Source organism: Exilispira thermophila (genome assembly GCF_055389015.1).
This window is the reverse complement of sequence record NZ_AP042476.1, coordinates 2,710,554-2,768,224: the sequence shown is the minus strand read 5'-3', so window position 1 is coordinate 2,768,224 and position 57,671 is coordinate 2,710,554. Positions and strand designations below refer to the sequence as shown.

The 57,671-nt window shown below is 24.9% G+C and carries 54 protein-coding genes and 2 tRNA genes (2 of these 56 cut by a window edge); 16 read left to right on the top strand and 40 right to left on the bottom strand.

The genetic code is table 11. From position 1 onward, the window contains the following. The 23 genes from fusA to ACZ5EC_RS11665 all read right to left on the bottom strand — a co-directional run. On the bottom strand, positions 1 to 1,797 hold the 5' portion of the coding sequence (gene fusA, locus ACZ5EC_RS11775) for an elongation factor G (protein ID WP_464302674.1). The gene continues 267 nt to the left of window position 1, outside the view; only the first 1,797 of its 2,064 coding nucleotides appear in the window; the start codon lies at positions 1,795 to 1,797; the stop codon falls past the left edge of the window. Between the two features lie 15 nt (positions 1,798 to 1,812). After that, positions 1,813 to 2,283 carry a 30S ribosomal protein S7 gene (gene rpsG / locus ACZ5EC_RS11770; protein ID WP_464302673.1) on the bottom strand — a complete coding sequence of 157 codons (471 nt, stop codon included), beginning with the start codon at positions 2,281 to 2,283 and terminating at the stop codon, positions 1,813 to 1,815. Positions 2,284 to 2,316: 33 nt separating this feature from the next. After that, positions 2,317 to 2,691 (bottom strand): 30S ribosomal protein S12, encoded by a 375-nt coding sequence (gene rpsL / locus ACZ5EC_RS11765; RefSeq protein ID WP_464302672.1) that lies wholly within the window; start codon positions 2,689 to 2,691, stop codon positions 2,317 to 2,319. A gap of 175 nt (positions 2,692 to 2,866) precedes the next feature. Then, a complete protein-coding gene (rpoC, locus tag ACZ5EC_RS11760; protein WP_464302671.1) occupies positions 2,867 to 7,063 on the bottom strand; it encodes a DNA-directed RNA polymerase subunit beta' in 4,197 nt (1,398 codons plus the stop codon). Between the two features lie 10 nt (positions 7,064 to 7,073). Next, positions 7,074 to 10,571, bottom strand: a complete 3,498-nt coding sequence (gene rpoB, locus ACZ5EC_RS11755; RefSeq protein WP_464302670.1) for a DNA-directed RNA polymerase subunit beta — start codon at positions 10,569 to 10,571, stop codon at positions 7,074 to 7,076. A gap of 93 nt (positions 10,572 to 10,664) precedes the next feature. Beyond that, the gene (gene rplL, locus ACZ5EC_RS11750) at positions 10,665 to 11,054 is read right to left on the bottom strand and encodes a 50S ribosomal protein L7/L12 (protein WP_464302669.1); all 390 of its coding nucleotides are present in this window, start codon (positions 11,052 to 11,054) and stop codon (positions 10,665 to 10,667) included. A gap of 20 nt (positions 11,055 to 11,074) precedes the next feature. Next, complete coding sequence (rplJ, locus tag ACZ5EC_RS11745; protein ID WP_464302668.1) at positions 11,075 to 11,629, bottom strand: 50S ribosomal protein L10; 555 nt, start codon at positions 11,627 to 11,629, stop codon at positions 11,075 to 11,077. A 27-nt stretch (positions 11,630 to 11,656) separates the two neighbouring features. Further along, the gene (rplA, locus tag ACZ5EC_RS11740) at positions 11,657 to 12,340 is read right to left on the bottom strand and encodes a 50S ribosomal protein L1 (RefSeq protein ID WP_464304165.1); all 684 of its coding nucleotides are present in this window, start codon (positions 12,338 to 12,340) and stop codon (positions 11,657 to 11,659) included. Positions 12,341 to 12,352: 12 nt separating this feature from the next. After that, positions 12,353 to 12,772 (bottom strand): 50S ribosomal protein L11, encoded by a 420-nt coding sequence (rplK, locus tag ACZ5EC_RS11735; protein WP_464302667.1) that lies wholly within the window; start codon positions 12,770 to 12,772, stop codon positions 12,353 to 12,355. Between the two features lie 41 nt (positions 12,773 to 12,813). Continuing rightward, complete coding sequence (gene nusG / locus ACZ5EC_RS11730) at positions 12,814 to 13,380, bottom strand: transcription termination/antitermination protein NusG (RefSeq protein ID WP_464302666.1); 567 nt, start codon at positions 13,378 to 13,380, stop codon at positions 12,814 to 12,816. Next, complete coding sequence (gene secE, locus ACZ5EC_RS11725; RefSeq protein WP_464302665.1) at positions 13,377 to 13,598, bottom strand: preprotein translocase subunit SecE; 222 nt, start codon at positions 13,596 to 13,598, stop codon at positions 13,377 to 13,379. The genes nusG and secE overlap by 4 nt, the downstream gene beginning before the upstream one ends. Before the next feature lie 92 nt (positions 13,599 to 13,690). Then, positions 13,691 to 13,764 (bottom strand) — tRNA-Trp (locus ACZ5EC_RS11720). A 7-nt stretch (positions 13,765 to 13,771) separates the two neighbouring features. Beyond that, the gene (rpmG, locus tag ACZ5EC_RS11715; protein WP_464302664.1) at positions 13,772 to 13,927 is read right to left on the bottom strand and encodes a 50S ribosomal protein L33; all 156 of its coding nucleotides are present in this window, start codon (positions 13,925 to 13,927) and stop codon (positions 13,772 to 13,774) included. A 58-nt stretch (positions 13,928 to 13,985) separates the two neighbouring features. Further along, positions 13,986 to 14,058, bottom strand: a tRNA-Thr gene (locus tag ACZ5EC_RS11710). A 73-nt stretch (positions 14,059 to 14,131) separates the two neighbouring features. Then, the gene (locus tag ACZ5EC_RS11705) at positions 14,132 to 14,485 is read right to left on the bottom strand and encodes a bactofilin family protein (protein ID WP_464302663.1); all 354 of its coding nucleotides are present in this window, start codon (positions 14,483 to 14,485) and stop codon (positions 14,132 to 14,134) included. A gap of 123 nt (positions 14,486 to 14,608) precedes the next feature. Further along, entirely contained in the window at positions 14,609 to 14,830 is a 222-nt protein-coding gene (locus tag ACZ5EC_RS11700) for a tetratricopeptide repeat protein (RefSeq protein ID WP_464302662.1), read from the bottom strand. After that, entirely contained in the window at positions 14,827 to 15,555 is a 729-nt protein-coding gene (locus ACZ5EC_RS11695; protein ID WP_464302661.1) for a response regulator, read from the bottom strand. The genes ACZ5EC_RS11700 and ACZ5EC_RS11695 overlap by 4 nt, the downstream gene beginning before the upstream one ends. A 28-nt stretch (positions 15,556 to 15,583) precedes the next feature. Further along, on the bottom strand, positions 15,584 to 15,880 hold the full coding sequence (locus ACZ5EC_RS11690) for an HU family DNA-binding protein (RefSeq protein ID WP_464302660.1): 297 nt from the start codon (positions 15,878 to 15,880) through the stop codon (positions 15,584 to 15,586). After that, positions 15,880 to 16,152 (bottom strand): 30S ribosomal protein S20, encoded by a 273-nt coding sequence (rpsT, locus tag ACZ5EC_RS11685; RefSeq protein WP_464302659.1) that lies wholly within the window; start codon positions 16,150 to 16,152, stop codon positions 15,880 to 15,882. The genes ACZ5EC_RS11690 and rpsT overlap by 1 nt, the downstream gene beginning before the upstream one ends. Positions 16,153 to 16,216: 64 nt before the next feature. Further along, positions 16,217 to 17,221, bottom strand: a complete 1,005-nt coding sequence (locus ACZ5EC_RS11680) for a DUF4340 domain-containing protein (protein ID WP_464302658.1) — start codon at positions 17,219 to 17,221, stop codon at positions 16,217 to 16,219. A gap of 24 nt (positions 17,222 to 17,245) precedes the next feature. Further along, complete coding sequence (locus ACZ5EC_RS11675; RefSeq protein ID WP_464302657.1) at positions 17,246 to 18,910, bottom strand: DUF7088 domain-containing protein; 1,665 nt, start codon at positions 18,908 to 18,910, stop codon at positions 17,246 to 17,248. A 75-nt stretch (positions 18,911 to 18,985) separates the two neighbouring features. Continuing rightward, complete coding sequence (locus ACZ5EC_RS11670) at positions 18,986 to 19,696, bottom strand: ABC transporter permease (RefSeq protein ID WP_464302656.1); 711 nt, start codon at positions 19,694 to 19,696, stop codon at positions 18,986 to 18,988. A gap of 2 nt (positions 19,697 to 19,698) precedes the next feature. Beyond that, positions 19,699 to 20,619: an ABC transporter ATP-binding protein gene (locus ACZ5EC_RS11665; RefSeq protein ID WP_464302655.1), complete on the bottom strand. Its 921-nt coding sequence runs from the start codon at positions 20,617 to 20,619 to the stop codon at positions 19,699 to 19,701. Between the two features lie 329 nt (positions 20,620 to 20,948). On the opposite strand from ACZ5EC_RS11665, the gene ACZ5EC_RS11660 reads away from it, so the two are divergent. Then, positions 20,949 to 22,616 carry a formate--tetrahydrofolate ligase gene (locus ACZ5EC_RS11660; RefSeq protein ID WP_464302654.1) on the top strand — a complete coding sequence of 556 codons (1,668 nt, stop codon included), beginning with the start codon at positions 20,949 to 20,951 and terminating at the stop codon, positions 22,614 to 22,616. Between the two features lie 439 nt (positions 22,617 to 23,055). Continuing rightward, positions 23,056 to 24,909, top strand: coding sequence for a histidine kinase dimerization/phospho-acceptor domain-containing protein (locus tag ACZ5EC_RS11655; RefSeq protein ID WP_464302653.1), 1,854 nt, complete (start codon positions 23,056 to 23,058; stop codon positions 24,907 to 24,909). Positions 24,910 to 25,160: 251 nt separating this feature from the next. Here the strand turns inward: ACZ5EC_RS11655 and ACZ5EC_RS11650 are convergent, their stop codons facing one another. Further along, on the bottom strand, positions 25,161 to 26,399 hold the full coding sequence (locus tag ACZ5EC_RS11650; RefSeq protein WP_464301685.1) for an IS110 family RNA-guided transposase: 1,239 nt from the start codon (positions 26,397 to 26,399) through the stop codon (positions 25,161 to 25,163). 283 nt (positions 26,400 to 26,682) lie between these two features. Between ACZ5EC_RS11650 and ACZ5EC_RS11645 the strand changes: the two genes are divergently transcribed. The 3 genes from ACZ5EC_RS11645 to ACZ5EC_RS11635 all read left to right on the top strand — a co-directional run bounded on the left by ACZ5EC_RS11645 (position 26,683) and on the right by ACZ5EC_RS11635 (position 29,866). After that, positions 26,683 to 27,711 carry a M42 family metallopeptidase gene (locus ACZ5EC_RS11645; protein WP_464302652.1) on the top strand — a complete coding sequence of 343 codons (1,029 nt, stop codon included), beginning with the start codon at positions 26,683 to 26,685 and terminating at the stop codon, positions 27,709 to 27,711. Positions 27,712 to 27,768: 57 nt separating this feature from the next. Then, entirely contained in the window at positions 27,769 to 28,794 is a 1,026-nt protein-coding gene (locus ACZ5EC_RS11640) for a M42 family metallopeptidase (protein WP_464302651.1), read from the top strand. A 67-nt stretch (positions 28,795 to 28,861) separates the two neighbouring features. Further along, entirely contained in the window at positions 28,862 to 29,866 is a 1,005-nt protein-coding gene (locus ACZ5EC_RS11635; RefSeq protein ID WP_464302650.1) for a M42 family metallopeptidase, read from the top strand. Here ACZ5EC_RS11635 and ACZ5EC_RS11630 read toward each other — a convergent pair. Continuing rightward, positions 29,828 to 30,712 (bottom strand): SDR family NAD(P)-dependent oxidoreductase, encoded by an 885-nt coding sequence (locus ACZ5EC_RS11630; RefSeq protein WP_464302649.1) that lies wholly within the window; start codon positions 30,710 to 30,712, stop codon positions 29,828 to 29,830. The genes ACZ5EC_RS11635 and ACZ5EC_RS11630 overlap by 39 nt on opposite strands. 275 nt (positions 30,713 to 30,987) lie before the next feature. Then, a complete protein-coding gene (locus ACZ5EC_RS11625; RefSeq protein WP_464302648.1) occupies positions 30,988 to 32,538 on the bottom strand; it encodes a clostripain-related cysteine peptidase in 1,551 nt (516 codons plus the stop codon). Positions 32,539 to 32,765: 227 nt separating this feature from the next. Here ACZ5EC_RS11625 and acpS point away from each other — a divergent pair, with 227 nt between their 5' ends. The 4 genes from acpS (at position 32,766) to ACZ5EC_RS11605 (ending at position 35,286) form a co-directional block, all read left to right on the top strand. After that, positions 32,766 to 33,164 carry a holo-ACP synthase gene (acpS, locus tag ACZ5EC_RS11620; protein ID WP_464302647.1) on the top strand — a complete coding sequence of 133 codons (399 nt, stop codon included), beginning with the start codon at positions 32,766 to 32,768 and terminating at the stop codon, positions 33,162 to 33,164. 2 nt (positions 33,165 to 33,166) lie between these two features. Then, entirely contained in the window at positions 33,167 to 34,045 is an 879-nt protein-coding gene (locus ACZ5EC_RS11615) for a DUF2225 domain-containing protein (protein WP_464302646.1), read from the top strand. Next, positions 34,045 to 34,791 carry a tRNA pseudouridine(38-40) synthase TruA gene (gene truA, locus ACZ5EC_RS11610; RefSeq protein WP_464302645.1) on the top strand — a complete coding sequence of 249 codons (747 nt, stop codon included), beginning with the start codon at positions 34,045 to 34,047 and terminating at the stop codon, positions 34,789 to 34,791. The genes ACZ5EC_RS11615 and truA overlap by 1 nt, the downstream gene beginning before the upstream one ends. 78 nt (positions 34,792 to 34,869) lie before the next feature. Beyond that, on the top strand, positions 34,870 to 35,286 hold the full coding sequence (locus ACZ5EC_RS11605) for a bactofilin family protein (RefSeq protein WP_464302644.1): 417 nt from the start codon (positions 34,870 to 34,872) through the stop codon (positions 35,284 to 35,286). Between the two features lie 204 nt (positions 35,287 to 35,490). On the opposite strand, the gene ACZ5EC_RS11600 is transcribed toward ACZ5EC_RS11605, so the two are convergent. From ACZ5EC_RS11600 to ACZ5EC_RS11590, 3 genes are all read right to left on the bottom strand, one after another. Then, positions 35,491 to 36,720 carry a ribosomal RNA small subunit methyltransferase A gene (locus ACZ5EC_RS11600; RefSeq protein WP_464302643.1) on the bottom strand — a complete coding sequence of 410 codons (1,230 nt, stop codon included), beginning with the start codon at positions 36,718 to 36,720 and terminating at the stop codon, positions 35,491 to 35,493. Then, positions 36,717 to 37,373: a redox-sensing transcriptional repressor Rex gene (locus ACZ5EC_RS11595; RefSeq protein WP_464302642.1), complete on the bottom strand. Its 657-nt coding sequence runs from the start codon at positions 37,371 to 37,373 to the stop codon at positions 36,717 to 36,719. Before ACZ5EC_RS11595 ends, ACZ5EC_RS11600 begins: the two co-directional genes overlap by 4 nt. Positions 37,374 to 37,783: 410 nt before the next feature. After that, positions 37,784 to 38,704: a hypothetical protein gene (locus ACZ5EC_RS11590; RefSeq protein ID WP_464302641.1), complete on the bottom strand. Its 921-nt coding sequence runs from the start codon at positions 38,702 to 38,704 to the stop codon at positions 37,784 to 37,786. A gap of 415 nt (positions 38,705 to 39,119) precedes the next feature. Between ACZ5EC_RS11590 and ACZ5EC_RS11585 the strand changes: the two genes are divergently transcribed. From ACZ5EC_RS11585 to ACZ5EC_RS11575, 3 genes are all read left to right on the top strand, one after another. Then, on the top strand, positions 39,120 to 39,923 hold the full coding sequence (locus ACZ5EC_RS11585) for a flagellar hook-basal body protein (RefSeq protein WP_464302640.1): 804 nt from the start codon (positions 39,120 to 39,122) through the stop codon (positions 39,921 to 39,923). A gap of 96 nt (positions 39,924 to 40,019) precedes the next feature. Beyond that, positions 40,020 to 40,814, top strand: coding sequence for a flagellar basal-body rod protein FlgG (gene flgG, locus ACZ5EC_RS11580; RefSeq protein ID WP_464302639.1), 795 nt, complete (start codon positions 40,020 to 40,022; stop codon positions 40,812 to 40,814). A 9-nt stretch (positions 40,815 to 40,823) separates the two neighbouring features. Further along, on the top strand, positions 40,824 to 41,993 hold the full coding sequence (locus ACZ5EC_RS11575; RefSeq protein WP_464302638.1) for a SpoIID/LytB domain-containing protein: 1,170 nt from the start codon (positions 40,824 to 40,826) through the stop codon (positions 41,991 to 41,993). 380 nt (positions 41,994 to 42,373) lie between these two features. Here the strand turns inward: ACZ5EC_RS11575 and ACZ5EC_RS11570 are convergent, their stop codons facing one another. Further along, positions 42,374 to 43,375: an Rpn family recombination-promoting nuclease/putative transposase gene (locus tag ACZ5EC_RS11570; protein ID WP_464302637.1), complete on the bottom strand. Its 1,002-nt coding sequence runs from the start codon at positions 43,373 to 43,375 to the stop codon at positions 42,374 to 42,376. A gap of 507 nt (positions 43,376 to 43,882) precedes the next feature. Next, positions 43,883 to 44,647, bottom strand: coding sequence for a hypothetical protein (locus tag ACZ5EC_RS11565; protein WP_464302636.1), 765 nt, complete (start codon positions 44,645 to 44,647; stop codon positions 43,883 to 43,885). 208 nt (positions 44,648 to 44,855) lie between these two features. Between ACZ5EC_RS11565 and ACZ5EC_RS11560 the strand changes: the two genes are divergently transcribed. After that, entirely contained in the window at positions 44,856 to 46,700 is a 1,845-nt protein-coding gene (locus ACZ5EC_RS11560; RefSeq protein ID WP_464302635.1) for a tetratricopeptide repeat protein, read from the top strand. Here ACZ5EC_RS11560 and ACZ5EC_RS11555 read toward each other — a convergent pair. The 5 genes from ACZ5EC_RS11555 to ACZ5EC_RS11535 all read right to left on the bottom strand — a co-directional run bounded on the left by ACZ5EC_RS11555 (position 46,697) and on the right by ACZ5EC_RS11535 (position 51,346). Further along, complete coding sequence (locus ACZ5EC_RS11555) at positions 46,697 to 48,568, bottom strand: hypothetical protein (protein WP_464302634.1); 1,872 nt, start codon at positions 48,566 to 48,568, stop codon at positions 46,697 to 46,699. The genes ACZ5EC_RS11560 and ACZ5EC_RS11555 overlap by 4 nt on opposite strands. A gap of 14 nt (positions 48,569 to 48,582) precedes the next feature. Beyond that, complete coding sequence (gene cmk / locus ACZ5EC_RS11550) at positions 48,583 to 49,224, bottom strand: (d)CMP kinase (protein WP_464302633.1); 642 nt, start codon at positions 49,222 to 49,224, stop codon at positions 48,583 to 48,585. Between the two features lie 6 nt (positions 49,225 to 49,230). Then, positions 49,231 to 49,956 (bottom strand): pseudouridine synthase, encoded by a 726-nt coding sequence (locus tag ACZ5EC_RS11545; RefSeq protein ID WP_464302632.1) that lies wholly within the window; start codon positions 49,954 to 49,956, stop codon positions 49,231 to 49,233. A 12-nt stretch (positions 49,957 to 49,968) separates the two neighbouring features. Further along, entirely contained in the window at positions 49,969 to 50,541 is a 573-nt protein-coding gene (gene scpB, locus ACZ5EC_RS11540; RefSeq protein ID WP_464302631.1) for an SMC-Scp complex subunit ScpB, read from the bottom strand. Positions 50,542 to 50,611: 70 nt separating this feature from the next. Continuing rightward, positions 50,612 to 51,346, bottom strand: a complete 735-nt coding sequence (locus ACZ5EC_RS11535) for a segregation and condensation protein A (protein WP_464302630.1) — start codon at positions 51,344 to 51,346, stop codon at positions 50,612 to 50,614. A 495-nt stretch (positions 51,347 to 51,841) separates the two neighbouring features. Here ACZ5EC_RS11535 and speD point away from each other — a divergent pair, with 495 nt between their 5' ends. Next, entirely contained in the window at positions 51,842 to 52,225 is a 384-nt protein-coding gene (gene speD, locus ACZ5EC_RS11530) for an adenosylmethionine decarboxylase (protein ID WP_464302629.1), read from the top strand. 63 nt (positions 52,226 to 52,288) lie between these two features. Beyond that, positions 52,289 to 53,146: a polyamine aminopropyltransferase gene (gene speE, locus ACZ5EC_RS11525; RefSeq protein ID WP_464302628.1), complete on the top strand. Its 858-nt coding sequence runs from the start codon at positions 52,289 to 52,291 to the stop codon at positions 53,144 to 53,146. A gap of 26 nt (positions 53,147 to 53,172) precedes the next feature. On the opposite strand, the gene ACZ5EC_RS11520 is transcribed toward speE, so the two are convergent. The 4 genes from ACZ5EC_RS11520 to ACZ5EC_RS11505 are packed head-to-tail and all read right to left on the bottom strand — an operon-like array spanning position 53,173 to position 56,671. Beyond that, positions 53,173 to 53,787 carry a hypothetical protein gene (locus tag ACZ5EC_RS11520; protein ID WP_464302627.1) on the bottom strand — a complete coding sequence of 205 codons (615 nt, stop codon included), beginning with the start codon at positions 53,785 to 53,787 and terminating at the stop codon, positions 53,173 to 53,175. Between the two features lie 20 nt (positions 53,788 to 53,807). Further along, positions 53,808 to 54,779: a tetratricopeptide repeat protein gene (locus ACZ5EC_RS11515; RefSeq protein WP_464302626.1), complete on the bottom strand. Its 972-nt coding sequence runs from the start codon at positions 54,777 to 54,779 to the stop codon at positions 53,808 to 53,810. 33 nt (positions 54,780 to 54,812) lie between these two features. Beyond that, the gene (locus ACZ5EC_RS11510) at positions 54,813 to 55,853 is read right to left on the bottom strand and encodes a ribonuclease H-like domain-containing protein (protein WP_464302625.1); all 1,041 of its coding nucleotides are present in this window, start codon (positions 55,851 to 55,853) and stop codon (positions 54,813 to 54,815) included. An 11-nt stretch (positions 55,854 to 55,864) separates the two neighbouring features. Further along, positions 55,865 to 56,671, bottom strand: a complete 807-nt coding sequence (locus ACZ5EC_RS11505) for a hypothetical protein (RefSeq protein ID WP_464302624.1) — start codon at positions 56,669 to 56,671, stop codon at positions 55,865 to 55,867. A gap of 211 nt (positions 56,672 to 56,882) precedes the next feature. Between ACZ5EC_RS11505 and ACZ5EC_RS11500 the strand changes: the two genes are divergently transcribed. After that, a protein-coding gene (locus ACZ5EC_RS11500) for an insulinase family protein (protein ID WP_464302623.1) crosses the window boundary here: on the top strand, positions 56,883 to 57,671 show its 5' portion. Its footprint extends 2,124 nt past the window's final position; only the first 789 of its 2,913 coding nucleotides appear in the window; its start codon is at positions 56,883 to 56,885; the stop codon falls past the right edge of the window.

Sequence of the window (57,671 nt, the reverse complement as noted above, 5' to 3'; positions counted from 1 at the left end):
TAGTACTGGATTGGCTTTTTTGCAGGCTTCTTTGAATGCCATGGATCCTGCAATGGAAAAAGCCATCTCAGATGAATCAACTTCATGATATGAACCATCAAGTAAAGTTACTTTTACATCAGTAACTGGATAACCAGCTAGTATTCCATTTTCCATAGCTTCTTCAATACCTTTTCTAACAGCTGGTATATATTCTCTTGGTATTTTTCCACCAACAATTTTATCTACAAATTCAAAACCTTTTCCTGGTTCTAAAGGTTCTACAGTAATAACAACATGACCATATTGACCTCTACCACCAGATTGTCTTGCATATTTTTTATCAACCTTAGAAGTCCCCCTAATTGTTTCTCTATAAGAAACCTGAGGTTGACCAATATTAGCTTCAACTTTAAATTCTCTTTTCAATCTATCAACAATTATTTCAAGATGTAATTCTCCCATACCTGAAATAATAGTTTGACCTGTTTCTTCATCAACCCTTACTGTAAATGTAGGGTCTTCTTCTGCTAATTTTGCTAAACCATTTGTTAATTTATCATAATCAGCTTTAGACTTAGGTTCAATAGCAATAGAAATTACAGGTTTAGGAAATATCATTGATTCTAATAATATAGGATTATTCTTTTCACATAAAGTATCACCAGTTTGTGTATTCTTCAATCCTATAATCCCAACAATATCTCCTGCTTTAGCTGTTTTTATCTCTTCCCTTTTATTTGCATGCATTAAAACAATTCTTCCAATTCTCTCATTTTTTTCTTTAGAAGAATTATAAACTGTATCACCTTGATTCAATCTTCCAGAATAAATCCTCATAAAAGTTAATTTACCAATATAAGGATCACTCATTATTTTAAATGCTAAAGCAGAAAAAGGTTCTTTTTCATCAATCTTTCTTTCAATTTCTTCCCTACTTTTTGGATGGATACCACTTATCTTTCCAATATCTTCTGGAGAAGGTAAATAGTCAACAACTGCATCTAATAAAGGTTGAACCCCTTTATTCTTAAAAGCAGTACCACATAGCATAGGAAAAAACTTCATCTTTATAGTACCTTTTCTAATAGCTGCTTTGATTTCATCCTCAGAAATATCTTGACCTTCTAAAAATTTTTCCATCAATGAATCATCAACATCTGAAATAGATTCAAGCATTAACTCCCTGTATTCTTCAGCTTGATCAATCAAATCATCCGGAATATCATGATAGTTAAATTTTGCTCCTAATTCATCACCTTCCCAAACAATTGCTTTCATTTTTACAAGATCAATAACACCTTTAAACTCTTCTTCAGCACCCATAGGTATTTGAATAACCAATGGTTTTGCACCTAATCTATCTATAATTTGGTCTCTAACATTAAAATAGTTAGCTCCCATTCTATCCATTTTATTAACAAAAATTAATCTGGGAACATTATATTTATTTGCCTGTCGCCAAACAGTTTCAGATTGAGGTTCAACGCCTGCTACTGCACAAAATACACCTATAGCACCATCCAAAACCCTTAACGATCTTTCAACTTCAACTGTAAAATCAACATGTCCTGGAGTATCAATTATATTTATTCTATGTTCTCTCCAAAATGTTGTGGTAGCTGCTGATGTAATTGTTATGCCTCTTTCTTTCTCCTGAGCCATCCAATCCATTTCAGCAGTACCTTCATGAACTTCACCGATTTTATAAGTTCGTCCAGTATAGAATAATATTCTCTCAGTAGTAGTAGTTTTCCCAGCATCAATGTGAGCCATTATACCAATATTTCTATATTTCTCTAAGCTTACTTCTTTCATTCTACTACAATCCTTTTACCATCTTAAATGAGCAAAAGCTCTGTTTGCTTCAGCCATCTTATGTGTATCTTCTCTTTTTTTAATCGCTGAACCAACACCCTTATAAGCATCTATCAATTCATTAGCTAACTTTAAAGGCATCCCTTTTTCTTTTCTTTTATTTGCAAAATCAATAATCCAGTTACAAGCAAGATAAAATTGTCTATAATCTGGTACCTCAACAGGAATCTGATAAGTTGCACCACCAATTCGTCTTGATTTAACTTCAACAATTGGTTTAACATTCTCTAAAGCTTTTTCAAATACCTCTAATGGATTTTCTTTAGTTTTTTCTTGAACAATATCTAAAGCTTTATAAACAACTTTTTCAGCAACAGTTTTTTTGCCTTCTTTCATTATATAATTAATAAATTTTGTAATATCAATAGAATTATATTTATAGTCAGGTTTTAAACCCCTATCTATCCTTTTTTTCTTTCTACCCACTTTTATTTCTCCTTCTATTTTTAGAATTATACATTATTTTTTAGGTCTTTTAACACCATATTTTGATCTTGAAGATTTTCTATTTTCCACACCTAAAGTATCTAAAGCACCTCTAACAATGTGATATCTAACACCAGGTAAATCCTTTACTCTTCCACCCCTAATAAGTACAACTGAGTGTTCCTGCAGATTATGTCCTTCGCCAGGTATATATGCAGTAACCTCTATTCCATTTGTTAATCTAACCCTTGCAACTTTTCTCAAAGCTGAATTAGGTTTCTTTGGAGTTACAGTCATAACTCTAACACATACACCTCTTTTCTGTGGGCAATTCTCTAAAGCTGCAGATTTTGATTTATTAGTTAATTTTTTTCTACCATGTCTTACCAACTGATTTATAGTAGGCATATATACTCCTCTCTAAATTTGGGATTTATGTATAACAAATTTTTTTTAATAGTCAACAAAAATAATTAATTTAATTAGATAAAAATAAATAAATTACTTAAAATGCTAAATTTCAAATCTTAAGAAAAATTAATATTTTAAAATTAATTTTTCTTAAATTAATTCAATAACTCTTTTATCCAAATTTTGGATTTGTTGTATTAAAATAATCATTTTTTTCAAAAAGTAAACTTTGATCTTGGACAATATCTCCTTTTTGCTCTTTATAAATACTAATTCTATCATAAAGTTTAAAACCAGTTCCTGCTGGAATTTTCTGACCTACAATAACATTTTCTTTTAAACCTTTCAATGGATCTGCTTCACCCTTTATTGCAGCATTAGTTAAAACTCTTGTAGTTTCCTGAAATGAAGCTGCAGAAATAAATGATCTAATATTTAAAGAAGCTTTAGTAATACCAAGCAATGCAGGTCTAGCTTTTGCAGGTACACCACCATTTGCTATAATTCTTTCATTTTCTTGATAAAATTCTTCTCTATCTACTATCTGTCTTACTACAAATGATGTATCACCAACATCATCAATTCTAACTTTTTTCAACATTTGTCTTACAATAATACTTATATGTTTGTCATTAATATTTACACCCTGACCTCTATAAACTTTCTGAATTTCATTTAAAAGATAAGCAGAAAATTCATAAATACCTTTTATATTCAAAATATCTTCTGGGTCTATTTCCCCATCTGAAAGTTCTTGTCCTGCAAAAACATCATCCCCATCTCTAACTTTTAAATTCAAATGATTTGGAACTTTATGTTCATGTCGATTCCCAAATTCATCTTCAATGTAAATTGTTCTTTTAGTTCTTTTCATTTCACCAAAAATGACTTTTCCGTCAACCTGGGCTAAAACTGCTTTATTTTTTGGAGATCTTGCTTCAAACAAATTATTTACTTTAGGTAAACCAGAAACAATATCAACCTGTGTTGTTTTACCCTTTGGTATCTTTATAACGACATCACCTACTTCTACCTCTTCACCTTCTTCTACCACAATTAATGAATTTGGTAAACAAAGATAAGTTTGTAAAACTTCTTCTTCATTGTCTTTATTTACTATTTGGATCTTAGGTTGATTTTTTTCACCAATAATCTGAGAAACTTTTAATTGATTTGCCTCAACTCTTCTTACATTCACATCAATTAAGAAATCAATAAATTTAATCTTACCTTTACTTTCAGCTACAATTAAATCACTATGAGTATCATAAGATAATAAAGTCTCTTTTGCAGGAAAAATATCTCCTTCTTTACCAAATAAAATCGATCCAGCTTTTGTATAAACAATATTTTCTTCACCTAAGATATATACTTGATCTTTGATTTTAACTATATTACCAATTCTATCAGCTAATATCTCTTTACCTTTTTTATCTGTTCCAACAATGGTATCTGTAATTACTTTATCTCCATCTTTAACATATAATTCACCATCACACTCTTTTGAAAGATTTTTGTAAACTGGTACCAATACCATGAAACCATCTCTCAAGAAAACATCATTATCATCCCTATTTTTTACAACATTACCTTTAATTTTTCTTATAAATATATCACTGTCATAAACCAGTTTACCACCAACAGTACTTGCCGATGCAATACCACCAATATGAAATGTTCTCATTGTTAACTGTGTTCCTGGTTGTCCAATTGATTGTGCTGCAACAATACCTACAGCTTCACCAATATCTACAACTCTATGAGTAGCTAGATTTTCTCCATAACATTTTTTACAAATACCATTTTTTGATTCACATGTTAAAACTGATCTAATTTTTACTCTTTTAATTCCAAGTCTTTCGATTTCTTTTGCTTTTTCTTCATCAATATAATCATTAACATTTAAAACTACTTCATTCGTAATTGGATGTAAAATTTTTTCTTGAGAAAACCTACCTTTTATCCTCTGTGATAAAGATTCTTTAACTTCATCATTTTCTATTAATGGTTCTATATATATACCATTAATAGTCCCACAATCTTCTTCTGTTATAACTACATCATGAGCAATATCTACTAATTTTCTTGTCAAGTACCCTGCATCTGCTGTTTTTAAAGCTGTATCAGCTAACCCTTTTCTTGCTCCATGAGTAGAAATAAAATATTCAAAGATTGTTAACCCTTCTTTGAAATTAGATTTAATAGGAATATCAATAATCTTGCCAGAAGGAGTAGCCATGTTTCCTCTCATCCCAGCAAGTTGAGCGATCTGAGTAATAGAACCTCTTGCTCCAGATTCTACAATAATATTTAATGGGTTAAATCCTTTTTGATCTCTTTTTAATGCAACTGATAACCTCTTAATTATCTTACTCTTTGTTTCACTCCATTTTCTTACTGTTTCATTATACCTTTCTTCATCTGTAATTTGACCTTTTCTCATAGCTTCATTTAATTTTTGAATTTCTTCATCTGTTTTCTGAATTATCTTTTGTTTTTCTTCAGGTACAACAATATCTGAAACAGAAATTGTACAACCAAATACTGTTGAATACTTAAAACCTAATTCTTTTATTTTATCAAGAGTTTTTGAAGTTTCATAAATACCAAATTTTGAAAATACATCAGAAATTAAAAGTTTTAATTTTTTCTCTGGCATTTCATAATTTATAAATTCCATCTTTTCAGGTAAGATTGAGTTAAAAATAACTCTACCAGGAGTTGTTTCTATCCATTTCTTTTTATATTTGTATTTTATTTTTTCTCTTATATTAACATCTTCAAATTCTAAAGCATAATAAATTTCATCAAGGTTATTGAAATATTTAATTTTATCCCTCTTAATATTAGGATTTTCTTTTGTAAGTAAATAAACACCTAAAACCATATCTTTTGTAGGCCATGCAATAGGAGTTCCATTTGCTGGATCAAGTAAATTTTTCGCAGAAAGCATAAGTAACCAACATTCAATTTGTGCTTCATATCCTAAAGGAATATGAATTGCCATTTGGTCTCCATCAAAATCTGCATTATATGCGTGACATACCAATGGTGGTAATTGTATAGCTTTTCCTTCAATTAGTCTTGGTTCAAAAGCTTGAAATCCTAATCTATGCAATGTTGGAGCTCTATTTAATAAAACAGGATATTTTGTAACTACTGATTCTAAAATATCCCAAACAATCGGTTCTTCAACTTCAATAGCTTTTTTAGCTCTTTTAATACCTAAATTATATTCTGTCATTAATTTATGAATTACAAATGGTTTAAACAATTCTAAAGCCATTACCCTTGGTAATCCGCATTGATGCATTTTTAATTCAGGTCCAACTACAATTACTGATCTACCAGAATAATCAACTCTTTTTCCTAATAAATTTTGTCTAAATCTTCCCTGTTTTCCTCTTAATATTTCAGACAAAGATTTTAATGGTCTATTTGAAGGTCCTTTTACAGCTCTTTTTCTTTTAGAATTATCAAATAAACAATCAACAGCATCCTGTAATAATCTTTTTTCATTTTTAATAATTATATCAGGAGCTCGCATTTTTAATAATTTTTTCAATCTATTGTTTCTGTGAATCAATCTTCTATAAAGATCGTTTAAATCAGATGTAGCAAATCTACCTCCATCCAATTGAACCATTGGTCTTAAATCAGGTGGGATAACTGGTACAACTCTTAAGATCATCCATTCAGGTTTATTTCCAGATTTTCTAAAATCTTCAATTAATTCTAATCTTTTAAGTATTTTCTTGTCTGTTTTTAAACCCTTTTCAAGCATCTTTTGTCTTAAAATAAATGCTTCATCTTCTAAATCTATATCTTTTAAAAGCTTTTCAATTGCCTCTGCTCCCATTCCAGCTTCAAAGGAGATCCCATATTTCTCTCTTGCCTCATTATATTCAGCATCTGAAAGAATTTGTTTTTCATTAAGATCAGTATCACCAGGATCAATAACTATATATTTCTCATGAAATAAAACTGCATGTAAGTCTTTAATTTTTATATCAAGTAATATTGCTATTTTTGATGGTGAAGATTTATAATACCAGATATGTGCTACAGGTGCTGCTAATTCTATATGCCCTGTTCTTTCTCTTCTAACTTTACTATCTGTTACCTGAACCCCACATCTATCACATACAACACCCTCATATTTTGGAGTTTTGAACTTACCACATGCACACTCATAATCTCTTGTAGTACCAAAAATTCTTTCACAGAACAAACCATCTTTTTCAGGTTTTAATGTTCTATAATTAATTGTTTCTGGTTTTTTAACTTCACCATATGATTGTAATCTAATCAAATCAGGGGAGGCTAATTTTATTTGAATTTTTGAAAATTTTTTTATTTTTTCTATCATTCATTTCCCCTTAAAACATTTGTTCTTGTTTATATTTTCTAATTTCATCATCTTTTTCAGAAAGAGGGATAATTTTCCCATTTTCATCATAAATTGTAATATCAAGGCATAAACCTTTTAATTCCTGAATCATAACATTAAAAGATTCAGGTATTCCAGGAGGTGGAATTGGTTTTCCTTTAATAATAGAATGATAAAGACTATTTCTTCCCTCTCTATCATCAGATTTTTGGGTTAAAAATTCCTGCAAAGTATATGCAGCACCATAAGCTTCTAAAGCCCATACCTCCATTTCTCCAAGTCTTTGACCACCAAATTGAGCTTTACCACCCAATGGTTGTTGTGTAACAAGAGAATAATTACCTGTTGATCTTGCATGAACCTTGTCATCTACCATATGTGTTAACTTTAACATGTAAATTGTACCAACAAAAACTTTTTGCTCAAAAGGTTCTCCTGTTTTACCATCATATAATACAGTCTTTGAATCTTTTGGAAGTCCAGCTTGTTCTAATAAAGCTTCTATCTCTTCTACTGTAGCTGATTCAAATACTGGTACAGCAATTTTTTTACCAAGAGCTTCACATGCCCAACCCAATGATGTTTCTAAAATTTGTCCTAAATTCATTCTTGAAGGAACACCTAAAGGATTTAAAACAATATCAACAGGAGTCCCATCAGGTAAGTAAGGCATATCTTCTTCTGGTAAAATTTTAGAAATAACACCTTTATTACCATGTCTACCTGATAATTTATCCCCGACTGATATCTTTCTTTTCATTGCTATATAAACTTTAAAAATCTCTTCAACCCCTGCTTCAAGTTCTTCACCATTAGCACGAGTTAATCTATTTATTCTTATAACTGTACCTTCTACCCCATGTGGAACTCTTAAAGATGTATCTTTAACATCTGATGCTTTTTCACCAAAAATTGATTTAACCAATTTGTATTCTGGTGTAAGATCTTCATGACCTTTTGGTGTAACTTTACCAACTAAAATAGAATTAGATGTTACTCTAGCACCTATTCTAATTATACCTTCTTCATCAAGATCTTTTATCTCTTTTTCAGATACATTTGGGATATCTCTAGTAATTCTTTCTTTCCCTAATTTAGTTTCTCTAACTTCAACCTGATATTCTTTTATATGTAATGATGTAAGTGCATCTTCCTTTACAAGTTTTTCAGATATAACAATTGCATCTTCAAAATTGTATCCATACCATGGAATAAATGCTACTTTAACATTTCTTCCTAGAGCTAACTCACCATTATCTGAAGCTGCACCATTTGCAAGTAATTCGCCTTCTTCAACTTTTTGTCCAACATGAACAACAGGTTTCTGGTTATATACAGTATCCTGGTTTGTTCTCTGAAATTTATATAATTTATAATAATCTAAATCATCTTCATCCACTTTATTATCTGGTTCTATTATGATTTTATCATTAGAAACATATTTTACAGTTCCAGCTCTTTTAGCTAAAACTAAAATTCCACTATCCCTTGCAACTTTTTGCTCCATCCCTGTCCCAATATATGGAGACTGAGGATGTAATAATGGAACAGCCTGTCGCTGCATGTTTGAACCCATTAAAGCCCTGTTAGCATCATTATGTTCAAGAAATGGAATTAAACAAGTTGAAACTGAAAATACCTGTCTAGGAGATACATCTATATAATCAACTTTAGTTTTTTCTATATTATAATATTCCCCTTGATATCTAACATTAACAAAATCATTTACAATTTCACCATTATCATCAACTTCTTCTAAATATTGTGCAATGTAGTATCTTTCCTCTTCAATAGCAGTTAAATATTCAATTTTATCAGTTATTTTTCCATTTTCAACTTTTCTATAAGGAGTTTCAAGAAATCCAAATTCATTAGCTTTACCATAAGTGGTAAGAGAAACAATTAAACCAATATTTTGACCTTCTGGTGTTTCAATTGGACAGATTCTTCCATAATGAGATTGGTGAACATCTCTTACAGCAAAACCCGCTCTTTCTCTCGATAAACCCCCAGGACCTAGGGCATTTAATCTTCTTTTATGTGTTAATTCAGTTAATGGATTTGTTTGATCCATAAACTGAGATAATTGAGAAGTACCAAAAAATTCATTAATAACAGAAGTTATTGGTTTAATAGTAATTATATCAGTTGGATATGTTTCTTCAGGTACAGCTGAAACCATTCTCTCTTTTGCAATTTTTTCAAGTCTTGCAAAACCTCTTTTAAGTTGATTTAAGAACAATTCACCAACTGCTCTTACACGTCTATTTGACAAATGGTCTATATCATCTGGTTTAAAATAACCTTCATAAATTTTATCTAAAAAGATAATAGTTTGAATTATATCATCATGAGTTAAATTTAATTCAGTTTTAGGTTCTTTATATCCATATTTTCTATTTATTTTAAATCTTCCAACTTTACCAAGATCATATCGTTTTGGATTAAAAAACATGTCATTAAGTTCACGTTCTGCTGCTTCCAATAAAGCAGGTTCCCCTGGTCTGATAACATTGTAAACTTTATTTATTGCTTCTTTTTTACTTGATTCTGTTTTTAAAGGATTATCAGGATCCTTTTCAAATGCTTCTTTATCTATTGTATTTATAATAACATCTGAAGCGATTTTGTCTTCACTTTGAAAATTTATAACTTTTAGTTCAGTAATATTATTTTCTAAGAGATTTTCTATATCTGGCATTGAAATTTTTCTACCAGCAGGTATAATTTTTTCAGGTCCAAAATCTGTTTCAATAATTACATCTTGAGCAGAGTAATGATTTTCTAAATCAGGGCCAATCTTTTTTACTTCAACATCATGTAATGCTTCAATTATTTGTTCATTTGTTTCATATCCAATTACTCTTAAAAATGTTGTAAGCAAAATTTTTCTTTTTTTATCAATTCTTACATACATTATACTCTTTTTTTCATCAAGTAAAAATTCAAGCCAGGAACCTTTATCCGGGGATAACCTTGCATTGTATTCATTATCTTTTTCTGAATAAGAAAAAACAACACCTGGTGATCTATGTATTTGAGTAACAACTACTCTTTCAGCCCCATTAATTATAAATGTACCATTCTTTGTAATTAAAGGAAAATCGCCAAGATAAATATCTTTTGATCTCACTTCACCAGTATCTTTTAGAATAAGATTAACTTTAATTTTTACAGGAATTGAATAAGTCTTCCCTTTTTCCTTTGCTTCATTTTCTGTATATGGGGGTTTCTCAAGATAATATTCCAGATATTCAACAACCATATTTCCATTAGAAGACTCAATTGGAAATATAGATTGCAATAAATACTCTAACCCCTGCTTTTCAACAGGAAGACCTTTATCTTTTTTATTTTTTTGTAAGAACCATTCATAGGAATCATGTTGTAATTCTAAGAGGTAAGGTATCTCTACTTTTTCCTCGCCTCTTCCATTAATTAAATATCGGTATTTGTTACCTTTTATAGGTGTTAAAACCACCTTCATTTATTTCTCCTGAAATTGATTTAAATATTGGGGATAAATTTGAAAAGAATGGGGGTTTTACCCCCATTCTTATATAATAAGATATAAAATAAATTATTTGAGTTCAACTGTAGCACCAGCTTCTTCAAGCTGTTTTTTAATTTTTTCAGCTTCTTCTTTAGGAAGTCCTGTCATAATAGGTTTTGAAGCATCTTCAACCATTGCTTTTGCTTCTTTTAATCCTGCAGAAGTTAATTGTCTTACAACTTTAATAACGCCAATTTTCTTTTCGCCAGGATTTTTTACATATACATCAAATTCACTTTTTTCTTCTTCTGCTTCAGCAGCGCCAGCACCAGCTCCTGCTCCTGCTGCGACCATAACTGGTGCAGATGCAGAAACACCAAATTCTTCTTCCAATGCTTTTACTAAATCATTTAATTCTAATACAGTCATCTCTTTAATAGCTTCAATAAAAGCTTCTTTTGTAATTTTTTCTGCCATGTTTTTTACTCCCATAATATTTATTTATTTTCTTTTTTATCAGCAATAGCTGAAATAACTTGTGGTAATTGTGCAATAATTTGATTTAAATCTCTCACTAAATTTGTAACAGGAGAAGCTAATACCTGTACCAACATTTGAATTAATTGTTCTTTTGTTGGTAAATCTGCAAGAGCATTAACTTCAGTTTTATCTAAAAATTTATTTTCAAAAATACCACCTTTTAAATTAATCAATTTACTTTTTTGGTATTTTTTTAAAACCTTTGCTACATCAGCGACATTCTCTTTTCCATATGCTATAAAAGTATTGTCAATAAAAATTTCATCGGGTATTTCAATATCTTTCATGTTTTCTGAAAATACTATTTTTGCTATTTTATTTTTAATAACTTTTACATTACCCTTTCCAGTTCTAACTTCTTCTCTTAAACTCATGAAATCTTTTACAGTTAATCCTTTAAAATTTGCAAAAAGGATAAAATCATTGTTTTCTATAATATCTTTAATTTGATTATAGATTTCTCTTTTATAAGGTTTTATTTCTGCTTTTCTCTTTTGTATTGTCCCAGTCATAAGTCTCCCCTATTAGGCATTTTATTATTATTTTAAATCTGCAAGGTCAATTCTAACGCTTGGCCCCATTGTTGAAGTCAAATATATTTTTCTAATATATTCACCTTTTAAATCACTTGGCCTTTTTTTTACAATCTCTTTATAAATTGTTTTAAAATTCTCTAAAATCTTTTCATTTTCCATTGATTTTTTACCTACACCAACATGTACATTACCTGTTTTATCAGCTCTATATTCTATTTTTCCTTTTTTAACTTCTTCAATTGCTTTATCAATTTCTTTAGTAACAGTACCAACTTTAGGACTGGGCATTAACCCTTTTGGTCCTAAAATTTTAGCTATTTTACCAACTTCTCTCATCATATCAGGTGTAGCAATACAAACATCAAAATCGATCCAGCCACCTTTAATTTTTTCAATTAAATCAGCATCACCCACATAATCTGCCTCTGATTTTTTAGCAAGCTCTGCTAAATCCCCTTTAGCAAAAACTAAAACTTTTTTTGGTTTACCAAAAGAATTAGGTAAAACAACTGTACCCCTAATTGAATGTTTCTTTTCTATGTGAAGTACAAAATGAGCTTCAATAGTTTCGTCAAACTTTGCTGTAGCAGCTTCTTTAATCTTTTCAATTGCTTCATTTATAGAATATAACTTTTCTTTTTCTATAACTTTTAAGGTATCCAAATATCTTTTACCATGTTTCACAATCAACCTCCATTATTATTCAACTTCTACACCCATAGACCTACAAGAACCAGCAATAATATTTATTGCTGCATCTACACTGGTAGTATTGAGATCCTGCATCTTTTTCTTAGCAATCTCTTCAAGTTGAGATCTTTTAATTTTTCCAACTTTTACCTTATTAGGTTCTCCAGACCCTTTTTCAATACCCAATGCTTTCTTAATCAAATAAGAAGCAGGTGCTGTTTTTAATTCAATATCAAAAGATTTGTCTTTATATAAATAAACAACTACCGGTATTAATTCACCTTTTCTATTTTGCGATTTAGCATTAAAAGCTTGACAAAATTTTTGAAGATTAACACCTGCAGGACCTAAATCTGTACCAACTTGTGCAGGAGTTGCCTCTCCGCCATTAATTTGTAATTTTATAATCTGTTTTACTTCTTTTGCCATATAATTCACCCTACCTATTTTTTTTTCAATTTATATTATAATTAAACCTTCTCAATTTGATAAAAGGAAAGTTCTACAGGAGTTTTTCTCCCAAAAATATCAACATCTACAATCACCTTTTCCTTTTCAACATCAATTTCTTTTATAATACCTTTAAAATTCTTAAAAGCCCCATCAATAATTTTAACTTCCTGATCTTTAGAAAATTCATTATCGAATTCTAGTTTTTGGGTTTCTTTCATCTCACCAATATTTGTAAGATAAGAATTTACCTCATGTCTTTTTAAAGGAACGGGCTTTTCAATCCTTTTTACTCCAACGAAACTAACTACATATGGACAGGACAATACAATTTTAACAATTTTTTTCCAATAATTAGGAGATTCAGCATCATCAGAAATATCCATTTCAATTAGTACATAACCTGGATATAACTTTTTCTTAACTTCTTTTTTCTTTCCCCTAACTATTTTAACCTGTTTCTGTTCTGGTACAGTAGGATTAAAAACCCAATCACCGATATTATTTATCTCAATAATTTTAGTAAGGGTTCTGGTCACCTCGTACTCAAAACCAGTTCCAACCTTTAAAACATAATATTGTCTCATAATCCAAATATCCAATTAACAAATTTTAAAGAGGCTATATCTGCAAATCCTAAAAAGAGTGCGATAACTATAATAAAAAAAATAACAATTTGAGTCATCATTCCAACTTCTTCACCAGTTGGCCAATTAACTTTTTTAAGTTCTTCATAAGAACTTTTAAAAAAACCTATTATTCCACTATTTTTAGTTAATTTTTTATTCTTTGTATTTTTAGCCATTTTTATCCCCATATATAAAAAAATAATTTTGCAAATAACAACTCACTTATCTACTTTTAAGAGCAAACACAACAAACAAACATAAAAAAAAACAGGCCAGGAGGGATTCGAACCCCCAACATTCGGTTTTGGAGACCGACGCTCTACCAATTGGAGCTACTGGCCTTTTTAAATTATTTTATTTTCACCTCATTATGAATAGTGTGTTTTTGACAAAATTTACAATATTTTTTAATTTTAATTTTTTCTGGAGTATTTCTTTTATTTTTAGTTGTTGTATAATTTTTATTTTTACATTCACTACATTGTAAAGCAATTTTTTCTCTCATTTTATTTCCTTATATATTTTTTATTACAAAAACAATCTAATTCATTGTTCATTAAAATAGCCCACAATCGGACTTGAACCGATGACCCCTTCCTTACCATGGAAGTGCTCTACCAACTGAGCTATGTGGGCTATTGATAAGGAAGGTGAAATTTATTTATCATTTTTTATTTTTTTGTCAACATTATATTTAATAATCTAATAGTTATTTTTGCATTTCACATTTACCTTGAAACAAAACTCCATCATCAATTTTAAGTTTTTTAGTTTTTATATTTCCTATCATTTCAGCACTATTTACCAATTCAACTCTATCTGAATTATTAATATTACCTTTTAAATATCCACTGATCTTAATATATTTAGCCTCGATTTCACCAATAACTTTAGCACTTGCTGCAATCTCCAAGTACCCTTCTGTTTTAATTGTACCATTGAACTTCCCTTTTATCATTAGTGAATCTTTAAATTTCAAGTCTCCATTTAATTCAGTTTCTACCCCTAAAACTGTTTTAACCTTTTCAAAACCAGAAATATTTTCTTTTTGTCTTTTATTCATAAGTACCCTCTATATAAAAATTTTCTCTACTTAACATTTAAAGTCTAATAATTCTTTTTTACATTTTTTAACTAACTAAAAAAGTTAAAAATTCAAAATGGTAAATTTATTTACAAGGGATAATTATTTTGTTTTCATAGTAAATACACCATCCCAATCCTTGGAAGGTGGATTTTTAATATATTCTTTACATCTTAAATAATGAAGTCGAGAAGGTCCATCATTAGGTTCTATTTCCAATGCCTTCTTAAAATACTCTAAAGCATTCTTGAAATCCCTTGCGAAATATGCTTCAATTCCTTTATTATAATATTGAAGCATATTTTTCTTTTTTTCATCAATCATTTCACAATCCCATCTTTGCTTTTTTTCAAAGCATTATTAAATAATTCTTCTATCTCTTTAAAAGACTTCATTTTTTCTTTTTTGAGTTCAATGGTTTCTTTTTTAGTTTTTGTTATTGCTAAAAGTTTCTCTATATCATTATAAAGTTCATTTACACTTTCATCAACTTTTTTTAACATCCTTTTTAACATCTGTTCTTCATTTGTCTTTTGCTCTTTTATTTTTTTAACTTCATCCCTTGTTTTTTTTACTCGTTCAAGAACCACATCTTTAATAAAAGACTCTAATAAATAAACAACTTCAGCTTTGTCTTTAATGATTGATTCCCTTCTCAAAATCTCTTCAATATATTTTTTCTTTTTCAAATAATTATTTATTTTTAATACAACTTCAAAAATATTAATTGGTTTAACTATATAATCATCAGCTCCCATCTCCAAAGCTTTAACTTTGTGGTTGAAATCTTCGAAAGCTGTAATAACAATAATTGGCAAATATTTATAATTGCTTTCTCTTAAAAACTTAATAACTTCATATCCAGTAGTATCAGGTAAATCAAGGTCAATAATTGCAATATCCAATGGTTTTTCATCATAAAGATATTCCATAAAAGATTTACCATGATCAAAAGATACAACTTTAAATATTTCTAAATTTTCAAGTATAATCTTAAAAAGTTCACTAACTTCCCAATTGTCATCTAAAATACCAACATTATAATACATAATTCATCCCATAAAAATTTTCACCAATTTAATAACTCTTCAAACTATCCTTTATAATTTTTGAAGGTTTAAACTTAATCTTATAAAATTTCTTGAGTAAAATTTTTTCACCGGTCTTAGGGTTAAAAACAAATTTTCTTTTACTTTCCTTCTTTTCAAAAACCCCGAGTTTCCTTAACTCAATTACAATTTCATCTTCACTTACCAAATATTCTTTAAATAGTTCTACAAATGAATCAACAACATTCTTTACAACTATCCTATTAATATTATCCAATTTTGAATAAATATCATCTACAATTTTCTGTTTAGTAATTTTCTTCATTATCCCTCATTTAATACTGGTTGGATCTTTTTATACAATCTACTCTTTTTCCTTGCTACATTATTTTTATGAAAAACGCCCTTTTTTGCAGCTTTATCAACAATAGATTGAAATTCATGGTAAGCATTAATTAACTCTTCTTTTTTATTTTCATTTAATAAATTAATAACTTTTTTATAAGCTGTTTTAACTCTTTTTTTGTAAAATCTGTTTCTTTCTCTTCTTTTTTCAGCTTGTCTAACTCTTTTTTTAGCAAATAATTTGTTTGGCACCTAATAACCTCCAACTTTTTTTTGAAATTAGCAAAATATATCATAATGTCAATTAATCTTTTCTCTATTTTGCTTCTTGAAAAAATTTATAAGGTTTTTCAGTAAAATATGTATATAATTTACTCAAAGTTGCTTGATAAGATTCGTTTGTTTTCTTATTAATTATAGTAAATTTTTTCTCTACCTGAGGTAAATTTTCATCTGATTCAATCAAATCAAACTCGGCATATTTTTTCCCGTCCATAGATTTAATAATGATTTTATAATCTGGTTTGTTATATTTTGGAGTACCTGGTAAAAATTTATCTACACCAAATTCAGAAATTCTATCTAATAAAGTTTTTACTGGTAAAGAATTTGCTTTATATACTTTTTCAATATTTTTAAATTTCCAGATCCAGTTATTATTAAAATAATAAAAGGTATTATGGATATTGTCAATATAATTGTGAAACTCTATGTATCCAATTTCCTGTCTTGGTACTTCAGTAAATATCTTTTTACTTCTCATGTTATCAATCTTAGCTACCATAGAATCATGAGTTAATCCATCAATTATATAAATTGTTTTTTCATTGTTTTTTCTTATATAATAACGATCACCAATTGGAGACTTACCACCTATTATAACATCAAATGAAACATTAGCATCTCCTTCTTTACCAGCAAAATGAATACTTAACTCAGGATTATCAAATCCAAATAGGGAATCATCAATATCTTTTTTAGCAACTTTTTCAATCCATGTTAAATATCTCATAGTTGTAAGATATGCTTCAACAGAATTATCATCAGCTCTTAATCCTTTTGGTTCAATAAATTTCCAATGCCCATTTTGTTTCTTTAAAGTCAGTTTATAATGATTCTTTAAACCATTAATCTGTATCAAGTTAATATTATCTTTCTTAAAATTAGAAAATATATATTTTATCTCTTCTTTTTTTGTATCTTCTTTCTTCTTTTTATAATTTGAATATGCATTAATTGAAAAATAAATACCTACAACAATCAAAGCAAGAACTATTAATATCAGCAAATTTCTTTCATCTTTTCTTAATTTTTTAAGCATAATTATCCCCTTGATTTAGATTTTCTAACTATTTTCTTCTTCAACCTCTTTTTTTCTTCTAAATGAGATCCTGGAAATAGCAAAAATAATTAAAATCAAACCAATTGGGATAATAATAAAACTAGAATTTGATAATATTTTCTTATCTTTATTTGTTAAAGTGATTTTATGTTCTTTAATAATTTTTCCAGAAATATCTAATAAAATATCATCTCCAATTAATTCATTTATTGTATTTTCAAATAACTTATCATTACCTAAAGGAAGATTTAGCATTTCATTTTCAAACATATTTGAATCTGCAAATACTGCACCAATTGATTCATATTGTTCTTTATTATTATCTTTTTGAATAAGCAAAGCAATTTGTTTTACGCCTTTTTTTTCACCTTTATCTTTATTAAATTTAATTTCTATTTTTTTGTTAGAGTTTACATCTTTTTTATCCAGGATTTCATTCCATGCAGTGTTTTTTGTTTGAGCAAGTGATATAATTCTTATCCCTTTTTTTTCATCAGGAATCAATTTTGCTATAATTGGATCCGGGATTAAAGTTAATATTCTTAAATTATTTTCCTGAATTTTTTCAGTAATTTTATGATAATTTAAATCTACAACTGGAGAAGCTACAGATAAAGATGCATAGTAATTTTTATCATCAACAACAATTCCAGGTAATCTTGTAATATTAAATTTACTTAATATATCATCATAAATATTAGATTTAAGATTTGCATCAGTAATTAAAATAAACTTCCCCCCTTTTGCAATATAATCATTAATTATTTTTATCTCTTTATCTGAATAATTTGTTTGTGGTGCAGGGATTACCAAAACAGAACAATCAGAAGGTATTTCCCCTTTTTCTAACAAATTAATATTTATAGCTTTTCTACCCTGTTTTTCAAGCATTGTTTTTATACTTGAATATCCTTCATTTTGATAGTCATTAATATATTTTTCTTTATGACCTAAAACAAAATAAACTTTTTTACCTTCTTCAGTTAATAAATATTCTATTGCTGAAGTTATAATTTTTTCTCCTATAAAACTTCTTGTACTTTGATCCTGTGCACTTTTAACTTCATAAAAATCCCATGGATAAAGTTCTTTCCTTTTATTTTTGTAAAGCATAACTATAGTGTTTCTTTGAGTAATATTATATTTTTTTGCTTCTAATGGATTTATATCAGGATCAACGTATTGAACATCAATTTTTTTATTTAATTTATGATAAGCATCAAGTAAATTTTCAACTGTTTCAACATCCTGAGTTGCTTCAGCTGAAGTTGATACAAAATATTTTATATATAATGGGGAATCAATTTTTTTAACTATTTCTTTTGATTTTTTAGACAAAGAGTAAATATTTGAAGATGAAAGATCTATTTTAGGTAATTTCCCATTAAGAATTATATATGTAAAACTAAGAATAACTATAACTAAAAATATTTTTAAACCAGTATAAGTACTTTTTTTTGCTGCTTTATTAGAAAACATCCCTTTAAAATTAATTGGATTTAATACAAAATAGAATATTAAACCTAATACTCCAACAATTGCTCCAATTAAATAAAGCCAGCTGTTTAAAAATGTATAAGCAAGATAAAAACCTGCTATAAACAAAACTGAAACATAAAATATTACCTCTGATAATACTTTATTTTCCCTTAATTTATTTAATTTCATAATTTTCTCTCCTGTTTAATTTAATTGATATTATTAAATTTAATTAATATTAATAAAATTTACTAAACAATATTTTTATTTCTTTACATCTATTAAACTTATTGTTGCATAAATTAAAAATGTTAGAAATAAAACAAAAAACAAAATATCATTAAAATCTAAAAGACCTGTAAAAGTATTTTGTAAATGTTCAATTAATGACAACTGTTTTAAAATATTTTTCCAGAATAATGAATGAATAGTTGAAAAAAACCAATCAATTATCCATAAAATCAACAATGTAACAACCGATACAATTGCAGCAACAACTTGATTATTAAAAATGATTCCAAATAAAAGTCCTACTCCAATAAAGATAGCTCCAATAAACAAATATCCTATATATGCAGTAAAAATTGGACCAAAACTTGGTTTTCCCCAAACTATTAGAAAAATAAGATATATAAATGAAGGAATTATCATTACAAGATAAAATAAAAAATTAGATATAAATTTCCCAAAATATATTTCTGTTGGTGTTACAGGTGAAGTCAATAATAATTCAAAAGTATTGTTTTTTCTTTCTTCTATAAATGATTTTGCAGTAATAATTGGAATTAAAAATATTAATATTATATACATATTTTGAAAATATCCATTTAAATCTGCCCTAGAAGTATATGTAAGATATGAATAAAAAAACACTGATGAAACTTCATAAAAAACCAATAATATAAAATAAGCAACAATTGAATTTTTAAATATTGAATTTAAATCTCTTTTTGCAATTAACCAGCTATTTCTCATATTTAATCCTCCTTTATCAATTTAGAAAATATTTCTTCCAATGACATATCTTCTTCTTTTATTTCTAATAATGAATAGTTATTGTTAACTATTGCTTTTGATATTTCAGACTGAACTTTTTCATCATTCTCTGCAATAACTGTAAATGAATTATCTTCCACTTTCATTACACTTTTAATACCTGATATGTTTGATAAAATGTTTTCAAGATCATTTTCTGATTCTTTAATTTTTATTAAAAATCTTTTTCCCTGCATTAATTTATTTTTAAGATTTTCTTTACTATCTTCTGCTATGATTTTTCCTCTATTAATTACTAAAATTCGGTTACAAACTTCCTGCACTTCAGCAAGAATATGTGAAGATAATATTATAGTTGTATCTTTTGCAATTTCTTTAATTAGATTTCTTATCTCAATTATTTGTAAAGGATCTAAACCAATAGTTGGTTCATCTAAAATTAATACTTTTGGTTTATGAATAATTGCACCTGCTATTCCAACTCTTTGTTTTAATCCTTTTGATAGTGTCTTTATTTTTTTATATCTTTTTTCTTCTAAACCAGTTTTTGAAATAACATAGTCTAACCTTTCTCGAATATCTTTAATTTTCATCCCTTTTAGTTTTGCAACATGAACTAAATAATCTTCAACAGTCATTTCATTATATAGAGGCGGAACTTCTGGAAGATATCCTATTAATTTCTTTGCCTTTTTAGGTTCTTCTTCCATATCTATATCATCAATATAGACTTTACCCTGATTAGGTAAAAAATATCCTGTTAGCACTCTCATTGTAGTTGTTTTACCAGCTCCATTAGGTCCTAAAAAACCTACAATTTCACCTTTTTCAACATTGAAACTAACATTTTCAATAGCTTTGAAATTATTATAGTATTTTGTAATACCATCAACCTTTATCATAGAACCTCCTAAATTATTTAAAATAAATTTTATTAATTAGCTCTTTAAACAATAATATTTTTTTAATCATGAAAACCCTTCTATTATCATCAACAAAAAAACAAAAAAAAAAATTAACAAAAAACGACATGATAAAATATTTCTAATAAAAATGAATCAAATTAATATTTTTATTAAAATCAATATCAGCCAAAAAATTATAACTAAAAAAATTAATTTCAATAATTTTTTGATAAATATAATAATTATCTTGATTTTTTGACTAATATCACCTAACTTTTTGTTAATGACAAATATTTTTATTTATAAATTAGTTTGGAGGTTTATTTATGAACAAAGATTTAGAAATTGCTCAAAAAGCTAAAATGATTGAAATTTTTGAATTAGCTAAAAAAGCTGGAATACCTGAAGAGCATATTGATGCTTATGGAAAATATAAAGGGAAAATATCTTTGGATTTTTATAATTCTTTAAAGGATAAAAAGAACGGGAAACTTATTTTAGTTTCAGCAATTACCCCTACACCTGCTGGTGAAGGGAAAACAACTACTTCTATTGGTCTTCATGATGGTTTCAGACAAATAGGTGAAAAATCATTTTTAGCATTAAGAGAACCATCATTAGGTCCTGTTTTTGGTGTAAAAGGTGGTGCAACAGGTGGTGGTTATTCTCAAGTTGTTCCTATGGAAGATATTAATTTGCATTTTACAGGAGATCTTGCTGCTGTTGAAAAAGCACACAATTTAATTTCTGCTGCAATCGATAATGAAATTCATCATGGCGATATTAATATTGATACTAGAAAAATCAATTTTAAAAGGGTAATTGATTTAAATGATAGATCATTAAGGGATATTGTTATTGGACTTGGAGGAACAAATAATGGATACCCAAGAGAAACTGGATTTGATATTACTGCTGCTTCAGAAATTATGGCTATACTTTGTTTGGCTGAAAGTTACTCTGAATTAAAACAAATGATAGGAAATATTTTTGTAGGTTTTGATAGAAATAAAAAACCAATTTTTGTTAGAGATTTAAAAGTTGATGGTGCTGCTGCTGCATTACTAAAACATGCATTAAAACCTAATTTAGTTCAAACTCTTGAAAATAATCCTGTTTTAATTCATGGTGGTCCTTTTGCAAATATTGCTCAGGGTGCTAACTCTATAATCGCTACTAAACTTGCTATGAAATTAGGCGATTATGCTATTACAGAAGCAGGTTTTGGTTTTGACCTTGGAGCTGAAAAATTCTTTGATATTGTTTCAAGAAAAGCTGGATTTAAACCTAATGCAGTAGTACTTGTTGCAACTATTAGAGCACTTAAATTACATGGTGGAAAAAAATTAAAAGAACTTGAACAAGAAGATATTGAAGCTTTAGAAAAAGGATTTAGTAATCTTGAAAAACATTTTGAAAACATTAGATTTTTTGGTGTTCCTGCAGTTGTTGCAATTAATAAATTCCATAAAGATACAGACCTTGAAATTGAACATCTTGTTAATCTTTTAGATAGAAAAAAAATTCCCTGGGCATTTTCTAATGCATGGGCTGAAGGAGGAAAAGGCGCTATTGATCTTGCTAAAAAAGTTAAAGACCTTGTTGAACAAGAATGTACCAACTGCCAACCTATTTATCCTCTTGATATTCCAATTGAAGACAAGATTTATCAAGTTGCTCATACAATGTATGGTGCAGCAAAAATTGATTTTACTTCACAGGCAAAAAAAGATTTAAAAACTATTAAAAAATTAGGCCTGGAAAATTTACCTGTATGTATTGCTAAAACTCAAAAATCACTTTCAGATAACCCAAAACTTTTAGGTAGACCAAAAGATTTTCTTGTTACAGTTAGAAAAATAGAAATTTCTTCAGGAGCTGGATTTTTAGTACCTATCACAGGTGATATTATGAGAATGCCTGGTTTACCTAAACAACCTGCTTATAAAAGTATTGATATTGATGAAAATGGTACTATATCTGGTTTGTTTTAATATATACAAATTTATATCACTTACTGGATTTAATATAATGAATAATGCATATTTTATTTTTTCATTATTCATTTGTATTAGCATTATTTATTATTTTAATTTTTAAATAATAATATTGGATTTAGTTTAAATTAAATATAAATATCGTATATAAATTTCATTTATTTTAAATTAAAAGAGTTGTATCAGAAATTTTGGTACAACTCTTTTTTTTTATATTTCTTTTGTAATACCCTTAATATAAATATTTAATATAAAATCATTTAGATAATATTTATTATAAAATAATTAAGATAAATAATTAGCTAATATTTGAAAATATAATTATTCAAATTATTATTCCGAAAATCTTTTACTTTTTTTAATTTAAGCTAACAAATAGTTGAATTTTTTTCTATAATGTTTTAATATTGCATTAGTTAAAATAATTGGATTATATATGTCAAATCGTAAAAACATACGGCAATTACTGTTAAAAAGAAATTTATTTCTTTTAATCATTCCAATATTTATAATTACTATTATTATTTTATCATTATTTTTTTATTTTTCTTATAATAAAAATGTTCATTATTACTCATTACTAACAGAACTTATTAGTAAAGATTTCTCATTTAATAATATTGATTCAGTTTTAAAAAACAATTCAAACTATCTAAAAAAAAGCTCTATAATCTATATTAACAGTATTACTGGAAGTTATACTGTTATTGCTAAACTTGGAAAATATTCAATTGATTTAAAAAATATTTATATTAACAAAAAAAATGGTTATATTAGAAAATCCAGATATATGGTATTTTATCAAAATCTTTCTTTTTCTAATTTTGTTTTATTAGTTGTACCCTATGCAACTTTCTTTTTTACATCCCAACTTTTATTCTTTTTTACTATTATTAGTTTACTTTTGATTTTTATAGGATACTTACTTTATAACTATTTTGATTACAATAAATTTAAATCAATCTTTTTAAACCTTTACTTTTCATTAAAAGAAATTTCTGATGGTAATTTCAACAATAAATTAAAATTAACGAATATTGAAGAGTTTGATATTATAATTGAAAAAATTAATATTTTACAAAAAGATTTAAAAGAAAAAAGAATTTTTTATACTGAAAACATTGAATTTTTAAAATCAATTGTTAAAAAAGTTAGTGTTCCAGTTTTATTTTTTAATCATAATTTTAAAATTATAGATTTTAATAATTTAGCAATCACATTTTTGCTTAATCTTTTTACCTTTAAAGATGAAAAAAATATAAAAGAATTAAATTTTATCAATTTCATTAAAAAATTAGCTGAAAAGGAAAAACTTACATTTGATGATAAAAAAATAGAAAAACTACTAAATAACAATCAATTCTTAAAACACAAGGAAATTCATGAAATCATTGAAAAACTTAAACTAATAATAATAGAGTCAAATGACATTTTTGCTGTTACTCTAAATACCAATATATCAAAAGCATTTTCTAAATTCTTATCCATAGTTGAAAAATCATTATCTTTAAATTGTAATAATATTTTTTCAATAGAAGAGGATGATTACATAAAATGTGTAAAAGAGTTATTTTTTGATTTACAGAATTACAATTCAATAGAAAAAAAATATTCATTTTACAAAAATTCAATAGATTATATTTCAAATATGTCTCATGAATTGAGAGCTCCATTAAATACAATAATTGGTTTTTCTAATATCATTTTACAGGGAATTGAAGGAGAAATACCAGAAGAACTAAAAAATGATTTAAATTTTATTTATAATGCATCTGTTAAATTATTAATGTTAATAGATGAAATCATTTATATTACTCGACTTGAAAGATTTAAATTTTATAAAAAAGAAAACAATCTTTCTGTTGAATTTTTTATAGATCTGATAAAATCTTTTTTTATTGGATTTTCAAGAAATTCTAAATCTAAATTAGATACTTATATTGAAGAAAATATATCTTTTATATATGATTTTGAAAATCTATCATTTATCTTTTTTAATTTATTTTACTATTTCTTCAAATTACCTAAAAATAAAATCCTTTATCTAAATGTTTTTAAATTTAATTCAAGCTTATATTTTTTATTAAGCAACAACAATATTAAAGACAAAAATCATTATTTTGATCTTGAAATGAATTATAAAGAAAACTTATTAAATGATTTAATTAATTCAGATTATAATATTCAGCAAGTTAAAAAACTTGCCGATTTTCTTGGTTGTGAATTTAAATGGATAAAAATCGATGATGATGAATATTTTGCTATAAAAACTTACTTAAATAAAGTATAAATTATAATAAAAAAATCTGTTATTAAAGTTCAACTCTATTTGAAAAAAATATTATAAAAAGCCCAATAAAGATAAAAAGTTATTGTAAAAATTTAATGAAATGTTTTAAATTGGATTAGAAATTTGTTTTTTTTAAATATTTGTTTTTATAAATATATTTAAAGACATCCTATAATATGTCAACAAAAAAAATAAAAAAAATAGGATGTTGACAATCTAATATAATTAGTGTTCTTTGACATTTATATATATCAGGCACAATGAGGTTTAGCAACAAAAACCTTAACAGGATCATAAATAGAGGAATAAGTATACAAATGCCAGATAATTTTAGCAAGCTTAACCATAACTTTAAAAATAGCTTTTTTAGAATTACCTCCTTTGTTAATTTCATTAAGGTAAACCTGTTTTAATTCATTATTATGCATTAAAGCAGATACAGCACAACAATATAATTGTTTTTTAACAATAGAGATTCCTTTTGATTTTTGATATGTTCTATCTTTAGAACCACTTTGATCTTTACCAGGGTAAAGGCCAATGTATCCTAAAAATTTATTTACATTATTAAATTTATTTAAATCACCACAACAACCAATGATTGTTGCAACTGTTTTTTTACCAACACCAGGGATTGATAAAACAGCTTTTATAGGGTTAATACTATTTTTGTTATTATTATCAGAATAATTAAATTCTAAATTTTTTAATATAAGGTTAATATTTTTTTCTATATTTTTTATTTGTTCAAGAAGAAGTTCTAACACAGTAATTTGATTTCTTAGATTAAATTCATTAGCTTTAATGCCATTATTTGGAGTAATAGAAATTTTAGCAAATTCAATAATTTTTTTAGCTTTATGTTCAGAATTATTGTTACCTTTAATTGATCTAAAAATTTTAACAATATCGTTTTTGTTAGCTTTGGCTAAAGCAAAAGCAGAAGGATATTTTTTTAAAATGGTTCTTGATGTAACATTAAAAGGGTCTCTAAAAACAATATCATACTCATAAAAAGTTTTTTGTAAAATACTTGAAATTCTTCTTTTGAGATTGTATATTTGTTTCATAAGGAAATTGTATTCCTTTATGAGTTCTCTTAGGTTAGAGACATCATTTTCTGGAACCAGTGATTCTTTAATTAATCCAGTAGATAACTGGATAGCAAGATTTAAAGCATCTTGTTTATCAGTTTTGGTATGTTTATTAAAGGATTTAGAGAAATAGGAAGAGGAATAAGGATTAACAAGAGAAATTTTATATCCTTTTTCTCTAATACTAAAGAACACTGGTTTCCAGAAAACATTAGTTGCTTCTAAAGCAAATTCAAAATCATTTTTATTATTTGACAGTTTATTAATAATTTCAAAAAACTTTTTAAAATTCTTAGAATTATGAATTAATTTAAATTTTTTAACAATCTTTCTTTTTTCATTGATAATACAAACTTCAGAAGATTTTTTTGCTACATCAATACCTACAAAAAACATAATTCAACTCCTTTTAATTTTTTTAATATCTGGCATTTGCACAACCTCGAATACACAGTGAGACGAATAACTTCGAATCCTGTAACATCCTGAATATTTGCTAAACAGCCTGATATATAGATTTAAGATGGATAAAATCAAAATTCTTTATTAAGTCTTTAAAAAGACAAGGAGATTTTTATTTGTATTTTATCCATTAAACACATATCATATTTATTATCCCTAATATTATTAGGTTGTCAATAGTACTTTTATTTTTAATATATTATACGAGGAGTATAATTTGAATAAATTAAAATCTTACATAGAAGAATTAATGGAAATACCATCTATTTCTGGATTTGAAAATCAATTAGTTGATAAAATTGAATCTTTAATTACAAATAAAGTTGATGAGATTTATAAAGACAAATTAAATAACCTGATTGCATTCAAAAAAGGATCTGGTAAAAATAAACTTAAAATAATGTTTGATGCTCATATTGATCAAATTGGATTAATTATCTCCAAAATTGAGGAAAATGGTATATTAAGATTTAATACAGTTGGTGGAATTAATCCATTAACCCTGTTTGGAAAAAGAGTTATAGTTTATGGTAAACAAAAACTTTATGGTATTATTGGAACAAAACCACCTCATTTAATGGCTTCAGAAGATATAAAAAAAATAGATTCAAAGAGTTCTCTTTTTATCGATACTGGTTTTTCAAGTAAAAAAGAAGTTGAGAAATTTATTACTATTGGTGATCTTGCATTGTTAGATTTTGAAACTCAAAAACTTTTGAATAATCATTATTCCTCTCTAGCTTTTGATGATAAAGCTGGTGTTTTGACACTTTTACAGGCTATAGAGTTTCTTGACAAATTAAACAACTACCATGACATATATTTTTTATTTTCAAGTCAGGAAGAAGTTGGGTTAAGAGGTGCTAAAGTTGGTACTTTTGAAATTGACCCTGATATTGCTTTAGTTTGTGATGTAACATTTGGAGATCCTGTTGGAAATATTAGCGATTGTAAGACATCTAAAGGTTTTGTACTTGGTAAAGGACCTCAATATTCTCCTGTGTTAACAAAAAAAATTGAAGAAATTGCAAATAGAGAGGATATTCCATTTCAAATTGAAGTTGAACCTCGTCCTGGTGGGACAAATGGATATTTTATTCAAATTAACAACAAAGGAGTTTATACAGCTGGGATTTCAATTCCATTAAGATATATGCATTCTCAAACTGAAATTATTAATATAAAAGATATATATAGAGCAGCCAAAATTATGGCTTTATTATCATTAGAAGAAAAAATAGTATAAATAGTTATTTATTGCTTTTAGTTTGTTAATATTACATCTAAAATAAAGGGGGATTAATTGATATTAAAAAAATATAGTAATGTAAACTCAGCAGCTGGAGATGAAGAAGAAATTAGAAAAGTTATAACTGAAGATATAAAAAAATATGTTGATAAGTTTGAAGTTAGTCCTATTGGAAATCTTGTTGCTTTCAAAAAAGGGAAAGAAGAAAAAAAAACAGTTTTATTAACAGCTCATATGGACGAAGTTGCATTTATAGTTAAATCTATTAATGAGAATGGGCTTATTAGTTTTTATCCTATTGGGGGTTTTATTCCTAAGATTCTGCTTGGCAATAATGTTATAATTGGAAAAAACAATATAAATGGAGTTATTAGTTATAAATCCTATCACATTATGTCACCTTCTGAAAGAAAAGAATTTCCAGATATAAAAAATCTTTTCATAGATATTGGAGCTTCTTCAAAAAGTGAAGTAAAAGATATTAACCCTGGAGATTATATCTATTTTAAATCAAAATTTTTTAAACAGGGTAATTATTATTTTGGAAAAGCATTTGATGATAGAGCTGGTTGCGCAAACATTTCTGAAATTTTAAAATCTATTAAATCACCTGATTATAACATTTTAGCAGTATATACTGTCCAAGAAGAAGTTGGATTAAGAGGGGGTTCTACTGCTGCCAATCATGCTAATCAAAAAGTTCTTTTTAATCTTAATCTTGAAGGAACTACCTGTTCAGATAGAGAACTAAAAAATACCTATACCCCTTCAACTGTCTTAGGTAATGGTCCTGCTATAACAATTATGGATAGAACATCTATTGCAAATAGGAAGTTGTTAGAATTTGTAAAAAAGATTGCAGAAAAAGAAAATATAAAATATCAATTTAAACAAAGTGTAACTGGGGGAACCGATGCTGGTAAAATCCACCTAACCAAAGAAGGGATCCCTTCAATAACAATATCTGTTCCTGTTAGATATATACATTCTCCATGGGGTATTATGTTTAAAAAAGATTATGAAAATTATTTAAAGCTTGCAAAATCAATTGTTGAAAATGCAAAAGAATTTAAATTATAAAAAGTAATATAAATTTAAAACTGAAATTTTTATATAAAATAAAGAATCATTTTTGAAGGAGAATTTAATGAATATAGAAAATAAAAAATTTATTTTCACAGAATTTGGAGTTTCAGGAAGAGAAGATAAAGTAAAAAGTTCAATAGAAAAATTTGTAAAACCTTATGTTGATGAAATAATTTATGATAATACTGGTTCTCTAATTGCATTAAAAAAAGGTAAATCAAAAAAACCTTCAAACATTATGATTTCAGCTCATATGGATACAATTGGTTTTATAATTACATTTATTGATGATAAAGGGTTTTTGAGATTTTCCCAGGTTGGGGGTCAACCAGAACATTATTTATTAGGAAAAAAAGTAATATTTGAAAATGGAACTATTGGTGTTATAGGAATTGAAAAAAGAGAAGATCTAAAAAAACTTGATAAAAATAAGATGTTTATTGATATTGGTGTAACATCTAAAAAAGAAGCATTAAAAAAAGTTCAAATTGGTGACATGTGTGCTATTTACGCTCCTTTAGAGATTACTGATAATATAATTACAGGTCCCTGGATGGATGATAGGATTGGTTGTTTCATCCTTTTAGAAACCATTGAAAAACTTAAAAAACCTGAAGATAATATCTATTTTGTTTTTTCTTCTCAAGAAGAGGTTGGTATCAGAGGTGCTACAACTTCATCTTATAGAATCAATCCTGATGCTGGAATTGCAATAGATGTAACAGGTTCATATGACCTTCCCAATGGTGAGTTTAATGGTTCATCTGTACTAAATGGGGGTGCAGCTATAAAAATTATGGATGGTTATGTTATTTCCCAGAAAAAATATGTTGATTTTATTATTAACATTGCTGAAAAAAATAATATAAAATATCAAAGAGATATTTTATATGGTGGTGGTACAGATGCTCATGCAATTCAACTTGCCAGATCAGGTGCATATTCATCAGGAATTTCTATACCTACAAGATATATCCATACAGCAGCAGAAATGTGTTCTTTAAATGACATACAGAATTGTATTGATTTAACCATTAAACTTTGTGAAACTAAACTTGATATTTAAATATTTTTCTGATAAAAGCCAGAGTTTTTCTCTGGCATTTTTTTTATTTGCAAAATCTGCTGGTTCTGAAACTTTCATATCATAAAAGTATTTTCCTGAAATATTTTCAAGATCTTTATTTAACATATAAACCAATCTTTTAGCACCTTCTGAAACGCTACTTCCTCCAAACCCCCATCCTGAATGTAATAGTTTTGTAGAAATCACCCCGGGATGTAAACAATTCACTGTTATTAAATTATTAAAACTATTCTCAACTAATTTATCATTTAATTCATAAGTAAACATTATATCTTCTAATTTTGAATAACTATAAGCTGTATAAGGATCATAAAATTTTTCAGCATTTAAATTTTCAAAATCTAATTTATCCGCATGTGCCATTGAAGCTACATTTATTATTCTTGATTTATAAAATTTTTGATTCTTTTTCTTAATCCTTTCTTTTGCAGAACCAAGTAGTAATGGAAATAGTTTATAAGTTATATAGAATACAGCTAAATAATTTATCATAAAAGTAAATTCTATACCTTTTGAATTTACTTTTTTATTTACCATGAATACACCTGCATTATTATAAAGAGTATCAATTTTACCAAACTTTTTTTCAATTAATTTTAACTCTGGTATAATATTATTAATATTATTGATTTCACTTAAATCTGCAATAATATAATCAATATTTTTATTTCCAGTTTTAGAGACAATAAAATTAAAAGTACTTTTAAGCTTTATCTCGTTTTTCCCATGTAAAATGATATTATGATCAAGTGAGGCTAATCTTAACGCTGTTTCTTTCCCAATCCCGTCTGTTGAACCAGTTATTAATATTGTTCGTTTAGTCATTATTTAACCTTAAATATTATAATAATCATTAATATATTTATAATTTATATTATATTTTTTTATTTATTTGCTTTAAACAAATTATTCTCTCTTTTACACACTTTTATTTATAGCAATGCTCATTTTTATTTATATGATGTTTTTAAAACAAGTATCATTTAATAATTCACAACTCATAAATTATTAATCTTATCTTTAAAAACTAATATATTTAAATCACTAAGATTATATCTCTATGATTATAGTATTAATAAATTTTAAAAATCATTTATATCTTAATATGTATCAGTTGTAATTTTATTATCTGGATCATACCATGCTTCCATCAATTCTTTCCAGGTTTCAACAATTGTATCATTATCAAAATTACAAAAATCTATATTTCCATAAAGATAGATTTTCCCATAAATAGATGCTGTATCATTAGAAGTATACCACCATTGATAACTGTAATCATTAGAATCAAAACTAAAAAAGATAGATAATCCTCTTTTTGTTATACTACCAATATCATAATAATCACCATAAGTTGATCCAGCATATGACTTTAAAATCGAATCAGAAAGTACTTGAATTACATTATCACATTGAACTGATAAAGAATTGTAATTTGTTTTAATATTATTTATAAGACTATATATATCGTAGTAAGGCAAATTGATATAATCTCCTTCTGAAAAATTAGTACTATTACTTTCTAAAATATTATTTTTAAAATCATTTAAAAATTGAGTTTTATCTTGAGATGAGCTATATAAATTATATAATCCCTGTGCAAGTTTATCAAGTTCTGTTTTCAATTCTACTACTTTTAATAAATCAACTGCTGAAAGAGTTTGATTAGAATAATTTAAATATGAATCATGATAAGAATCAACTAACAATGTTGCCAAAGTTTTAGCCTGATCATTTTGTGAAAAAAAGTTATAATCACTACTAACAAGTTTTTCAAAAATATCGCTATAATTCCATCCATCACCTGGTTCTTCTGCCATAGAAGCAACAAAATATTTAGCCAGATTTCGAAATTCATATGCAACTTCCACCTCTGCCATAAGACAAGCATCCATACCTATAACATCCAGTTTATTTGTTGAAGAAAAATTATTACTTAATGCTTGTTGCAATTCATCAAGGTATAGAGCATCATCACTATTTGATGAATCAGTACTTTCTTCATCCCAGCTAATTGCTTTTGAAGTGAGGATTTCTCCATTATTAATAACACTTCTTGCACCTCCACCATGGTCCCATAAAATTAAAGCATAATGATTTGCAGGGAAATAGGTTTTTGAATAATTAATAAACCATGATAAAGTTTGGGGATCTCCCATATTAGCATCCCATTTTGCTGGATCATTAATACCTGTAATTATCCAATCTGAAGTAAAATATATTGATGATGAATCAATACCAGGATCTCTTTTATCTGGATTAACTTTATAAATCCTTGTATTTGTCCAATTATTCCCATTCTCATTAGTTGGAGCATCATAATATCCATCAATTCTATCAAATAGAACAACTATGTTTATCTTATTTTCAATATTTTTATCTATTTGTTCTGCTAAATATAATCCATATTCAAGTTCATTAAAATCCTCTATTGCATTATATTCTAAATTATTTGAACCATCGAGATATATAATAAATGTCCATTCTTTTAAAGGATATGTATCTATTCTTTTTGCTGGTTCACCATTAATTATAACTGGATTTGAACAACTGTAAAAACTAATTAATAAAATCAAAATTATTACAACAAAAATAACAAATAATTTTCTTTTATAATATAAAATATTTTTAATTAATAATTGATTTTTCATATAATATAATTTAATACAAAAAGTCATATTAACAAAATATTTTTTATCTTTAATTTTTTATTTTTTGACTTATATTTAGACAGATAAAATTATTATAGTTATTTTTTTAAATAAGTATTAAAAACTAATGAAAAATAAAATAAAAATTAAATTTTAAAATTTTTTAAAAATTTAAATTTAAATGCGATCTCAAAAATTTATGAAAAATAAAATAAAAAGAGGCAGATATGAACATTAATATTGGTACTGATATAGTTGAAAATAAAAGATTTGAAAAATTAATATATATTGCAATTAATAATGAAGATATAATATATAATCATCAATTTCTAAAAAGAATTTTTACAGAAAAAGAGATCAATAATAGTTATCATAGAAAAAATGTTGTAGAATTTTTTGCATCAAGGTTTGCAGCTAAAGAAGCTTTTTTAAAAGCTATTGGTACAGGGATTGGAAAAGGGATCAATTATTTTGATATTGAAGTTTTAAAAAATGAATATGGAAAACCCTATTTTAACTTTTATAACAAAGTTGTAAAACTTGTTCAAAACAAAAAAATAGACCTTTCTATTTCTCATGAAAAAGAATACTCTATTGCTTTTGTAATTGTATATGATAAGGAATAATTATGTCACCCAAAATATCTTATTTTAGCAAAGAAACTTTTGAATGTCCCATTTGTGGGGAAAAATTTAAAAAAGAGAATGTATTAACCGGTGGTGGAAGATTCAATGCTGGTGAGCTTACTTTAGAGTTAAGACGACTTTATATTCCTACTAAAAAATATGGTAAGGTTAATCCACTTTTATATCCAATTACAGTATGTCCCCAATGTTTTTATGCTACTTATACAAATGATTTCAATCAAATTCCACAAAATAAAATTGAACCTCTTAAACTTGATATGAATAAGAGACAGAATCTTATTTATGATCTATTTGGTTTAATTGATTTTAGAAAAGAAAGAGGAACAAAAGAAGGTTTAGCTTCATATATTGCAGCTATTTATACCTATGCCTTTTTCCCAAACAGATTTGCACCAAGAGCTAAAAAAGGGTTAAGTGCATTAAGAGGGGCATGGCTTGCAGGTGACCTTTATGAAGAAGAAAAAAATGAAATCTGGATTTCTTTAAAACAACTTTTATATAAAAAAGCCTTCTGGTTTTATAAAGACGCTCTTGATTCGATGGAAAAAGGGGAAGAAACAATTGATAATATTAAAAATTTTGGACCTGATCTTGATAAAAATTTTGGATATAATGGTTTTTTATATATGTATAGTTATCTGCTTTACCACTATGGACTTGATGAATTTCATAAACTTGATGAAAAAATAAAAATAATAGAAAGAACAAAAATAATACTTTCCAAAGTTTTTGGTGCTGGAAAATCAAGCAGAGATAAAACTGTATTTTTATTAGACGCAGCAAGAAATTTATATGAAAAAATAAATGAACTCCACAAAGAATTATTACAACAAAAAGAAGACGAAGAGCAAGAAGAGTAATGTATTTCTATAAAGTTCATATATCTTATAATGGGATTAATTTTTCTGGTTTTCAAAAACAAAAAAATCAACGAACTGTACAGGGTGAAATAGAGAAATTCTTAAGTAAACTAAATGGGAAAGAATCCAAAATTTTTTATGCTGGAAGAACCGATGCAAAAGTTCATGCTATTGAAAATGTTATTTCATTTAGTTTAAATAAAGATTTTACATCTCAAACCTTAAAAAAAATTTTAAATAGCCTTTTTCCATATGATATAAGAGTTAATAAAATTTTTAAAACATCTTCTCTAACAAATCCAAGATTTGATGCAAAAAAAAGAATATATATATATGTTATTTATAAAAAAGACCCTCTTCCACCATTTCTTTTTAACCATGCAATTGCACTGAATAGTTTAATTAAAGATAAAAAAATAGATATTAATAAGTTTAACAAAATACTTTCACCTTTCCTTGGATTTCATAATTTTAAAGCATTTACTACTTCTAGAGAAGAAAGAAATCCTCACAGAACTATTTATTCAATTTTTATCAAAGAGATCAACGATTTTTTATACATCTATATAAGTGGAAAATCCTTTTTACACAAAATGGTAAGATCAATTATTGGAGCATCTTTTGAAATTTATAATAAAGATCTGGATATTAATCTTTTAAAATCTTCTTTAGAAAGTGGTAAAAAATTATTTACTTATAAAGTTTTTCCTCCATACCCACTTTATTTAAAAAAGATAATTTTTTAGAAAATTTATTTTAATTGACTTGAAATTTTTTTAAGATATATTTTCTAAAAATATTGGTAAAAATCATAGGAGAGATTAATGGCTAAAAGTTTAATTACTGAAATTATTGAATCCGAAATCGATACTGTTTTAGCAGATGATATTGATTTTACTGGTGTACTCAAATTTTCTAAATCACTAATGATTAAAGGTAAATTTGAAGGGCAAATTGAAGCTGATGGACATCTCTTTTTAGGACCTAATTCTTATGTAAAAGCTCAAATAAAGGTAAATAAATTAACTTCTTATGGGAAAATTGATGGTAATGTTTTTGCAAAAGAAAGAGTTGAACTTTCTAAAGAATCTCAACTTAATGGAGATATAGTTACTCCTGACCTAGTTATTGAATCTGGTTGTAAATTTAATGGTAAATGTTCAATGGATTATAAAAATACTCAAAATTTTAAGCAACAACCTCAACAACCAGAAAAAAACCAGCAAAAATCTAATAAATAAGAATTAACAAAAAATTAATCTTTATTTTTAAAAATTTTTACAATTTTTATCTTATGATACTTGTATGGATTATTTTTTAATAATATTATAATAAATTTGTTTGATTTTGTATTCTATAATATTTTTTTTAGTTTTTAATTACTTTTTATTATTTTTATATTTTTTATATTTTCTTATTTTTATATTTTTTATATTTTGTTAATTTTATTCACAAACTATTAATTCAAAAATTTCTCCCCATTTTTCAACATCAACTCTTTCAGCTCTTATATTTTCATCATCTAAAATAATTTCAATATTTTTAATAATTTTAGAAATTGATTGTTTTTCTTGTAAGATTTTTTTGTTATGAATGTATTCTTTTATAGAATTTATTACTTTCTTTCTCTTATTAGAAAAACAATATGAAATTAATTTAAAAAATTCTGTTTCAATTATTTTTTTTATTTCTTCTTTATTAATATTTCTTTTGTCATAGCTTATATTTTTTTTAATATCATCTACTTTATTAAATATATTATTTTTTATTTTTTTTTCACTTTGTAATTTATTATTTAATAAATCCTGTATTTTTGGTAATAATCTATCTGTTTTATCAATATTATCATTGATTTTTTTTAAAACCTTCTCAAATAAATTTAATGGTTCTAACAAAAAGCAGGTTGAATTTATTTTAGGTGCAGGAAAAAAACTATTTTTTTTAATATCAAACAACTTTTTAATTTTAAAATGATATCTTGAAAAGATAGTTAAAAATGATATCTCTTTCCCATTAATACTAGGAATTGCATTTAGACGATCAAAATATTCTTTTTGTGTTGTAAGAATTATATTATTAAATAGAAATTTATTTTCTGCTATTTTTTTTATTATCAAAGAAGAAATATTATATGGAATATTTCCAAATATATTTACTTTATCAATATTATTATTATTTTTTAATAAGCTTTTAAATTCAAAATCTAAAAAGTCTCCTTTTAATACAACTGCTTTATCCTTAAAAAAGTTATTTCTAAAATAATCATAAAATAAACTGACATCAGAATAATTTTTGTTATCACATAAATAATTGTTATTTTGTTTTAAATCTTTTTCTTGAGTATATAGTTTAAGTTTATAAATGTTACCTTTTTGAAATATTGTTTTTAAAAATTCTGAAAAAAAATTGTCTATTTCAAAAATATATAATTTTTTAACTACATCATACAATAACCACGATAAATTTCCACTACCACCACCAATTTCAAAAACAGTTTCACCTTTAAAATATTGTTTAAATATATTGTAATATTTTTTTAATATATTTTTATCAACAATAAAATTCTGTCCAAAACTTTTTTTAAAATTTATTTTATTTGACAAAAAGTAATTTTTTATAAAACTTATGTTGTAAAATGGATAATTAAGTAAAATTTCTATTTTATTATTATTCATTGAACTCTTTTATTTTTCCCATACAATGAACAATACCTTGAAATAAAAGCTAGAGAATCAGCAATGTTTTCATTTTGAACAAATACATTTTCTGGAACTTTTAAGGCTGTTGGTGCAAAATTCCATATTGATATTATTCCTGCTTTAATCATTATTTCAGCAACATTTTGAGCTTCATTTTTAGGTGTAGTAATTATTCCAATTCTAATATCATTTTTTTTAACAATTTGAGGTAGTTTTTCAATATGATATATAGTTTTATTTTTAACTTTTGTTCCAATAATTTCAGGATTAATGTCGAAAAGATAAGATATTATAAATCCATAATTTTTAAAATTTTCATAACTCACCAATGCTCTTCCTAAATGACCTACACCAACAAGGATGGATTTCTTTTTTATATCATATCCTAAAGCTGTAGCCAACTTATTTTTAAGTTCATTAATGGAATACCCAACTTTTGGTTTACCTCTAATATCAAGATACATAAAATCATTTCTAATCTGTGTATCTTCAAGTTTTAAGATCTCAGCTATTTCAAAAGAGGAAATATGTTGTTTCCCCCATATATAATATTTATCATTTAAAATATGATAATAAATAGAAAATCTTTGTATAACTGGTTTTGGAATTTGTAACAATTTTTTATCCATATGACATCCTTTCTCAAAATATTCTTATCTTAATTTGTTTTAATATTTTAAACTAATTTTAACAATATAAATTTTATTTATATTTGAATAAATTAGTTTTAAGCATAAAATAAATTTTATCTTTTATCTTTAAATAAATTAATATATCCAAGTTTTTTTTCAACAATAATTTATTATAATTTGTCTATTATTTAACTTTAACTAATAATTATTAATTATAATAGTTATAATTTTTAGTTATAGTATAGTAAAGATAAGGCAATATACTTGTTTATTTAGTTTTTTAAATTTGAATTTATTAAATAGAAGATTCAACTTATATGATTATATAATCTTTGATAATATAATCATATAATTTAGTAATAAAAATATAAAAATCTGAATTATAATTGAATTATTGTATTAGGAAATTAAACTTTCTCTCCAAAAAGAATTCTTCCTGCATTGGTTTGTATAATTGAAGTTATAATAACCTCTATCTCTTTATTCATATAATTTATACCTTCTTTAACAACTACCATAGTGCCATCTTCAAGGTATCCTACTCCCTGGTTAGATTCTTTACCTTCTTTTATAATTTTCACTTTTATTCTATCTCCTGGTAGTTTTGAAATTTTCATATTGTTTGCAATTATATTAATATTGATAGCTTTAATCTGATATAATTTTGCTTTTTGATAAAGTTCAAAATCATTTGTGATCAATACACATTTAAGTTTTTGGGAATATTGTATTAATCTTTCATCAACTGGTCCTTTAAATTTTTCATGTTTTGTAATTTTTACTACAACAGGAAATTTTTTTTGTAATTTTTTTATATTATCAAGGGATTCATAAACCAATGTTGATTTATTTTCATCTTTAAAAGCTATCCTTTTAAGTTCTTCCATTACAAAGTCTGGAATTACAAATACACCCTGTAAAATCTCTTCTGATAACAAGAAAATAAGCCTTTTATCTAATATAGAAGAAGAATCTAAAAGATATATATTATTAACAACCTTCTTCCCTTTCAATAAAAATTTAAAATATTCAGTCAAAAATAATTCATTCTTTTTTAAAATTATATATTCAATATTTATAAAAATAATAATTATAAAAAATACTAGATAAAAAATAAAAGGTATTTGCACAATCTGGATATCTGCAAAATTAAAAAATGATTCGAAACTTTTTTTTTGAGGAATTATAGGAAAAATAAAAGCCACCAATTTAATCAAAAGAACAAATAGATATGATGTTAATATATAATATAATTTTAAAAGGTTATCTTTTAAAAATAATGTTAAAATTAAGATTTCAATAATAAAAATGTATAATAAATATTGCATAATAATCCTTTATAACTTATTATTCATACTTTAATAATTTAATAATTTTTAGAAATGTCAATATTTTTTCACAAAAATAAAACAATTTTAAATCCAAATTAAATTTAAGTTAATTCTATTCAATATATTTACATTATTTTTACTATGATTATATTATTTTTTATCAGAATTTGATAAATTAAATAAATTTATTTGTGCTATTTTTATTATGATTTAATAATTAATTTTCATTATAATTTTATAAAAATTGTATAGAATCAATTAATTCTTCTTATATTACTTTTATAACTTTTTATTGTGATTTATTTAATTCTAAATCTTCATATATTAATAAAGAATTAAAATTATATTAATTAATTTACTTTTGTAATTTTAGTTAGTTCCGATATATAATAAAAATAAATAGAGGGTGGATATGGTTAGAGGGTTATATACAGCTGCTAGTGGAATGATTGCTCAGATGGAAAGAGTTTCTACAATTTCCAATAATTTAGCAAATGTTAACACCACTTCTTATAAAAAAGAAGAGCTTATACTAAAAGAGTTTCCTCAAATGTTAATTAGAAGAATGAATGATAAAGTTAAAGTTCTTGATAATGGTTCAATTGACTTAGCACCCATTGTTGGAAAACTTGGAACCGGTGTAGAGGTTAATCAAAAATTTATTAACTATAAAGTTGGGAATCTTGTTCATACTGAAAATAAACTTGATTTTGCAATTGTTACTGATGGTTTTTTTGCTGCTGATACAAAATATGGAAGATTGTACACAAGAAATGGAGAACTTAATTTAGATAATGATGGTTTTATAGTCACAAAAAGAGGAGAAAAGATTATTGGGGAGAAAGGTTATATTAATGTTAAAAATAAAGATTTTTATATAGATAAATTTGGAAATGTTTTTGCAAAAGATTTTAATGTTCCAAATTATACCCTAATAGACAAAATTAAATTTTACAACTTTCCTGATAAAAGGTATCTTGAAAAAGTAGGCAATTCATTTTATAGAGAAACTAAATACTCAGGAAAAGCATATACCCTTGATAATATGAAAGATATAAAGCTTGAAGTAGGTTATATTGAGACTGCAAATGTTAACCCTATTACTGAAATGGTTAAATTAATTGAAGCACAACGTGCATATGAAGCAAATGCTAAATCTCTTCAATCAGAAGATTCATTAGCATCAAAAGCTGTAAATCAGGTTGGAAAAATATAGCATAATGATACAAAAGAATAATATAAATTTATTATTTTATATTAATTTTGAAAAATTATAAAATCTTATTTTTAAAATTTAAATGGAGGAAATTCTATGAATAGATCTTTGTGGATTGGTGCCACTGGAATGTCGGCTCAACAGGTTAATATAGATGTAATTTCAAACAATCTTGCAAATGTTAACACTGCAGGATATAAAAAAACAAGAGCTGAATTTGAAGATCTAATTTATCAAAAAATCTATAGTGCAAGAACTCCTATAGATGATGAAACACCTAAACCTGTCGGTATGATGGTGGGTTATGGAGCAAAAGTTGCTGCAACACAAAAACTTTTTCAACAGGGATCATTACAACAAACTGGTAATAAAATGGATTTAGCTATTGCAGGAGAAGGTTTTTTTAGAGTACAATTAGAGGATGGTTCTTTTGCTTACACAAGAGACGGAACATTAAAAATTGACTCAAATGGGCAGGTTGTAACTTCAAATGGATATAAGTTAATTCCTGAAATTATTATGCCTCAAAATTTTAGATATGAAACAATTTCTATATCTCCTGATGGTAGAGTTTCTGTTAAAATTCCAGGAAATGATACTCCAATACCAATTGGTCAAATTCAACTATTTAAATTTGTAAATCCTGCAGGGCTTGATAGCATCGGTGAAAATTTATTTAAAGAAACTTTAGCATCTGGACCTTCATTCTATGGTAATCCTTCCACAGCTGGTTTTGGTTCAGTACATCAGGGTTATCTTGAAATGTCAAATGTAAATGTTGTAGATTCTATGGTCAAACTTATTGTAGCACAACGTGCATATGAGTTTAATTCTAAGTCTGTAACTACTTCTGATTCTCTTTTACAAACAGCTGTAAATTTAAAAAGATAAAAAAATAGTATGAAATTATTTAATATTTTTTCTAAATTATTTTTTCTATTTTTTATAGTAGTATTAATGCTACCTTTTTTTCAATGTTCTACAAATTATAATTATTATAGAGAAAATTCAGGTAACAATAAAAATTTAGAAGTTATTGAAAAAAAGAGCAAAGTTGAAAATCAAATTTTAGTTAAAGTTCTTATTGAAAAAAAAGATTTAGATTCTTCTTTTAAAATTGTTATTAACAAATCAAAAACTTTTAATTCTAAATATCCTTCAACTGATAATTTTTTATATTTAACAAAAAACAATATAAATAAAATTTATACTAATAACACTGGATTTTACTATAAAAACGAATTTATTGGTAATTCTTTAGAACTTGTAAAAAAATCAAATTATTTATATTTAGTTTCATTAATCCCTTTAAACCAATATCTTGCTGGTGTTTTAAAAGCTGAAATGGGAATTTCTTTTCCTCAAGAAGCATTAAAAGCTCAGGCAATAATTAGTAGAACATATGTATTAGAGAAAATAGAATCTAACCCTGATTTCATTTTTTCAAATAGTACTCAACATCAGGTTTATTCTCAAGATTCAACAAATTACTTTCTAAGGTTTGTAGATAGTACGAATAATTTAGTTATTAAGTATAAAAATAAATTAATTAAACCATTTTTTTGTGCATCTAATGGAGGAATTACTACAACTCCAGAATTAATCTGGAAAAGTAATAATATTTTCCCTTATTACAAAGTTAAAATAGATAATTTTTCTAAAAATATACCTGAATGGGAATTAACTATAGGAAGATTTTTTATTAGGTCAATATTTGAAAAAAATGGCTATAACATTGGTGGAAATGGTATTTATGTTTCAAATATAAAAATTGAAAACAGATTTCAGGATAAAAGAGTTAATAATATAATCTTTTTATTCTCAAATGGTAAATCATTAAAGCTAAATGGTGAAAAGTTTAGATTATTATTTGATCCAACAAAAATTAAATCAACTTTATTTACAGTTAGTTTTAAAGATAATAATTATATTTTTAAGGGATATGGTTATGGTCATGGTATAGGTTTTTCCCAGCTTGGAGCAAAAAAAATGGCAGAATCAGGTTTTAATTATAAAAAAATTATTAAATTTTATTATGAAGGCTGTTATATAGATAAATATAATTATTAATTTTATATTAATCTAAAATATATTTTTCTGTGGTTGGTAAAGTTAATAATAAAATTTGAAATTATTATTGTTGATTTAATAAATAGAAAAAATATATATCATAATTGAAATTTTTTGACTGGATTGTAGTTGTCAAAGGCTAAAAAGAATAACTTTTTTCCGTGGTTGGTGAAGTTAATAATAAAATTAGAAATTATTATATTTGATCAAATAATTAAAATTAATATGTCTATCATTATTAAAATTTTTCGAACGTTTGTTAGTTGTCAAAGACTTACAGCTTTTAAATTATGTTTTTGTTTTTATGTTAAATAGATTGAAATAAAATTTTACATAACTAACTTAGTGAGAAAAATTTTAATAATGATAGAATTTATTTCTTATTTTTTTAATATCTCAATAATTTCTATTTTATTATTAACAAATAGGATTTTTTCTATTCCTCTCTCAAGTTTATCTTTATCAAAACAATTTAATATAACTTGTCTTTCTTCTTCACTTATTCCAAATTTTAAATTAATTAGTTTTATTAAAACCTGTTGCTTATCAAGTATTTGTCCTTTTAGTGTTCCTTCTTTTATTCCTTCTATTTTCCCTTTTAATTCACCTTCCTTTATCAATGATTCTAATATTGATGGCATCTTGCTCTCCTTCTCTTCAAGTTTTTTTATCACCATTTCCCTATCTTCACTTTTCAATATTGAAAATATATATACATAAAATATTCCTTTTATCTCTCTATTTTCAATCTCTTCATCTATTATATCAAGTATCCTGTATATTATTTCCTTATCTTCTTCTGCTTTATATTTTAATACATCAAGTGCTAATTTCAAGTATCTATTATAATTCATTACTTTATAACTTAATTTATTCTTACTATCATTAAAAAATAAATATTTAAAATTTAATAAATAGTTTTTAAAATTTTTTTTAATCTCTTTATCTATTTTAAAATTATTTATAAATTCTGTATCAATATCCCATTTGCTTGAACCATGGTAAAAAACAACAGGTAATATTAAAGATAAATCTTTATTGTTTTGAAAATCATGTTCCCATTTAACTAACATATATCGTAATAGTTGAATAAAGATAGCATTATCTTTATAAGATTTATGTTCAAAAAGGAAGTAAATGTTAATATTATGTTTAGAGTTAATTAGATTGGTTTCAAAAACAAGGTCAGCAAATCTATTTTTAAATTCCTTTGTAATGTAGGAAGAGTCAACAATTTTTAGGTTATTGATGTTAATATATTTTTTGATATTATCAGGTAATATGATATTAATAAAATCTTTAGCATTATTAATATTTTTAAAAACAATTTTAAAGAAAGTATCATGCGGATGTTTAATGAAGTTATGATATAGTTCTTTCATAAAATATATCTCCATTTATTATTCTTTTTAATTATTCTTGTATATTATTTTTTTGTCTTTTATTATATATAGACAAGAAAATATTCAAAAAAGTTGCATGAATGAAAAAATTTTTTAAACGATTGTTAGTTGCCAAAGATTAAAGAAAAATAATGACTTCGTGGTTGGTGAAGTTAATAATAAAATTAGAAATTATTATATTTGATCAAATAATTAAAATTAATATCTCTATCATTATTAAAATTTTTTGAACGTTTGTTAGTTGTCAAAGACTTACAGCTTTTAAATTATGTTTTTGTTTTTATGTTAAATAGATTGAAATAAAATTTTACATAACTAACTTAGTGAGAAAAATTTTAATAATGATAGAATTTATTTCTTATTTTTTTAATATCTCAATAATTTTAATTTTATTATTAACAAAAAAGGGTTACCTCTTTTTTTTGAGGTAACCCTTTAGAAAAAAGGATTTTAAATATTAAAACCAAAAAATGGTTTTCTACTTTATTATAACCATAACATTATTGAAAATGCAAAATGTGATTGATTATTAATATATTTTGCACCATAATAGTCATCAAAATCAGATGGATCAGGATCTTCTCCAAAAGCTCTGTTAAAAAATTCTTTAGGTTTATCTACCAAAAAGAAATACTCAAAACCCAATGCAATACTTTTGGAAACAAATACCTGTATTCCGAGTTTAATATTATAACCAAGTCCAAAAGTTTCATTGTCACCATTAACATAATCATAATAATTTGCAAAATCTGGATCAGAATCATAAGCATCAGATGGGGTAGTAACTAAAAATGTTGGGCCAATTGCAAAATAAGGTTCTAAAAACCAGATAGGTAAAAATATTGCTAAATCAAGATTCATTAAAAATTGGTCCTGATAATAATCCCATTCTGTTTCATCAGTTACTGGGACATAAGGAGAAGCAATATCCCATGTATCCGGTCCATACCAGTAATTATAATAAGGATCTCCAGTTCCTGGATCATAATCTTGATAATAATACTGAGTACCAACATAAATCAAATCAAACATAAAACCAAGTACATTTGATGTTTTCAAAGTAAAATTTAAACCCCAGAACATATCATCAAAAGGAGAAGCATCCTGTGGTAAATTTTGTAACTCTTCATTGGAATATGGATTAATACCATAAATTCCAATACCTAAATGTTTATATGCAGCCTGTGCAAAAAGTGAAACAGATGAAAACAAAAGTAAAAATACTAAAATAACTAAAATCTTTTTTTTCATATTTAAGCCTCCATTATTTATTTTTATACTATAAAATTTATATACTTTTATTTCTCTTATTTATCATAATTCAATATTTTCAAAAATCAACTTAATATATTGTTTTTTACCAATTTATTTTTATAGTACCACTATTATTTAAAAAATAATAATTACAATAATTTAATTCTTTACAATAATGTATTTTAAACTATTTTATTACAAAATTATGAAATTTATAAAGAATAAAATTTATCTTTTAATTTTAATATTACTTACTCTATATTTTTTTAGTTTAATTTTTCCTGATTTTATACCATTTAAAAATTTTTTATACTCTCAAGAAACTGAAGAGCAGGTTATTAAAAAAGTTGACCTTCTTCTTGCTCAAAATAATAAATCTTCTGCAATTTCACTTTTATTAAATTCTATAAATAAATTCCCTGAATCAACTTCTATCCCATATAAGCTAGCAGAAATATTTTACAATGAAAAAGTTTATCCATTGGCTTTAAAATATTATCTTACATCCTATAAAAGGGGAAAAAATGATCCAATAATCTATTTTTACATTGGGGATTGCTATGCATATCTTAATAAAAATAAAAGTGCTTTATTCTGGTTTTATAAATCATTAAAGCTTAATTCAGCACAACCCTATACAATTTATTCAATTGCATGGATCTTATTAAAAAACAAAGAATACAAAGAAGCTGAAAGATTACTTAAAAATGCAATTAAAAGATTTCCTAATTCGGGATATTTATATGGTGCTTTAGCTGTATTATATGCAAATATAAATAAAATAGAGCTTTCAAGATTATATTATGAAAAAGCATATTCAATTTCAGGTTTTCAAAACTCTTCTGTTTTACTATATAACAGAGGAATTCTTGAATATAGTTTTGGCTATTATGATAATGCCTATGAATATTTCAAAAAAGCCTATGATATTGGAGATCTATCAGAAGTTCCACTTGCTATTGGAGAGCTTGAATATTTAAAAGGAAATTTTGATGTTTCTCTACAATATTATAAACAAAGTTTAAAAAATTTAAGATCCCCTTTAATTTTATATGATTTGCTTTACCTTTGGATTTATAAAGGAAACTATTTAAAAGCATCTGAATATTTTAAAAAAATCAACAATTTTCAGAACAACTACTGGATATATTTATATAATCTTCATATCAATGAATATAATTACCAATTCTATACAATGAAAAAAGACTTTTATGAAATAAAGTTAAATTACAATAAAAAACAATTTTATAATAAATTTTCTTTTAACTACTATATTGATATAATTAAGGATTATTTTTTAAAAAACACTTTTAAAATTTTAGCCAAAATCTATTCATTTTCATCAATTAAAAAATTATCTTTATATAATAAAATTGAATATTATAAAACTTTAAAAAATATATTTAAAGGGATTAGCCCTTTATACAAATTCTATCTTAATAAGCAACTATATTATAGTAAAGAAGTATCTCAAAATTTGTTACCACAACTCTATCTTGAATTTATACAATACTATTCAAACAAAAAAGACTTAAAAATGTTTAAATATTATGAAAATTTATTTTTAAATTCTTATAATAAACCTTTTGATAATTTAAATTATTTTATCTATATTGAAGCAAAAACTTCACTTTATAAAAAAATAGATAAAAATCTGTATTTACAAAATCTTTTAAAATTATTAAAAATTTCTCCACTATATTTTCAATTTACAGATTTTTATATCCCTGTTAAAGTTATTTTTAAAAATTTTACTGACAAAAAGATTAAAAAAAATATTGTATCCTATATTAAAAGAAAAGGGTTTAAAATAGCCAATTCAAATAACAATCAGGATTATTTATTTTTATTAAACATTGATTATTCTTCCCCATATATTATTTTTAATTTTACAATTAACCCTTTTTATTCTTCTAACAAAGACATTTATACTACAACTTTTGGAACAACAATTGATAAAATTAATAAAGATGAATTAAACTTTTTTGAAAGTTTATTTGAAAATAAGTGGTTTTTTCAAAACTATAATGAAATGAATTTCCATTTTTAAAAAAGAGGTTCATCAATTTCCAGATCTGATCCTGAAAAATCGGTATTTTCAAGTCTCCATATGAACCCTTTTAAAAAATAATATGTAAGGGTAAAAAACTTAATAATTCTTTCTTTGTTAAATTTTCTTTTACCCATTAGGCTTGTATCAATAGAAAGTACATTATCAGGATTTAAAATGATCTTTTTTTCTCCACTTTTATAATCTTTTAAAACATAAATAATATTTTTTAAAACACTTTTTAATTCTTCAGCTAAATGATTTCTTAAATCTTTACTCATTATAATTCTTTCATTTTTAAGTCTATCTTCAAGCCCACTCCATGATGTATTCTCATATTGTCTAGATTTTTTAATAAGGTCAACATATGCATCAAAATTATTGAGAATAATGGTTAAAGAATTCAAAGCTTCATTTAATCCCTCTTTTACATCAACTTTCTTATGTTCTACATAATCAATTTTATACTGAATAGATTTTGAAGGAAAAAATATTGAATATTCATCCATAAATTCTTTAAAAAACAGATAAACCCAGAATATTTTATCTTTTTTTTCAAGATTAGGTAAAATTCTATCTCTTGCTACAATTTTATCCCAATTTAATTGATAATCTTCTAAAATATTATCCATTAATCTAAAACCTATTTTTACATCTTTTGGAATCTTTTTTTCCTCTTTTTCTTCAATTTCTTTTTCTAATGCTTCCTTTTCTTCCTTTGTAACATTTTTTAATTTCTCTTCTATCTCTTTTTTTTGTTCTTCAATTTTTCTAAGATAATACCCTAAAACTTCCTCTTCACCAAAATTTAAAATTTTTGTTAAATCAAAATTTCTTAAAGAAACATACTTCCCATAATTAATTGAAAATAATAAATGAAATTTTTTAACTGAAGTATCTAAAATGAAATCAAGATTGTCTATTATTTCTTGTTCGTTCAATGTTGATTTAAAAAAATTTTTATAAACATTAAAAGTAAATAGTATAGCTTCTTTTAATAAAGTTTTGTTTAAAAACAAAAAATATAATCTTTTAAAATAATAACTAAACTTTCTAAAAATATGACCTGGTAAAATAGTAGATAATGAATTATTTATTACATTTTGAAATTCTTTAAAAAAATCTTCATCCAATAAAGTATTAAAGTGATATAAAATATCGATATATTTATCATTAATTTTTATAGATTTTTTCTTAATCTCATTAAAAATTGTAGTAGAATTAATACAGGTTTTTATAAAATAACATAATTTTGATACTGTATTTATATAATCACTATAAAAACTTAAAATAAAATCAGTATTAAATGATAGATATCTTAGCTTTGTAACATTTAACAAATAACCATTTATGGAAAAAAGAAATTTATCAATTAAAGAAGGATAAACAGTGCTAACTTTTTGAATTTTATTTTTCTTTTTTTCTATTGAAGCTAAAATTTGATTTTTTGATAATTTTTTTTGTTTATAAAGATCAGAAGAGGATTTTCTTTTTTGTGCAATACTAGAAGTTTTAGTTCTACTACTTTTAGGATTAGCTTTATTAATTTTAGGATTTTTGTGCTTTAATGTTTTGTTTTTAGAAGTAGTAGTATTTTTTTGAATGGATTTTTTTTTGTCCAGTTTCTTTTTTTTGGTTAAATTAGTTGATTTTATATCTCTTTTTTTTGTTCTTAACTCTTCTGCTTCTCTTTTCTTTTTTGCTGCATTTTTAAGTAACTCTAAATATGCCTGTTTTTTATCAAAAATTCTATAATCAACTTTACCACCTACTTTTTGGAATTGTTCTAATAACTTTTTCTTTGTGTTTTTATCAAGTTCATCAAGACCCAATTTTTCTCTTAATTTATCATAATCGTCTTTTTTCATATTAATATTTTATATTACTTTTTTATTTTTTCAATCATTAATTTTATCACTTCTTCCATTGTTAGATTTGATGTGTCAATTTCATAAGCATCTTCAGCTTTTAAAAGAGGATTAAGTTTTCTTGAGCTATCTTTTTTGTCTCTTATCCTGATTTTAGATAAAACCTCTTTTATATCATCTTTTTTACCATCCTGTAACCATCTTCTCTTTGCTCTTACTTCATCTGTAGCAGTAAGGTAAAACTTGTATTTAGCATTCTTAAAAACATTTGTTCCAATATCCCTTCCTTCCACAACATATTTCCCATTTTTAGCAACTTTTCTTTGAAGTTTTACCAAAAATTCTCTTACAATCTTAAATGAAGAAACAAGACTTACATTAGCAGTAACTATATCTGTTCTAATTTCTTTTGAAACATCTTTTCCATTAAGATAAATCTTCCCATCTTTAAAATAGATATCTACTTTCTCTAAAATATTTTTTATCTTATTTTCTTCTAAAACAATATTATTAGATAATAGATAGTATGTTAAAGCTCTATACATTGCTCCAGTATCAAGATATTTATAGCCTAACCTTTTAGCAATTTCTTTTGCTATTGTTGATTTACCTGTTCCAGAAGGACCATCAATTGCTATTATATCTATTTTCTCCATAAAACCTCACTTATCAACAAGATAATCTTTATCAACAGTTTTTTTTATATTCAAAAAATATTCAATCTCTTTCTTACTTAAAGGTTTAAATTTTCCAGGATTCAGATTTTCAAGTTTTACAATTCCTATTCTGACCCTTTTTAATTTTGCAATTGGCTGATTAAATAATTTTGCAACATTTCTAATTTCCCTATTTTTCCCCTGGGTTAAAATTATTTTTAAAACTTTTTCACCAATAAGATTACAGGATTTAGCTTTATGTAAAACGCTATCAATATAAATCCCATTTTTAAATTCTTTAATCATTAGAGGATCTATTTTATTATATGAAAATAAAAGATATTCTTTTTCAATTTCATATTTTGGATGAGTAATACAATTTATAAAATCTCCATCATTTGATAATATCATCAAACCTTCACTAAGGAAATCCAATCTACCTGCTGGTTTTAAGTTAATACCTTCAGTTATAAAATCTTTAAGAGATTTTTTCCCATCTTCAGATTTTAAAGATGACAGAACTTCAACAGGTTTATAAAATGCTAGATACTTGAATCTTTTAATTGGTTTTATAATTTTTCCATTAACTTTTACAATATCATTATCACTAATATCAATATATGGAAGAAGAACAACCTTTCCATTAACCTTGACTTTGCCTTCATTTATTAATTTTTCAGCAGTTCTCCTGGAATATTGCGAATAGTTTGAAATATATTTTTGAAGTCTCAAATTTTTCCCCTCTTATTTTTCATTATCCTGACCAAAAAAATCCATTTCATAGTCAATATCGTTTATATCTGGTAATTCATCTAAAGAAGATAGTCCAAAAACTTTTAGAAAATTTTCAGTGGTCCCATATATTGATGGCCTGCCTGGTACATTTTTTTTACCTAAACTCTTAATTAAATCATATTCTAACAATTTTCTTAAACTGTATGAAGAATCTGTTCCCCTTAGTTTATCTATTTCAATCTTTGTAATTGGTTGTTTGTAAGCAATTATGGATAAAACCTCTTTTAATGTATTGGTTAAGTTTAATAACTCTTTTTTATTAATTTTATATAATTCAAAAAATTTTTGTTTTATATTTGGATTAATAGCAAAATAATAGTTTAACCCTTTATTTTTTAATACAATTCCCCCATCTTTAAATAAATAATCTTTTTTTAAGTCATTCAATATTTCAAGCACATATTCTTTATCAATTGAAAACTTTTCTGCAATCTCTTCAACTGAAACTGGTTTTCCTTCATAATAAAGACTTGCTTCAATCAGTTTTTTCCATAATTCTTTATCTATATCATCAAATAACATAAACATCCTCTATTAATATTTTTAAAAAATTACTTCTTTCTTCTCTTTTATATAATAATTATATTACCTGTTAATCTTTTTTAGTTTTTCTCTTAATTTTTATATCTGAAAATAATGAATGTTGTAAAACTTGAATCTCTTTAACCTTCACAAGTTCTAAAACAGCTAAAAAAACACAAATAAATTCAATCCTTTTTACTTCTTTTTCCTCAAACAAATCATCAAGATATACAGAGTCATTTTCTTTAATCCTTTTTCTAATTAGAGTTATTTTTTCTTCAACTGTATATTTTGTTTGAGAAATAAGCATTAATTTATTTTCTTCAGGTAGCTTTTTGATAATCCTTTCAAAATTTTTTATTAATTCAAATACTGAGATAGGTTTCCAATTTTCATCCTCTTCAAGTTCAAAAAGAGAATTTTTATCTTTTATAAATATAGTACTTTCTTTTTCAAATTCATTATCTTCAAGTTTATTAATGACCTCTCTATATTTTTTATATTCCAATAACTTTTCAACAAGTTCCAATCTTGGATCTTCTCCTGGTTCAAACTCTTCATTTTCAAGACTACTTTTTTTTCTAATTAACATTTTGGATTTTATATAAACTAACTCTGATGCCATTGCAATAAATTCAGATGATACTGCAATATTAAATTTTGTTAATATTTTTATATATGATAAAAAACTCTGTGTAATTTTAGAAATTGGAATATCATTTATATCAATCTCATTGGTTTTAATTAAAAATAGGAGTAAATCCATTGGCCCTTTAAATAATGGTAAATCAACTGCAAAATTCATTTTAAATCCCTCTTGTTCCTTGATTAGATTAACTAATTTTAAATACATTTCAATAATTTAATTCTTATTTTTTTTATGTTAAATTAATATACCATAAATATAAATTATTAATATCTAATATTTTTAATTTATATTGACAAAATAAAATTTTAGTATATTTATTTTTTACCAGAAAAATCTTTAACATATAGAGGATTTATGCGTTGACTGAACAAATTTTTTACATTATTTTTTCTATTTGCGCTTTCTTTTTATATGTCCAACTTCTTGAAATAACCAAATATACAATTTCCTTCCGGTAGAATAATTTAAATTTATCCCTTATTTTTTTCCAATATTTTATATATTTTATTATAAAATTGATATAAAACTATAATAAAATTAATAAAAGTTATATTAAGTTAAATTTGATTTGAAATAACTTGAATGTTAAAAAATTTATAAAAATATTAATTAATCGACAGTTTTAAAATAAAAAAAATGGAGGAATTAAAAATGCAAGCATTAGGAAGACATATATTGGTGGAATTTTATGAATGTAATCCAGAATTATTAAACGATGTTAATTATGTTGAAAAAGCCATGGTTGATGGGACAAAAAAAGCTAAAGCAACTATTATAAAATCAACTTTTCATAAATTTGCACCACATGGAGTATCAGGTGTTGTTGTAATTGCTGAATCACATGTTGCTATTCATACATGGCCTGAATATGGATATGCTGCAGTTGATATTTTTACATGTGGAGAAACTATAGATCCATGGCTAATATATAAATATCTAGAAGATGCTCTTGAATCTGCACATTCATCACGACTTGAATTAAAAAGAGGTCAATTTGAAGTACCTGAAGGTATGGTTTTAAAACATAAACCTTAACCTGGATTATATTTTCTTTTATAGTAGTATTCTACTAAACAATATATTAAAAAGAGGAAAACAATGAAATTACAATTTATAGAATACTCTTCTCCTTCTTTAAATTCAGGGCTATTATATGAAATTGAAGAGGTTTTATTATCTAAAAGGTCTAAGTTTCAAAAAATTGATTTCTACAAAACAAAAGACTATGGAGTATTATTCACCCTTGATAATATAGTTATGTTAACTGAAAAAGATGAGTTTTTTTATCATGAAATGATAACTCATCCTGCTATTGTTACACATAAAAATCCAGAAAATCTTTTGATTATTGGTGGTGGTGATTGTGGAACTTTAACTCAAGCTGCTAAACATAAAAACATTAATAATCTTACAATGGTAGAAATTGATAAAGAAGTTGTAGAAGCTTCAAAAAAATTTTTACCTGCACTTACTAAAGTTTTAGATCAAGACAAAAGAGTAAATCTTTTATATAAAGATGGATTTAAATATATTAAAGAAAATAAAAATAAATTTGATATAATTATTGTTGATTCAACTGATCCAGAAACAATTGCAAATGATCTTTTTTCTGGAGATTTTTATAAAAGCTGTGCTAATGCTTTGAAAGATGATGGTATTTTTGTAGCTCAAACAGAACCTCCTTTTCATGATACTTATATACCTGTAAGAAAAAAGATTTTTGATAATTTAAAAAAACATTTTAAATTTGTTAATTTTATTTTATTTCCAATGCCATGTTATCCTACAGGATATTTTTCTGTTGTTCTTGCTTCAAAAAAATATGACCCATTAAGTTTATCTAAAGATGAAATAAAAGAAAAAATTAAAGGATTTAATTTAAAATATTATAATGAAGATATTCATTTTGCATCATTAGCTGTACCTGAATTTATGAAAAAAGACCTTGGATTATAAAAAAGTATTTTTAAGTAAGCTAATTTTTAAATAAAGTATTTTATATCATCAAAATAATCTATATTTATATAAAGAGCATCATTAAATTTTAGATTCTCTTTTATGATCAGCTCTATTTCCTGTTTTAAATATTCCAGTTTTTTAAAATTATTATCAATTTTAATATAATAGCTATAAAGGCCTTTTTCTAAAAGGCCTTTCCTTTTTTGCAAAAAAATATAAACCCAGGCTGGATCTATTAAAAATATTTTTTTTAAAAAAATGGTTGCATCATTTTGATCTATTTCTAAAATATTGGGCAACATTTTTTTTAAATCGTTAATATAATCCTCTATAAATTCACTTTCTAGCTTATTTATTGCCCATATTAATATTTTTTTTATTTTAGGTCTATTATCATTCAAACTTTTTATATATAGGTAAAACAATAAATCAAAAGTTGTTTCATCTCTTATTTTTAAAAATTGTAACACTTTTAATTTAAAGTTTTCATATACCTTGCTATTATTTTCTTCATAAAGATAAATTAATTGCTCTTTAATCTTTTTTTTAATTAATTTTTTATCCATAATTGGAGCTCGTTTATTATTAAGATTTTTATCAACACTCTTATCAACTTTTCTTTCAAAACTCTTTATCATAATTTTAGATCTTTTTAAAATTATTTCTTTAATAATGACTTCAATTGAAGATACTTCAACATCTTATTTATATCTGGATGTTCCCCTCTTACTTCAATCTCTTTTTTAAGAAATTTTATTGTTTCATCAATTTTTCCCATCTGGTAATAAATAATTCCTATCATTTTATTAACTGGAAATTTAATTGGATCAATTTTTTTATAATAATCGTATGCTATATCCAGAAAACCCATTTTATGATAGTATTTTGCAATATAAAAGTAATCCTGATCTTCTAAATTTGAATATTTTGTAATAACATTAATCCAATGTTTCTCTTTGTTTAATTTTAAAAGGAGATATAAATAATTTTCTCTTAATTTTTTATTTTGTAATCTATTTTTAAATTTTGTATATGTTTTAATTGCTTGCAAATTATTATCTTTTTTAAAATAAATTGTTGAAACTAATAAATTAAAAAGAATATTCATTTTGTTTTTTGATAAAAATTCTTTTAATATATTTAAAGCTTCATCTATAAGGTCAAGTTCTATTAAATTCTGTAATAATAATAAATCAATTACAGGTTTATACTTTTGAATATATGAAATGGAAGCAATAACTTTGTATGAAGAATTAAATTTCTTTTGAAAATATAATTTGTAAGCTAAAAATATTTTTTTTATCAACTCATCTTTTATATTTAAAAATTCATCAACATCAAGTCCTGAATTAAGGCCAATTATTAGTAAAAAGAGATAATATATATTGATTTTATCTTCAGAATAGAATTGCTCAATTATCATGTAAGCAGAATTTTTATTAGACTTTTTAATATTTCTGATAAATTTAAGAAAAAGAAACAAATCTTCATAATTACCATTAATTTTCTTTTCTAAAGAGTCTATTTTTTCTCCAGTTTTAAAATTGTCTATGATTTTTTTTGCATTATTATCTTTACAATAATTTATAATGTTAAAAAAATAATAAACAATCTCTTCTTCATTATCCATTTTAAAACATATCCTTATTTTATTATAAAATTTTTAAGAGTTCTTCTTCCTTAATTTTTCTCTATAATATTTGTCATTTATCCGATTAATCCTTTTTGAAATATCTTCATTTACTAATTCTATAAGTTGCATTTTTAATTTCTCTTTTTTATAAAGTTCAATCGCTTTTTTATAATCTTTTTTATAATGTTCCAGTATTTTTAAATATTCCACAAATAAACTTTCATAAAAATTAAAAGTATCATAATATTTTTCAAACAGTTCACAAATCTTTTCAAAATATTTTTCTTTCTTTAAAAGCACTATATAACTATAAAAAAGCATTTCATTTTTAAGGTAAAGTTTATCTTTTAATAATAGTTTTTTAGCAATATTATATTTTTTATTCTTTATAAGATAAAATATTAAATTATAATAATTTATTCTTTCATTTTTTGAAACAAGGTCCTTTTCAAAAGTATCAATAAGATTTAACAATGAAAGAACATCATAATAGTTATGTTCAAGAATTTTAGTAATATTTGCAGGTTCACCCCTAATGTATTTAAAATATTCATATGGAACTAACTGTGAATCTAAATCATCTTCTCTAAAAAATCCTAACAACTCTTTTTCAAGTGTTTGGAGATTATATTTAGGAAATCTATCTTTATATAAAATTCTGGAAATATGATAAAGGTCAATATGAAATTTATTTTCAATGATATCAAATATTTCAAATTTTTGATTCATTATAAATCGATTTTTAATTAAAGGTAGATCAAACGATTTTCCATTAAAAGATAAATAAAAACTTTTCATCTGCAAAAAGTTAGCAATTATATCAAGAGCTTCTTTTTCCTGACTAAAATTTTTTAAAAAAATTTGAGTTATTATAAATATATCATTTTCAAAATATCCAAATGAATAAAGAAAAATAAAAGTACCTGAACCACCTGATAAACCGGTAGTTTCAGTATCTATGAAAAGAATTTCATCTTTTGAGAAATTTGATAAATTAAAAATATCTTTAAAATTATCTATCTCAATTTTTTTTATAAAATCAACTTTTTTTTCTATAATATCATAATTCATTTATCGTTTTTTTAAACTTTTTTCTTTTTCATATCCTGATTAAGTTTTTTAGTCCATAAAGAGATAGTTTTTTTAATTTTATCGAGTTCAGTCCTTTTGTTTTCTAAAAGATATAATCTACCTAAAGCTCTTAAAAAATTTAAAGCTTTTTTCATATCATCACTGTTATGACCTGCAATCTCATATTTTTCTCTATAAAGCTTTGCAACCTTAATTAAATTTTCTTCTACCAGATCCCTTAAATTTCTTCTTGCCTGATAACCCTCAATTCTTGGATCATTTTTAGATCTTAAACCAATATAATCTAAAATATTCTTTGCAAGATTAGTTGCTCTTCCTTTTATCTCTATAAAACTCATTTTCCATTTTGAATTTTCCCCATACGCATCTTCTACCTGATCTATAAGAAAAAACAATCTTTGAATAAAATTATATCTATCATCATCTGAAAATTCTACAAATTTCTTTTGAAATTCAACAATTTCACTTAATTTTAAATCAATAAAACTTGAAGTCCATTTTTCTCCTAAAATTAAAATTTTATAAAGAAGTTTTCTAGCTTCATCTAATGAATCTTCATGTTTTATTCCCATAGTGGAAATTGCAACATTATTAATTGCTAAATAATTTGTTATTATATTCATATATGTTTCAGCAATTTGTACCTCAATTAAAGCTGAAGGATTACCGGTTTCTTCTAGGACTTGTTTAGCTTTATTTTCCAATTCCTTAATATTTTCCATTAAAGATCTAATTTGCTCTTTATATAGTCTGGATTTTGATTTAAACGCTTCTTTTTGCTCAGCAGAAACAGCCATAGATTCCCCTTTTTACTAATTATCGTCAATATTTTAATATAATAATTAATCTTAATATAAAATATAACAATTTTTAAAAAAAACTAAAAAATTTTATTTACAAATTGACTATATTGTATTTTTATTTAATATCAAGTAAAATAATTTTTGTTTAAAGCTATTTAATTATATTGTTTTTTAACAAAATTACAAGAAAAAAAAAGGGGGTTTTATGTACGATTATGCAAATAATTCTAATTATAAACTCATAGAAAAAAGAGAAATTAAAGAATTAAAAGGAACTGGATATTATTTAGAACATATTAAATCAGGAGCTAAAATTGTTGTAATTAGTAATAATGATGAAAATAAAGTTTTTTCTATAGGATTTAGAACACCACCTGAGGATAATTCTGGAACACCACATATATTAGAACATTCTGTTCTTTGTGGTTCTAAAAAATATCCTGTAAAAGAACCTTTTGTCGAGTTAATAAAAAGTACTCTTGCAACTTTTATAAATGCATTTACTTTTTCTGATAAAACAATGTATCCTGTTGCCAGTAAAAATGAAAAAGATTTTTTAAATCTAATTGATGTTTATATGGATGCTGTTTTAAACCCAAACATCTATGATGAAAAAGAAATTTTTCTACAGGAAGGATGGCATTTAGAATATAATAAAGAAAAAAATAAATTTTTTTATAATGGTGTGGTTTATAATGAGATGAAAGGAAGTTATTCTTCACCAGACTCTATTCTTTTTAGTAAAATACAAACCTCACTTTTCCCTGACAATGTTTATTCATTTGATTCAGGTGGTGATCCAGATTACATTCCTGAATTAACTTATGAAAAATTCCTCAATTTTCATAAACAATATTACCATCCTGTCAATAGTTATATTTTTATTTATGGTGATGCTGACTATAATTCTTTGTTAAATTATATTGATTCAAATTATCTTTCAAAATATGAAAAGATAGTAATTAATTCAAAAATAGAAATCCAAAAACCTTTT

What these genes read in the sequence shown, in the direction of transcription:
- ACZ5EC_RS11675 (WP_464302657.1), bottom strand. Translation starts at nt 18,910, where the DNA reads ATGAAATTAAATAAATTAAGGGAAAATAAAGTATTATCAGAGGTAATA.
- ACZ5EC_RS11670 (WP_464302656.1), bottom strand. Translation starts at nt 19,696, where the DNA reads ATGAGAAATAGCTGGTTAATTGCAAAAAGAGATTTAAATTCAATATTT.
- rpsL (WP_464302672.1), bottom strand. Translation starts at nt 2,691, where the DNA reads ATGCCTACTATAAATCAGTTGGTAAGACATGGTAGAAAAAAATTAACT.
- ACZ5EC_RS11600 (WP_464302643.1), bottom strand. Translation starts at nt 36,720, where the DNA reads ATGAATAATAATAAAATAGAAATTTTACTTAATTATCCATTTTACAAC.
- ACZ5EC_RS11625 (WP_464302648.1), bottom strand. Translation starts at nt 32,538, where the DNA reads ATGAAAAATCAATTATTAATTAAAAATATTTTATATTATAAAAGAAAA.
- rplJ (WP_464302668.1), bottom strand. Translation starts at nt 11,629, where the DNA reads ATGACTGGGACAATACAAAAGAGAAAAGCAGAAATAAAACCTTATAAA.
- ACZ5EC_RS11630 (WP_464302649.1), bottom strand. Translation starts at nt 30,712, where the DNA reads ATGACTAAACGAACAATATTAATAACTGGTTCAACAGACGGGATTGGG.
- ACZ5EC_RS11655 (WP_464302653.1), top strand. Translation starts at nt 23,056, where the DNA reads ATGTCAAATCGTAAAAACATACGGCAATTACTGTTAAAAAGAAATTTA.
- ACZ5EC_RS11515 (WP_464302626.1), bottom strand. Translation starts at nt 54,779, where the DNA reads ATGGATAATGAAGAAGAGATTGTTTATTATTTTTTTAACATTATAAAT.
- ACZ5EC_RS11505 (WP_464302624.1), bottom strand. Translation starts at nt 56,671, where the DNA reads ATGGCTGTTTCTGCTGAGCAAAAAGAAGCGTTTAAATCAAAATCCAGA.
- rpoC (WP_464302671.1), bottom strand. Translation starts at nt 7,063, where the DNA reads ATGATAGAAAAAATAAAAAAATTTTCAAAAATTCAAATAAAATTAGCC.
- ACZ5EC_RS11555 (WP_464302634.1), bottom strand. Translation starts at nt 48,568, where the DNA reads ATGAAAAAAGACGATTATGATAAATTAAGAGAAAAATTGGGTCTTGAT.
- ACZ5EC_RS11695 (WP_464302661.1), bottom strand. Translation starts at nt 15,555, where the DNA reads ATGTATTATAATGTTGGTATTTTAGATGACAATTGGGAAGTTAGTGAA.
- ACZ5EC_RS11565 (WP_464302636.1), bottom strand. Translation starts at nt 44,647, where the DNA reads ATGAAAAAAAAGATTTTAGTTATTTTAGTATTTTTACTTTTGTTTTCA.
- ACZ5EC_RS11680 (WP_464302658.1), bottom strand. Translation starts at nt 17,221, where the DNA reads ATGCTTAAAAAATTAAGAAAAGATGAAAGAAATTTGCTGATATTAATA.
- rplL (WP_464302669.1), bottom strand. Translation starts at nt 11,054, where the DNA reads ATGGCAGAAAAAATTACAAAAGAAGCTTTTATTGAAGCTATTAAAGAG.
- ACZ5EC_RS11585 (WP_464302640.1), top strand. Translation starts at nt 39,120, where the DNA reads ATGGTTAGAGGGTTATATACAGCTGCTAGTGGAATGATTGCTCAGATG.
- flgG (WP_464302639.1), top strand. Translation starts at nt 40,020, where the DNA reads ATGAATAGATCTTTGTGGATTGGTGCCACTGGAATGTCGGCTCAACAG.
- ACZ5EC_RS11700 (WP_464302662.1), bottom strand. Translation starts at nt 14,830, where the DNA reads ATGATTGATGAAAAAAAGAAAAATATGCTTCAATATTATAATAAAGGA.
- ACZ5EC_RS11595 (WP_464302642.1), bottom strand. Translation starts at nt 37,373, where the DNA reads ATGGATAAAAAATTGTTACAAATTCCAAAACCAGTTATACAAAGATTT.
- nusG (WP_464302666.1), bottom strand. Translation starts at nt 13,380, where the DNA reads ATGAGACAATATTATGTTTTAAAGGTTGGAACTGGTTTTGAGTACGAG.
- cmk (WP_464302633.1), bottom strand. Translation starts at nt 49,224, where the DNA reads ATGGAGAAAATAGATATAATAGCAATTGATGGTCCTTCTGGAACAGGT.
- ACZ5EC_RS11690 (WP_464302660.1), bottom strand. Translation starts at nt 15,880, where the DNA reads ATGAAGAAAATTACTAAACAGAAAATTGTAGATGATATTTATTCAAAA.
- rplK (WP_464302667.1), bottom strand. Translation starts at nt 12,772, where the DNA reads ATGGCAAAAGAAGTAAAACAGATTATAAAATTACAAATTAATGGCGGA.
- secE (WP_464302665.1), bottom strand. Translation starts at nt 13,598, where the DNA reads ATGGCTAAAAATACAAAGAATAAAAAATTAACTAAAAATAGTGGAATA.
- ACZ5EC_RS11665 (WP_464302655.1), bottom strand. Translation starts at nt 20,619, where the DNA reads ATGATAAAGGTTGATGGTATTACAAAATACTATAATAATTTCAAAGCT.
- ACZ5EC_RS11575 (WP_464302638.1), top strand. Translation starts at nt 40,824, where the DNA reads ATGAAATTATTTAATATTTTTTCTAAATTATTTTTTCTATTTTTTATA.
- speD (WP_464302629.1), top strand. Translation starts at nt 51,842, where the DNA reads ATGCAAGCATTAGGAAGACATATATTGGTGGAATTTTATGAATGTAAT.
- ACZ5EC_RS11605 (WP_464302644.1), top strand. Translation starts at nt 34,870, where the DNA reads ATGGCTAAAAGTTTAATTACTGAAATTATTGAATCCGAAATCGATACT.
- speE (WP_464302628.1), top strand. Translation starts at nt 52,289, where the DNA reads ATGAAATTACAATTTATAGAATACTCTTCTCCTTCTTTAAATTCAGGG.
- ACZ5EC_RS11660 (WP_464302654.1), top strand. Translation starts at nt 20,949, where the DNA reads ATGAACAAAGATTTAGAAATTGCTCAAAAAGCTAAAATGATTGAAATT.
- ACZ5EC_RS11650 (WP_464301685.1), bottom strand. Translation starts at nt 26,399, where the DNA reads ATGTTTTTTGTAGGTATTGATGTAGCAAAAAAATCTTCTGAAGTTTGT.
- rpoB (WP_464302670.1), bottom strand. Translation starts at nt 10,571, where the DNA reads ATGAAGGTGGTTTTAACACCTATAAAAGGTAACAAATACCGATATTTA.
- scpB (WP_464302631.1), bottom strand. Translation starts at nt 50,541, where the DNA reads ATGTTATTTGATGATATAGATAAAGAATTATGGAAAAAACTGATTGAA.
- ACZ5EC_RS11590 (WP_464302641.1), bottom strand. Translation starts at nt 38,704, where the DNA reads ATGCAATATTTATTATACATTTTTATTATTGAAATCTTAATTTTAACA.
- ACZ5EC_RS11535 (WP_464302630.1), bottom strand. Translation starts at nt 51,346, where the DNA reads ATGAATTTTGCAGTTGATTTACCATTATTTAAAGGGCCAATGGATTTA.
- rpmG (WP_464302664.1), bottom strand. Translation starts at nt 13,927, where the DNA reads ATGAGAGAAAAAATTGCTTTACAATGTAGTGAATGTAAAAATAAAAAT.
- ACZ5EC_RS11635 (WP_464302650.1), top strand. Translation starts at nt 28,862, where the DNA reads ATGAATATAGAAAATAAAAAATTTATTTTCACAGAATTTGGAGTTTCA.
- ACZ5EC_RS11510 (WP_464302625.1), bottom strand. Translation starts at nt 55,853, where the DNA reads ATGAATTATGATATTATAGAAAAAAAAGTTGATTTTATAAAAAAAATT.
- ACZ5EC_RS11520 (WP_464302627.1), bottom strand. Translation starts at nt 53,787, where the DNA reads ATGATAAAGAGTTTTGAAAGAAAAGTTGATAAGAGTGTTGATAAAAAT.
- ACZ5EC_RS11705 (WP_464302663.1), bottom strand. Translation starts at nt 14,485, where the DNA reads ATGAATAAAAGACAAAAAGAAAATATTTCTGGTTTTGAAAAGGTTAAA.
- acpS (WP_464302647.1), top strand. Translation starts at nt 32,766, where the DNA reads ATGAACATTAATATTGGTACTGATATAGTTGAAAATAAAAGATTTGAA.
- ACZ5EC_RS11615 (WP_464302646.1), top strand. Translation starts at nt 33,167, where the DNA reads ATGTCACCCAAAATATCTTATTTTAGCAAAGAAACTTTTGAATGTCCC.
- ACZ5EC_RS11560 (WP_464302635.1), top strand. Translation starts at nt 44,856, where the DNA reads ATGAAATTTATAAAGAATAAAATTTATCTTTTAATTTTAATATTACTT.
- ACZ5EC_RS11570 (WP_464302637.1), bottom strand. Translation starts at nt 43,375, where the DNA reads ATGAAAGAACTATATCATAACTTCATTAAACATCCGCATGATACTTTC.
- truA (WP_464302645.1), top strand. Translation starts at nt 34,045, where the DNA reads ATGTATTTCTATAAAGTTCATATATCTTATAATGGGATTAATTTTTCT.